Origin of the sequence: Lacticaseibacillus thailandensis DSM 22698 = JCM 13996, assembly GCF_001436135.1 — a bacterium.
Taxonomy (GTDB): domain Bacteria; phylum Bacillota; class Bacilli; order Lactobacillales; family Lactobacillaceae; genus Lacticaseibacillus; species Lacticaseibacillus thailandensis.
In genome coordinates this window covers 480852-538522 of sequence record NZ_AYZK01000001.1, presented here as the reverse complement: position 1 = coordinate 538522, position 57671 = coordinate 480852, and the positions used below count along the sequence as shown (strand labels likewise).

The 57671-nt window shown below is 53.3% G+C and carries 48 protein-coding genes, 1 tRNA gene and 1 pseudogene (2 of these 50 cut by a window edge); 41 read left to right on the top strand and 9 right to left on the bottom strand.

Annotated elements, in window-relative coordinates; genetic code table 11:
* From infB to carB, 23 genes are all read left to right on the top strand, one after another.
* A protein-coding gene (infB, locus tag FD19_RS02390) for a translation initiation factor IF-2 (protein ID WP_056969035.1) crosses the window boundary here: on the top strand, positions 1–1951 show its 3' portion. It extends 809 nt beyond the left edge of the window; only the last 1951 of its 2760 coding nucleotides appear in the window; its start codon lies beyond the left edge, outside the window; it ends in the stop codon at positions 1949–1951.
* 42 nt (positions 1952–1993) lie between these two features.
* Complete coding sequence (gene rbfA / locus FD19_RS02385; protein ID WP_054749483.1) at positions 1994–2377, top strand: 30S ribosome-binding factor RbfA; 384 nt, start codon at positions 1994–1996, stop codon at positions 2375–2377.
* A 321-nt stretch (positions 2378–2698) separates the two neighbouring features.
* Positions 2699–3736, top strand: coding sequence for an ABC transporter ATP-binding protein (locus FD19_RS02380; RefSeq protein ID WP_056969034.1), 1038 nt, complete (start codon positions 2699–2701; stop codon positions 3734–3736).
* Entirely contained in the window at positions 3723–4685 is a 963-nt protein-coding gene (locus FD19_RS02375) for an ATP-binding cassette domain-containing protein (RefSeq protein ID WP_156321826.1), read from the top strand. The genes FD19_RS02380 and FD19_RS02375 overlap by 14 nt, the downstream gene beginning before the upstream one ends.
* Positions 4685–5644 (top strand): oligopeptide ABC transporter permease, encoded by a 960-nt coding sequence (gene opp4B / locus FD19_RS02370; RefSeq protein WP_056969033.1) that lies wholly within the window; start codon positions 4685–4687, stop codon positions 5642–5644. The genes FD19_RS02375 and opp4B overlap by 1 nt, the downstream gene beginning before the upstream one ends.
* Before the next feature lie 98 nt (positions 5645–5742).
* Complete coding sequence (locus tag FD19_RS02365) at positions 5743–6591, top strand: ABC transporter permease (RefSeq protein ID WP_225353444.1); 849 nt, start codon at positions 5743–5745, stop codon at positions 6589–6591.
* Between the two features lie 120 nt (positions 6592–6711).
* The gene (locus FD19_RS02360; RefSeq protein WP_056969032.1) at positions 6712–8484 is read left to right on the top strand and encodes an oligopeptide ABC transporter substrate-binding protein; all 1773 of its coding nucleotides are present in this window, start codon (positions 6712–6714) and stop codon (positions 8482–8484) included.
* A 226-nt stretch (positions 8485–8710) separates the two neighbouring features.
* Positions 8711–10471: an oligopeptide ABC transporter substrate-binding protein gene (locus FD19_RS02355; protein WP_054749480.1), complete on the top strand. Its 1761-nt coding sequence runs from the start codon at positions 8711–8713 to the stop codon at positions 10469–10471.
* 102 nt (positions 10472–10573) lie between these two features.
* Positions 10574–11311 (top strand): TerC family protein, encoded by a 738-nt coding sequence (locus tag FD19_RS02350; RefSeq protein WP_056969148.1) that lies wholly within the window; start codon positions 10574–10576, stop codon positions 11309–11311.
* A gap of 15 nt (positions 11312–11326) precedes the next feature.
* Complete coding sequence (truB, locus tag FD19_RS02345) at positions 11327–12265, top strand: tRNA pseudouridine(55) synthase TruB (RefSeq protein WP_056969031.1); 939 nt, start codon at positions 11327–11329, stop codon at positions 12263–12265.
* A gap of 10 nt (positions 12266–12275) precedes the next feature.
* Positions 12276–13223 (top strand): riboflavin biosynthesis protein RibF, encoded by a 948-nt coding sequence (ribF, locus tag FD19_RS02340; protein ID WP_056969030.1) that lies wholly within the window; start codon positions 12276–12278, stop codon positions 13221–13223.
* A gap of 156 nt (positions 13224–13379) precedes the next feature.
* On the top strand, positions 13380–14429 hold the full coding sequence (hrcA, locus tag FD19_RS02335) for a heat-inducible transcriptional repressor HrcA (RefSeq protein WP_054749479.1): 1050 nt from the start codon (positions 13380–13382) through the stop codon (positions 14427–14429).
* 25 nt (positions 14430–14454) lie between these two features.
* On the top strand, positions 14455–15018 hold the full coding sequence (grpE, locus tag FD19_RS02330) for a nucleotide exchange factor GrpE (protein WP_054749478.1): 564 nt from the start codon (positions 14455–14457) through the stop codon (positions 15016–15018).
* 32 nt (positions 15019–15050) lie between these two features.
* Positions 15051–16922 carry a molecular chaperone DnaK gene (dnaK, locus tag FD19_RS02325; protein ID WP_056969029.1) on the top strand — a complete coding sequence of 624 codons (1872 nt, stop codon included), beginning with the start codon at positions 15051–15053 and terminating at the stop codon, positions 16920–16922.
* A 126-nt stretch (positions 16923–17048) separates the two neighbouring features.
* The gene (dnaJ, locus tag FD19_RS02320; RefSeq protein WP_054749477.1) at positions 17049–18191 is read left to right on the top strand and encodes a molecular chaperone DnaJ; all 1143 of its coding nucleotides are present in this window, start codon (positions 17049–17051) and stop codon (positions 18189–18191) included.
* A gap of 256 nt (positions 18192–18447) precedes the next feature.
* Positions 18448–20133 (top strand): acetolactate synthase AlsS, encoded by a 1686-nt coding sequence (alsS, locus tag FD19_RS02315; RefSeq protein ID WP_056969028.1) that lies wholly within the window; start codon positions 18448–18450, stop codon positions 20131–20133.
* A gap of 40 nt (positions 20134–20173) precedes the next feature.
* Positions 20174–20893: an acetolactate decarboxylase gene (gene budA / locus FD19_RS02310; protein ID WP_054749476.1), complete on the top strand. Its 720-nt coding sequence runs from the start codon at positions 20174–20176 to the stop codon at positions 20891–20893.
* A gap of 309 nt (positions 20894–21202) precedes the next feature.
* A complete protein-coding gene (lepA, locus tag FD19_RS02305; RefSeq protein WP_056969027.1) occupies positions 21203–23041 on the top strand; it encodes a translation elongation factor 4 in 1839 nt (612 codons plus the stop codon).
* 242 nt (positions 23042–23283) lie between these two features.
* Positions 23284–23820, top strand: a complete 537-nt coding sequence (gene pyrR / locus FD19_RS02300; RefSeq protein ID WP_054749475.1) for a bifunctional pyr operon transcriptional regulator/uracil phosphoribosyltransferase PyrR — start codon at positions 23284–23286, stop codon at positions 23818–23820.
* A gap of 354 nt (positions 23821–24174) precedes the next feature.
* Positions 24175–25101, top strand: coding sequence for an aspartate carbamoyltransferase catalytic subunit (locus tag FD19_RS02295; protein WP_056969026.1), 927 nt, complete (start codon positions 24175–24177; stop codon positions 25099–25101).
* The gene (locus FD19_RS02290) at positions 25098–26396 is read left to right on the top strand and encodes a dihydroorotase (protein WP_056969025.1); all 1299 of its coding nucleotides are present in this window, start codon (positions 25098–25100) and stop codon (positions 26394–26396) included. Before FD19_RS02295 ends, FD19_RS02290 begins: the two co-directional genes overlap by 4 nt.
* Positions 26393–27481: a carbamoyl phosphate synthase small subunit gene (locus FD19_RS02285; RefSeq protein ID WP_056969024.1), complete on the top strand. Its 1089-nt coding sequence runs from the start codon at positions 26393–26395 to the stop codon at positions 27479–27481. The genes FD19_RS02290 and FD19_RS02285 overlap by 4 nt, the downstream gene beginning before the upstream one ends.
* 63 nt (positions 27482–27544) lie before the next feature.
* Positions 27545–30721: a carbamoyl-phosphate synthase large subunit gene (carB, locus tag FD19_RS02280; RefSeq protein WP_056969023.1), complete on the top strand. Its 3177-nt coding sequence runs from the start codon at positions 27545–27547 to the stop codon at positions 30719–30721.
* A gap of 76 nt (positions 30722–30797) precedes the next feature.
* Here the strand turns inward: carB and FD19_RS02275 are convergent, their stop codons facing one another.
* Both FD19_RS02275 and FD19_RS02270 read right to left on the bottom strand, forming a co-directional pair.
* Positions 30798–32435 (bottom strand): peptide ABC transporter substrate-binding protein, encoded by a 1638-nt coding sequence (locus FD19_RS02275; protein ID WP_056969022.1) that lies wholly within the window; start codon positions 32433–32435, stop codon positions 30798–30800.
* Positions 32436–32895: 460 nt separating this feature from the next.
* Positions 32896–33105 carry a CsbD family protein gene (locus tag FD19_RS02270; protein ID WP_054749471.1) on the bottom strand — a complete coding sequence of 70 codons (210 nt, stop codon included), beginning with the start codon at positions 33103–33105 and terminating at the stop codon, positions 32896–32898.
* A gap of 654 nt (positions 33106–33759) precedes the next feature.
* On the opposite strand from FD19_RS02270, the gene recQ reads away from it, so the two are divergent.
* From recQ to FD19_RS02255, 3 genes are read left to right on the top strand one after another with little or no spacing between them, the layout of a single operon-like run.
* Positions 33760–35571 (top strand): DNA helicase RecQ, encoded by a 1812-nt coding sequence (gene recQ, locus FD19_RS02265; protein WP_056969021.1) that lies wholly within the window; start codon positions 33760–33762, stop codon positions 35569–35571.
* A 21-nt stretch (positions 35572–35592) separates the two neighbouring features.
* Positions 35593–37914 carry a single-stranded-DNA-specific exonuclease RecJ gene (recJ, locus tag FD19_RS02260; protein WP_225353419.1) on the top strand — a complete coding sequence of 774 codons (2322 nt, stop codon included), beginning with the start codon at positions 35593–35595 and terminating at the stop codon, positions 37912–37914.
* A 12-nt stretch (positions 37915–37926) separates the two neighbouring features.
* Positions 37927–38454, top strand: coding sequence for an adenine phosphoribosyltransferase (locus FD19_RS02255; RefSeq protein ID WP_054749470.1), 528 nt, complete (start codon positions 37927–37929; stop codon positions 38452–38454).
* Positions 38455–38540: 86 nt separating this feature from the next.
* On the opposite strand, the gene FD19_RS02250 is transcribed toward FD19_RS02255, so the two are convergent.
* Positions 38541–38876, bottom strand: coding sequence for a hypothetical protein (locus tag FD19_RS02250; RefSeq protein ID WP_054749469.1), 336 nt, complete (start codon positions 38874–38876; stop codon positions 38541–38543).
* A gap of 138 nt (positions 38877–39014) precedes the next feature.
* Between FD19_RS02250 and FD19_RS02245 the strand changes: the two genes are divergently transcribed.
* Positions 39015–39530 (top strand): aminoacyl-tRNA deacylase, encoded by a 516-nt coding sequence (locus tag FD19_RS02245; protein ID WP_054749468.1) that lies wholly within the window; start codon positions 39015–39017, stop codon positions 39528–39530.
* Positions 39531–39532: 2 nt separating this feature from the next.
* Positions 39533–39847, top strand: a complete 315-nt coding sequence (locus FD19_RS02240) for a DUF960 domain-containing protein (protein WP_054749467.1) — start codon at positions 39533–39535, stop codon at positions 39845–39847.
* 90 nt (positions 39848–39937) lie between these two features.
* Here the strand turns inward: FD19_RS02240 and FD19_RS02235 are convergent, their stop codons facing one another.
* Positions 39938–40393: a hypothetical protein gene (locus FD19_RS02235; protein WP_054749466.1), complete on the bottom strand. Its 456-nt coding sequence runs from the start codon at positions 40391–40393 to the stop codon at positions 39938–39940.
* A 361-nt stretch (positions 40394–40754) separates the two neighbouring features.
* On the opposite strand from FD19_RS02235, the gene FD19_RS02230 reads away from it, so the two are divergent.
* A complete protein-coding gene (locus FD19_RS02230) occupies positions 40755–41342 on the top strand; it encodes a hypothetical protein (RefSeq protein ID WP_056969020.1) in 588 nt (195 codons plus the stop codon).
* Positions 41343–41469: 127 nt separating this feature from the next.
* A tRNA-Ser gene (locus FD19_RS02225) sits at positions 41470–41557 on the top strand.
* Positions 41558–41665: 108 nt separating this feature from the next.
* Here the strand turns inward: FD19_RS02225 and FD19_RS10010 are convergent.
* The 4 genes from FD19_RS10010 to FD19_RS02210 form a co-directional block, all read right to left on the bottom strand.
* Positions 41666–42145 carry a site-specific integrase gene (locus FD19_RS10010; protein ID WP_082619477.1) on the bottom strand — a complete coding sequence of 160 codons (480 nt, stop codon included), beginning with the start codon at positions 42143–42145 and terminating at the stop codon, positions 41666–41668.
* Positions 42146–42154: 9 nt separating this feature from the next.
* Positions 42155–42796, bottom strand: a complete 642-nt coding sequence (locus FD19_RS02220) for an Arm DNA-binding domain-containing protein (protein WP_056969019.1) — start codon at positions 42794–42796, stop codon at positions 42155–42157.
* 245 nt (positions 42797–43041) lie between these two features.
* A complete protein-coding gene (locus FD19_RS02215; protein ID WP_054749463.1) occupies positions 43042–43683 on the bottom strand; it encodes an LptM family lipoprotein in 642 nt (213 codons plus the stop codon).
* Positions 43684–44015: 332 nt separating this feature from the next.
* Positions 44016–44345, bottom strand: a complete 330-nt coding sequence (locus FD19_RS02210; RefSeq protein WP_056969018.1) for a helix-turn-helix domain-containing protein — start codon at positions 44343–44345, stop codon at positions 44016–44018.
* A gap of 1845 nt (positions 44346–46190) precedes the next feature.
* On the opposite strand from FD19_RS02210, the gene FD19_RS02200 reads away from it, so the two are divergent.
* The 5 genes and pseudogenes from FD19_RS02200 to FD19_RS02180 all read left to right on the top strand — a co-directional run bounded on the left by FD19_RS02200 (position 46191) and on the right by FD19_RS02180 (position 51912).
* Positions 46191–47186 carry an exonuclease domain-containing protein gene (locus FD19_RS02200; protein WP_235804133.1) on the top strand — a complete coding sequence of 332 codons (996 nt, stop codon included), beginning with the start codon at positions 46191–46193 and terminating at the stop codon, positions 47184–47186.
* Positions 47186–47533 (top strand): hypothetical protein, encoded by a 348-nt coding sequence (locus FD19_RS02195; protein ID WP_054749459.1) that lies wholly within the window; start codon positions 47186–47188, stop codon positions 47531–47533. The genes FD19_RS02200 and FD19_RS02195 overlap by 1 nt, the downstream gene beginning before the upstream one ends.
* 369 nt (positions 47534–47902) lie before the next feature.
* Positions 47903–48484, top strand: coding sequence for a sugar O-acetyltransferase (locus FD19_RS02190; protein WP_054749458.1), 582 nt, complete (start codon positions 47903–47905; stop codon positions 48482–48484).
* A gap of 236 nt (positions 48485–48720) precedes the next feature.
* Entirely contained in the window at positions 48721–50274 is a 1554-nt protein-coding gene (locus FD19_RS02185; protein WP_054749457.1) for a BCCT family transporter, read from the top strand.
* A 189-nt stretch (positions 50275–50463) separates the two neighbouring features.
* A pseudogene (locus tag FD19_RS02180) lies at positions 50464–51912 on the top strand (APC family permease).
* Positions 51913–52067: 155 nt separating this feature from the next.
* Here FD19_RS02180 and FD19_RS02175 read toward each other — a convergent pair.
* Positions 52068–52301: a hypothetical protein gene (locus tag FD19_RS02175; RefSeq protein WP_054749456.1), complete on the bottom strand. Its 234-nt coding sequence runs from the start codon at positions 52299–52301 to the stop codon at positions 52068–52070.
* Between the two features lie 184 nt (positions 52302–52485).
* Between FD19_RS02175 and FD19_RS02170 the strand changes: the two genes are divergently transcribed.
* The 6 genes from FD19_RS02170 to dtd form a co-directional block, all read left to right on the top strand.
* Positions 52486–52983 (top strand): DUF3013 family protein, encoded by a 498-nt coding sequence (locus FD19_RS02170; RefSeq protein ID WP_054749455.1) that lies wholly within the window; start codon positions 52486–52488, stop codon positions 52981–52983.
* A gap of 29 nt (positions 52984–53012) precedes the next feature.
* Complete coding sequence (prmA, locus tag FD19_RS02165; RefSeq protein ID WP_054749454.1) at positions 53013–53918, top strand: 50S ribosomal protein L11 methyltransferase; 906 nt, start codon at positions 53013–53015, stop codon at positions 53916–53918.
* The gene (locus FD19_RS02160) at positions 53919–54677 is read left to right on the top strand and encodes an RsmE family RNA methyltransferase (RefSeq protein ID WP_056969017.1); all 759 of its coding nucleotides are present in this window, start codon (positions 53919–53921) and stop codon (positions 54675–54677) included.
* The gene (locus FD19_RS02155) at positions 54664–54996 is read left to right on the top strand and encodes a hypothetical protein (RefSeq protein WP_056969016.1); all 333 of its coding nucleotides are present in this window, start codon (positions 54664–54666) and stop codon (positions 54994–54996) included. Before FD19_RS02160 ends, FD19_RS02155 begins: the two co-directional genes overlap by 14 nt.
* A gap of 107 nt (positions 54997–55103) precedes the next feature.
* On the top strand, positions 55104–57338 hold the full coding sequence (locus tag FD19_RS02150; protein ID WP_056969015.1) for a RelA/SpoT family protein: 2235 nt from the start codon (positions 55104–55106) through the stop codon (positions 57336–57338).
* A gap of 38 nt (positions 57339–57376) precedes the next feature.
* On the top strand, positions 57377–57671 hold the 5' portion of the coding sequence (gene dtd / locus FD19_RS02145; protein ID WP_054749452.1) for a D-aminoacyl-tRNA deacylase. Its footprint extends 152 nt past the window's final position; only the first 295 of its 447 coding nucleotides appear in the window; it begins with the start codon at positions 57377–57379; the stop codon falls past the right edge of the window.

Genomic DNA, 57671 nt, shown 5'->3' with positions numbered 1-57671 from the left:
GGCACCGGCACGTTCAGCGGCCAACCAGCAGCGGACGACTAGTTCTTCGTCCCGGCCAAAGCCGCAGCGTCAGCGTAACTACGGTACTGGTCGCGAGACACCTTACAAGGGCCGGCGTAAGAACAAGAAGCGTCGTCAGCAGCGGAACAACGAACCCCGCAAGCCAGTGCCACAGCGTAAGGAACGTCCATTACCAGAAACTTTGGTTTACACCGAGGGGATGAACGCGCAGGAACTGGGCAAGATCTTGCACCGTGAACCAGCGGAAATTATCAAGAAGTTGTTCATGTTGGGCATTATGGTTAACCAAAACCAGAGCCTCGATAAGGACACCATTGAATTGATTGCTGAAGATTACGGTATCAAGTCCCAAGAAAAGGTTGAAGAAGACATCACCGACCTGGACAAGGTCTTTGAAGCCGAGACCACTTCCACGGAAAACTTGCAGCCACGGCCGCCGGTTATTACCATTATGGGTCACGTTGACCATGGTAAGACGACGCTGTTGGACAAGTTGCGGCACACGCACGTCACCGAAGGCGAAGCCGGCGGGATCACCCAGCATATTGGTGCTTACCAAGTTAAGCTGAATGATCGTCTGATCACCTTCCTGGATACTCCCGGGCACGCGGCCTTCACGAACATGCGGGCACGTGGTGCGGACATTACCGATATTGTTGTCTTGGTCGTTGCGGCCAATGACGGGGTCATGCCACAAACAGTTGAAGCCATTAACCACGCCAAAGCCGCGGGTGCGCCAATCATTGTTGCCATTAACAAGATTGATAAGCCAGGTGCTAACCCGAACCGGGTCATTGAAGAACTAGCTGAATACGAACTGATCCCAGAATCATGGGGTGGGGATACCATCTTTGTCAACATTTCGGCTAAGTACGGTAAGAACATTGATGAGTTGCTCGAAATGATCTTACTAGAAGCCGACGTGCTGGAATTGAAGGCCAACCCAGACCAGAAGGCCGTTGGTACCGTCATTGAGGCCCGTTTGGACAAGGGTAAGGGCCCAATGGCCACCGTCCTGGTTCAGCAAGGTACGTTGCATGTTGGGGACCCGGTCGTTGTGGGTAACACCTATGGTCGTGTCCGGGTGATGACTAACGATCGTGGTCGGCGCGTTAAGGACGCTACGCCAAGTATGCCAGTTGAAATCACTGGTCTGAATGATGTGCCACAGTCTGCGGACAAACTGGTCGTCTTTGACGACGAAAAGACTGCCCGGGCAGCAGGTGAGGAACGTGCTAGTCGCGCCCTGGATAAGGAGCGGCGGGCCGGTTCTCACGTTACCCTGGACAACCTCTTCGAAACGATGAAGGAAGGCCAGATGAAGGAAGTTGACGTTATCATCAAGGCCGATGTACAAGGTTCCGTTGAAGCCATTGATGGTTCCCTAAAGAAGATCAACGTGGAAGGTGTGCGTGTGAACATCATTCACGAGTCTGTGGGGGCCATTAACGAAAGTGATGTCACCCTGGCGAGTGCATCGAACGCGATTATTATCGGGTTCAACGTTCGGCCGACTGCTCAGGCCCGTGCCCAAGCAGAACAAGAAGATGTGGACATTCGTCTGCACAGTGTTATTTACAAGGCAATTGACGAAATCGAAGCAGCCATGAAGGGCCAACTGGATCCTGTTTACGAGGAAAAGGTTATTGGTTCCCTGACGGTGCGCGAAACCATCAAGGTCTCCAAGGTCGGCACCGTTGCTGGTTGTTTGGTCGATTCCGGCCGGATCACCCGCGATTCTGGTGTGCGTCTGGTTCGCGATGGCATCGTCATTTACGAAGGCAAGCTGGGCAGTCTGCGTCGCTTCAAGGATGACGTCAAGGAAGTCAAGAGTGGGTTCGAATGTGGGCTGACGATTGAAAACTACAACGACATCAAGGTTGATGACCAGATTGAAGCCTACACGATGGAACAGGTACCGGTAAAGTAAGCCACTACCGATCTGCCTGAGCATCAGCGAGGAGGAATCATCATGAAACATCGTATTGGACGCGTTGAACAACAGATACAGCGTGAAGTTGACGATATTCTGTTGAAGTTGGTAAACGACCCACGTGTTGAAGGCGTGACGATTACTGGGGTCACGTTAACTGGTGACTTGCAGCAGGCCACGATCTACTTTAGTGTGCTGGACGATTCACCGGCCCACGTTGCGGACGTCCTGTCTGGCTTGAACAAAGCCAAAGGGTTGATCCGTCGTGAAGTTGGTCGCCGGATCCGCTTGTTCAAGGTTCCAAGTTTGACCTTCGCGCAGGATACGTCCGTCCAGTATGGGGCGCACATTGACGAATTACTCGCCAAGGCTAACCAAGAGGACGCGGCTACGGACGCGCAGCAGCATGAAGATAAAGATTAAGACGTGCAGACGCAAGTAGTCTCGCGTTATTAAATCATCAGAGCACGGTTGCCGATGCAGGTAACCGTGCTCTTTTTTTGCGCAGTGCATAGCCCTTCCCGGCCATGCGGAGGCTCCGGGCGGATGCGCCGAGGGCGGTGATAACGGCTACAGTGTCAGTTGCACCGGGGCTCCGCCGGCCTGACCGCGGGCCCTTGATAATCACTAAAAATAAGACAGATATGAAGAATTAACCCATTGAAATTTAATTGATTTCACACTATTATTAATAGTTAAAGGGCAACTGTTGCTTTTCGCAATGCTGCCGAAGGGGGCTTATTCATGGACAAACCGGATGACGTACTGCTAGACATCCAGCATTTACATACCGCGTTTCGCAACGGTGACGATTACTTTGACGCCGTGAATGACGTAAGTCTGGAGCTCCATCGTAATGAGGTACTTGCGATTGTGGGCGAGTCTGGCTGCGGTAAGAGTACGCTGGCAACCAGCATCATCGGGTTGCACGACCCGCATAATACGCGGGTCACGGGCACCATTCAGTACAACACTTATAACTTAGTGGGTCTGAACGAGAAACTTTACAACCAGTTTCGGGGCAAAGATATCGGCATGATCTTTCAGGACCCCTTGGCGGCGTTAAACCCATTGATGCGGATTGGGGACCAAATTGCCGAAACGTTGGTTTACCATACCGATATGACTAAGGAACAGCGCCAGCAGCGGGTCTTGGAGTTACTCGACCAGGTGGGAATTCCGGAACCAGCCCGAGTGGCGCGGCAGTACCCCCACGAATTATCCGGTGGGATGCGTCAACGGGTAGTGATTGCCATTGCGATTGCCTGCAAACCACCCATCATTATCGCTGACGAACCAACCACGGCGCTAGACGTGACCATTCAGGCCCAAATTTTGGACTTGCTGGCAGATATCCAGAAGGAAAGTCACAGCGGTATTATTCTCATTACTCACGATCTCGGCGTAGTGGCCGAAGTCGCTGACCGGGTGGCCGTCATGTACGCGGGCCAGATCGTGGAGCAGGGCACGGTGGGCGACGTGTTTAACCATCCGTTGCATCCATACACGCGCAGTTTGCTGCGTTCCATGCCCCAGGCGGATTCCGAGGATGATGAGTTGCACGTGATTCAGGGTACGGTGCCGGATCTGAAGCACATGCAGATTGACGGCTGCCGCTTTGCACAACGTATTCCGTGGATTCCGGCCTCAGCCCATGAGGCGCACCCGACGATGCATGAAGTGGCGCCGGGTCACCTCGTCCAGTGCACGTGCTACCAGACCTTCCACTTTGAAGACGAAGCGCCAGTTGCTGCAGGAGGTGATGCCCATGTCACTGATTGAAATCAAAAATTTAAAGGTGCACTACCCAATTCGGTCGGGTTTTTGGAACCGCGTTACCGATCACGTGCTGGCAGTGGACGGCATTAATTTCAACATTGAACCGGGGGAAACGTACGGATTGATTGGTGAGTCTGGTTCCGGTAAGTCGACAACGGGCAAAGCCATTGTTGGGTTGGAGAAGGTGACTAGTGGTCAAATTATTTATCAGGGTCAAGATATTACCAACGCACGGACCCGCCGGCGGCTCCGCTACAACAAAGACGTACAGATGATTTTTCAGGATTCTCTGAGCAGTTTGAATCCCCGGAAGCGGATTGCCGACATCATCGCGGAACCGATTCGCAACTTTGAAAACTTGAGCGCCACCGAGGAACAACACCGTATCAAGGAGTTGCTCGACATCGTGGGTATGCCTCAAGACGCCCTGTACAAGTACCCATTCGAATTTTCCGGTGGGCAACGCCAGCGGATTGGGGTTGCACGGGCCGTGGCGACCAACCCCAAATTAATTGTGGCTGACGAACCGGTGTCAGCACTTGATCTGTCCGTGCAGGCGCAAGTGCTGAACTTCATGAAGCAGATTCAGCAGGAATATAACATTGCCTACTTGTTCATTTCGCATGATTTGGGCGTGGTACGGCACATGTGCAAAAATTTGGCCATCATGCACCGCGGGCGGTTTGTCGAGATCGGTACGCGAGCGGACATTTATCAGCATCCGCAGCATATTTACACTAAACGGTTGCTTTCTGCCATTCCGGAAGTCAATCCGGACGGCCGCGAGGCGGACCGTCGTCACCGGCTGGCGGTTGAAGCCGAGTTTAAGCACGAGGAATCGCGCTACTACGGTCAGGACGGCCGGGTGCTCGACCTGCAGCAGGTATCACCGACCCACTTTGTAGCGTTACCCGACGCCACTTTGGCGGCCATTCGGGGGGGTGCGGACTAATGTGGAAAACAATTCTGAAGCGGGTCCTGGTCATGATCCCGCAAATTTTTCTACTGAGTATCATCATCTTCGTGTTGGCCAAAATGATGCCTGGTGATCCGCTGACCGGTGCCATCACGCCGCAGACGGATCCCACCCAGCTCGCGCACCTGCGTCAAGAGTATGGGCTCAACGATCCCTGGTGGATCCAGTACTATCATTGGCTGATCAACCTGTTCCACGGCAATTTGGGTCAAAGCTACACCTACAAGCGGGCTGTCACCGGACTGATTGGCGAGCGGGCGGTCAACACCTTCTGGCTGTCCTTACTGACATTGATTATTGTGTATGCCATCGCTATTCCGCTGGGCGTGATTGCCGGGCGGTACGAGGGTTCCAAGCGGGACAAGGCTATTCAGATCTACTCGTACGTTGGTCTTTCATTGCCATCATTCGTCTTCTTCCTGTTTGGTATTTGGTTGTTTGGCTACGTACTGAACTGGTTCCCGACCACCGGTTCAGTGGCTTTGGGTGCGAGCGGGGTGATCGGCCTGCTGTTCAGTCACCTGCGGCACATGATCTTGCCGGCGCTATTGGCCGGCGTGCTGGGCACATCGAGCATTATTTTGTACCTGCGTTCAGGCGTGATCGACAACACCTCGGAAGATTTTGTGCGCACGGCGCGGTCCAAAGGGGTACCCGAAAAGGTGGTCTTCAACCGGCACATTTTGCGGAACTCCATTCTCCCAATTGCGGCGTTTATGGGGAATTCCATTACGGGGTTGCTGGGTGGCTCCATCTTCGTGGAAACCATCTTTAGCTACCCCGGGATGGGTCAGTTGTTCGTCAACTCCATTGCCGGGCGTGACTATTCGGTCATTACCGCGCTCACGCTACTGTTTGGGATCCTCGCGTTACTAGGCAACTTGCTCTCCGATATCATCATGAGCATTGTGGACCCACGCATTCGGATTGAATAGGAGGGGTGTATATGTTTGCACGCAAGAAACAAAATCCGCAAGTGGTGGCGGCAGGAGTCGCACGTGATGATGCCGATGCGTTAGTTTCACCCTCCGCCATGCGCGTATTGGGTCGTGAATTTCTTAAGGATAAACTGGCCATCGTGGCGTTGACCATCGCGGTTGTCATCGTGCTGGGTGCTTTTATCGGTGGCCTAGTTTGGTCAGCAGGCAAAGTGACCACGGTCAACGTTTTGGACCGCTACTTGGCGCCAGGCACGGATGGGCACCTACTGGGGACTGACGCTAGTGGACGCGACATGTTCCGGTACCTGTTTGTCGCCGCGCGCAACTCGATCTTTATTGGGGTGTCCGTGGCCGTACTGAACGAACTGATTGGCATTGTTTTGGGGACGGTCTCCGGCTACTTTGGTGGGCTAATCGATAACGTATTGATGCGAATCGTTGATTTTTGGATGGTATTACCACACTTTTTGATCATTATCATTTTGGCGCAATTAGTGAATAACCTCGATCCGCTCAAGTTGGTCTGGATCTTGACGTTGTTCAGCTGGACGTCAACCACGCGGCTGATTCGGTCGCAGATTCTGACGCAGTCCGAGCGTGAATACGTGATGGCGTCTAAAACCTCGGGCACGCCCAACGTCGTAATTATGTTTCGGGAGGTTTTGCCCAACATTAGCTCGTTTGTGATCACCGACCTCACACTAACGGTCGCGAGTTCGATTGGGATTGAAACCGGGTTGTCCTTCCTGGGCTTTGGCCTGCCAGCCTCGCAACCATCACTGGGGACCTTGATTGGCTATGCCAACGATCCCGTCACCATCATCGATTACTGGTGGGTGTGGTTACCCGCTGCGGTACTGTTATTGACGCTATCCCTCTCCATTAACGCGGTGGGGCAAGCGCTCAAACGGGCGGCCAACGCACGGCAACGGCGTGGGTAGCAAAAAAATGAAAATTACGTTTGCATTTGATGAAGATGTGTATATAATTAGTTTGTAGTTAGAAATTATTAATTGTTTTTTATTGTCCGTGGTCTGGTTTTGAGGAAAGGGGATTTGAGGATGAAGAAGCGTTCCAAATATATGGCCGGAGCGATGACCGCTGTTCTGGCGCTCACACTGGCGGCGTGTGGTTCCAAGAGTTCTTCGAGTACCAAGAGTGCATCCAGTGCCGTCAAAACGGCAACGACCAACAGCAAAAAGGCGGTTAAGGGGGGCACGTTGAGCGTTGCCGAGGTGTCCGATTCACCAATTGCCGGGATTTTCGCTCCCGAGTTATCGGATAACGCGTCCGATTCGGACTTTATGCAGTTTGCGACTGAAAGCTTGTTTGGCGTTGGTAAGGATTATAAGTACACCAACAAGGGCGCCGCAACCTTGAAGCTGAACCGGAAGGCAAAGACCGCCACCATTAAGATCAAGAAGAACGTCCGTTGGTCCGATGGCAAGCCGGTCGTGGCAAAAGACGTGGAGTACGCCTACGAAATCATTGCCAACAAGGATTCGAAGTCTTCACGTTACACCGACTCGTTGCAAAACATCAAGGGGATGGCGGCTTACCACACTGGCGCCGCGAAGACTATTTCTGGGATTACGGAGCCGGACGGTGATAACGGGAAGACCGTTGTCCTGCACTTCCAGCAAATGAAGCCTGGAATGAAGCAATCAGGCAACGGCTACATTTGGGAAAACGCCGAGCCATACCACTACCTCAAAGACGTACCGTTTGCTGATCTGGCCAAGAGTAGCAAGGTCCGCAAGCACCCCGTCACCTTTGGGCCGTTCAAGTTTAGTAAGGTTGTCAGCGGGCAGTCCGTTGAGTTTACCCGCAACAAGTACTACTACAAGGGCACACCCAAGTTGAGCAAGATCGACATTGAAGTCTTGGCCACGTCCAAGGCCGTGACGGCCATCAAGTCCAAGAAGTACGATATCGTCTTGGGTATGCCTGCCGCTCAGTACAAGAACTACAAGAACGCCAAGGGCTACACCATGTTGGGCCAGAAAGCCCTGGAGTACACTTACCTCGGGTTCAACCTGGGCAAGTACGATGCCAAGACCAGCACCAACGTGATGAACAAGAACGCCAAGATGAGTAACCGGTCATTGCGTCAGGCGATGTTGTACGCTTTGAACCTCAACCAGGTGGCCAAGAAGTTCTACCCTGGTGTCCGGACTCGTGCAACGACACTGATTCCACCCGCATTTAGCAAGTACCACCTGAATGCTACGGGCTATAACCTGAACCTGAAGAAGGCCAAGAGCCTGTTGAACAAGGCGGGTTACAAGCTGGGTAAGGATGGCTACCGGACCGATCCTAACGGCAAGAAGTTGACCATCCACTTTGCCGTCATGCAGGGTGATGACACGACGGATGCTATGTACCAAGACTTCATCCAGCAATGGAAGAAGATCGGTCTGCGCGTTAAGCTCACCACTGGGCGGGCTATTGAGTTCAATGCCTTCTACAACAAGATTGAAAACAACACGTCTGACTATGATGTCTTTGCCGCTGCATGGCAGTTAAGTTCCGAGCCATCCCCCATGGACCTGTACTCCAAGGATGCGCCGTACAACTTTAGTCGGTTTACTTCCAAGAAGAACACGGCGCTGCTCAACAAGATCGACAGTGAGAAGTCCTTTAACACCGCTTACCGGGTTAAGGCCTTCAAGCAGTGGCAGCGGTATATGTTGAAGGAAGCCCCGGTGGCACCACTGATGTACACCATTACGGTCTACCCAACCAGCAACCGCGTGAAGAACTTCGCGATTTCCCCAGCTGACAAGGAATACCTTCAGTGGCAAGACGTTGAGGTTACCAGCAACAGCCGCTAACCTGTGCGTTACCTTTCTCTCAACGATAGTTTCAAGATCATGACGGTCCATCCCCATTTGCGGGGATGGACCGTTTGTGTTGTCCGGGCAGGTTCAGTCACGAGGCTGCTTTGCGCTTCACTTGGGCGTTAGCGCTGTTCAGCGGCAAAATGATGGCTTATACTGTCCCGGGGAGTGCATTAGGTGATTGTAACTGACGTGGGGGATTGAGGAAGGATCAATAACAATGAATAACCGTCTAGGTAGGGCCATGATCACTGTAGGGGTGTTGGCCCTGGGATTGGCCGGGTGTGGCCACCGTGCGCAGACACAGACCAGTGCTGGTGCACATACATATACCACTAATCAAAGTCGGTCAATTAGTGGGGGCACATTGAGTGTGGCTGTTGCTACCGATACGCCGTTTACGGGCGTCTTTGCACCCGAATTAGCGGACGACACTACTGACCTGACCGTCACGCAGTTTGGTACCGAGTCGCTCTTTGGTGTGGGTCGTAACTACCGGTTTAACCGGCAAGGTGCGGCAACCATCAAACTTAACCGGCACCGGCGGACTGCCACGATTACGGTTAAACGTCACGTGCGGTGGGCTGACGGGCAACCCGTCACTGCGCATGACGTTGAGTATGCGTACGAAATTTTAGCGAACCGTGCGACCAAGTCGGCACGTTACACTGACGCCATCCAAAACATTCGTGGTATGGCGGCGTATCATGCAGGCACTGCGCGGACCATTAGTGGAATCACGATGCCACAGGGTACGCAGGGGCGGACCGTGGTACTGCACTTTAAGACCATGAAACCGGGGATGCAAAATAGTGGCAACGGGTACATCTGGGAGTATGCTGAGCCATACCATTACCTCAAAAGTATTCCCTTTGCCAAACTAGCACAGAGTCCCCGCATGCGGAGTCGTTTGCTAACGTTTGGGCCCTTCCGGCTGACCAAAGTTGTGGATGGGCAGGCGGTGCGTTACGCACGGAACCCGTATTACTACAAGGGTACCCCGCATCTGTGGCACATTAACGTCACGACTTTGGCGAACGCCAAGGTGACCACGGCGTTGAAGGCTAAACAATACGACCTGATCTTCAACATGCCCTCTGCGCAATACCCGCATGTTAAACACCTGGCGGGTTATACCACGTTGCGTAAACCGAGCATGAGTTATACGTACCTGGCCTTTAATCTGGGACACTTCGACCAGCAAACCGGACGCAACGTGATGGATACCCACGCGCGGATGAGCGACCGGCGTCTGCGGCAGGCGATGCTGTATGCCCTGAATTTGGACGCGGTGGTGCGTAAGCTTTACCCCGGGTCACGGACGCGGGGCACGACCCTGATTCCGACCGCGTACGGGCGCTACCATTTACGTACTCGTGGTTACACGTTGAATTTAAGTAAGGCGCGGCACCTACTCAACCAGGCCGGTTACCGGATGGGACGGCATGGTTACCGCACCGATCCCCAGGGACACCCGCTGACCATTCACTTGGCGGTGATGCAGGGTGATGCTACGACTGACGCCATGAATACAGACTTCATTCAGCAATGGAAGAAGGTGGGCCTACGCGTGAAGCTCACGACCGGGCGCCCAATCGAAATGAATGCCTTTTATAAGTTGGTGGCGGCCAACCCGAAGAATGTTGATGCGTTCATTGGTTCCTGGTCACTCAGCTCCGAGCCTTCGCCGATGAGTCTGTACGGGCCGGCAGCACCCTATAACTTTAGTCGGTTTGCCACGGCGCGGAATACGCAATTGTTGCAGCAAATCGACAGTGCGCGGGCATTTAATGAGCGTTACCGCATCGCGGCCTTGCACCGCTGGCAGCGGTACATGCTCAATCAGGCCGCAGTCGTCCCGCTGACGTACGGGGTGACGTTGGTACCCACAAGTACGCGGGTGCGCAACTTGGCGCTGACGCCAGATCATACGAACTTTGGTCAGTGGCAGCAAGTAGCCGTGACACGTGCCCGGCGGTAATTGTGGCTGCATACCAAACTGCAGTTACGCGGGTATCATAGCCAGCTCGGGACCGGTAAGTTATAATATGACCTAAGTATAAAAAAGGGGGCCCGGGGCATGATGCAACTAATACAAAAATTATACGGGCCCTTTTTTGCGGCGGGTGACTGGCACGCCGCCATTTTAACGGGTTCCGGCTTACTTACCATCCTGATGCTCGCCGTTATGGAGTGCCTTTTGTCTGTGGATAACGCGGTGGTCCTGGCCGCACAAACGCAGGGCTTACACAACCAAAGCTTGGAAAAGAAGGCCCTCATTTATGGTTTATGGGGTGCTTACCTGTTCCGGTTCATTGCAATTGGCATGGGGACGTACCTCATGCGTTTTTGGGGCATCAAGGCGTTGGGCGCGGCCTACTTGCTCTATATGTCGGTGCACTTTTTCTACCAGCAACATCATCCCAGCAGTGAAGCAACTGCAACCAAGCCGCGCAAACGCCGCTCATTTTGGGGCACGGTGCTAACCGTGGAGCTCATGGACATCGTCTTTTCGGTTGATTCAATTTTGACGGCGTTGGCCATCGATAGTAATCCGGTCATCGTGCTCCTGGGCGGGTGCATTGGTATTCTTGCAATGCGCTTTGTCGCCCAGTTGATGATTACGCTGATTGCGCGTATTCCGGAACTCCTGTACATGGCGTACGTGTTGATTGCGGTGATTGCGGTCAAGCTGTTTCTCAGTCTGCCCCAAATCAATATTGAGATCCCGAACGTGCTTTTCAGCATCTTTGTGCTGCTGGCCTTTGTAGTGACCATTTTGTGGCACCAGCGCACCCAGAAACGTAAACACATTCACTAGATAAGGAACAAATTAATGGACGGATTATTACCAATTAACAAACCACGGGGGCTGACTAGCGCTGACGTGGTCTACCAAGTGCGTAAGATTTTGCACATCAAAAAAATTGGCCATAGCGGCACACTGGATCCCAACGTGGACGGCGTACTGCCCCTGGCTATTGGTACGGCGACGAAGGCCATCACGCAGTTGCAAAGCGGTGGTAAGGTCTACACCGGTGCCGTCACGCTGGGGTTTGCCACCACCACTGAGGACCTGGACGGGGAGGTCGTCGAGCGGACGCCCTTAACCGCGCCCCTTGCCGATGCGGCCATTGACGCGGCCATGCAGACTTTTGTCGGCGACATCATCCAGGTGGCGCCGCTTTATTCCGCAGTGCGCGTCAACGGCCGGCGGTTGTATGAATACGCGCGGGCGGGGGAACCAGTCACACGGCCTGAACGCCACGCCCACGTCAGTGAATTTGTGCGCACCGGCCCGACGAGCTTCGACGCTACGGCGGGTACACAGTCGTTTACTTTTCGGGCGACCGTCAGCAAGGGTACCTACATTCGCACCCTGTCGGTGGACTTAGGTCGCAAGTTGGGCCTCGCTGCCGTCATGAGCCAGTTAACCCGGCAACAGAGTGGCGGGTTCACGCTAGCGGATTGTGTGACGCTTGACGAGTTACAGACCGCCGCGGCTGCAGGTACCGTTAACCAATTGATTGATGGCGTTGATTGGGCTTACGCTCAGTTGCCGGCCGTTGACCTCACGCCTGCTCAATGGGAAATCGTTGGTCACGGGCACTCGTTTTTAGCGGATGGTTTAACTGCCCCGCGCGTGCGCGTGTACTGGCAGGACGTTATGAAGGGCGTTTACCGGCTTGTCGATGGCGCCTACAAACCTGAGACGATGTATCTGGGTAATGTGGTGCCGCGGACAGCGGGCCGGCAACGCCCACGACAGAAATAGGGGAATTAGTTTGCAAAGAATTGATATTACTAAACCATTAACGGATGCCGAACGCCCAAGCGGACCCATCGTTTTGACGCTAGGCTTTTTTGATGGTGTTCACCGCGGGCACCAGACCGTGATCAAACGTGCCCGGGCCTTGGCGGACACGCGCCACGTGCCGTTAGCGTTGATGACGTTCGATGTGCACCCGTCCATCGTCTATGGTGGTGCCGACGCGTCTACGTTCAAGTACCTGTCCACGTTGGCGCGCAAAGAGGAGTTGGCGGACCAACTGGGCGTCGACATTTTTTACGTGGCGCACTTTACACCGTCGTTCGCCCGGTTAGCGCCCCAAGAATTTGTGGATCAGTACCTGGTCGGATTGAAGGCAGTGGTTGTGGTGGCCGGGTTTGACTATACATATGGTCCCCATGACGTTGCCAACATGGCACTATTGCCGCAATACGCTGCGGGCCGGTTTGAGGTGGTCACGGTGCCCGAGCAGACGTTGGCGGGTGCCAAGATCAGTTCCACCCGTATTCGCACGGCGTTGACCGCCGGTGACGTTGACTTGGCGGCAACCCTGCTGGGGTACGACTACCAGACTTCGGGCACCGTTGTTCATGGTGAAGCCCGTGGTCGCGAGTTGGGCTTCCCCACGCTCAACATCGAAACACCCGTGCACGAGTGGCTTCCCGGTGTTGGGGTATACGTTAACCGCGTTTACGTTCAGGGACGGTGGTATGACGGGATGGCGTCCGTAGGCTACAACGTTACCTTTGGTGCTGGCCGGGCCCTGACGGTGGAGATCAACCTCTTTGATTTTGACGCCCAGGTATACGGTGAGACCGTCAAAGTGGCCTGGTGTCACCGGTTGCGTGGTGAGGTGAAGTTTGTCGACGCTGACGGGCTGATCAAGCAATTGCAACAAGATGAGGTGCATAGCCGTGCGTTCTTGGCGGATCACCCATGGTAATTAACGCGCAGCAGGACGCGCGGACGGGGCATAAGTCCGACTTAGGGCTGAATTTTCGGCATTTTAGCAACCGCACGTTGACATTGCTAATCACTGGTTGTATATTATTGGTGTTAGCACTTAGAAAGTATGAGTGCTAATTCCGGAGGTGAGGACATGTTAACAGAACGGGAGCTGATGGTGCTCAAAGATATCATCAAGCTGTACACGGAGACGGGCCAGCCCGTGGGGAGTAAAACCCTCATGACGTCGTTACCCATCCATGTGAGTTCAGCAACCATCCGTAACGACATGGCCGCGCTGGAGGACGCTGGGTTGATCCGTAAGACCCATAGTAGTTCTGGTCGGGTACCAAGTTCGGCTGGTTATCGGTATTACCTTGATAACATGCTGACCCCGGCCCGGGTGCCAGAACGGGAGATGCAGACGATCCGTCAGTCCTTCGGGAACGACTTTGGCCGTATCGACGAGATTATTGAGCAGTCGGCGCGGATCCTGTCCAACTTAACCAGCTACACTGCCATTACCCTGGGACCCGAGGTGGCTAACCTGACCCTTGAAGGCTTCAGGCTAGTGCCGCTCGGCAACCATCAGGTCATGGCCATCATTGTGGCTAGTGATGGGAGCGTGCAGAACCAGGTATTCACGTTGCCGCGGGAGTTGGCATCCGAGCAGGTGGAGAAGGCCATCCGCATTATCAACGACCAGCTAGTAGGCGAAAGCCTGACCACCGTGGCGCAAAAGTTGCGGACCGATGTTCCCGCTATGTTGATGCAGCAACTGCAGACGCCGCAGGGCTTCCTGGATGCTTTTGGCGATGTCCTGCGGAAGGCAGTCAGCGAGCGGTTTTACGTTGGCGGCCGGTTGAACCTGATGGACTACTTTGGCTCCGACAATTTGAACGAGCTCAAGCAGATCTACCGGTTAATTGACCGACAGGACGAGCTCAACGAGTTACTGGACACCCACACCGATGACGATGCGGCCCAGCGACCAATCTCGGTCCGGCTGGGTTCGGAGTTATCCGACCAATCCCTGCGTAATCTCAGCTTGATTACGGCGCGGTACTCGGTGAACGATCACGGTCAGGGGATGATTGCCATCCTGGGGCCAAAGTCGATGCCGTACTCGAAGATGATCGGTTTACTGGAAGCGTTCAGAACGGAATTAGCCTCACGCTTAACTAACTACTATGACCACCATTGAGGTGGGTCTGGAAAGGAGCACCACAATGTCCAAAAAGGAAGGGCAACAGCCCGAATCAGGTGCTGACGTCGCCAAAGAAAATTTGGAGCGGTCGGCAGAAGACTTGGAGCACTTGATTGCTGCTGACAGTCCCGACGCCGAGGCCACGAAGCAATTACAGGCCGAGCGGGACGAGCTCGAGGATAATTACCTGCGAGCAGCAGCAGAAATCAAGAACATGAACGCCCGGTTCAAGAAGGAGCGTGAACAACTGGCCCGTTACGACGGTCAGAAGGTCATTACGGCGATTTTGCCGTCGCTGGATAACCTGGAACGGGCCCTGGCAACTGAGGTGACCGATCCGGCCGCCGAACAGTTGAAGCAGGGGGTTTCGATGGTGGCTAGTCACCTTCAGCAAGCCCTCAAGGAAGCCGGGGTCACCGAAATCCAGGCGGAAGGGTCAAAGTTTGACCCTAACGTGCATCAAGCTGTGCAGACCATTACGGCGGATGACCAGCATCCGGCCGACACGGTGGCGCAGGTTCTGCAAAAGGGTTACCAGTTGCATGACCGGGTTTTGCGTCCAGCCATGGTAGTTGTTGCTAAATAAAATAGTTAATTAAATTTAAGGAGTAAATCAATATGGCAAAGATTATTGGTATTGACTTAGGTACTACTAACAGTGCCGTCGCCGTCCTTGAAGGTGGCGAACCCAAGATTATCACCAACCCAGAAGGTAACCGGACGACCCCGTCCGTGGTTGCGTTTAAGGATGGCGAGATCCAGGTTGGTGAAGTGGCTAAGCGTCAGGCAATCACTAACCCCGACACCATTATTTCAATTAAGCGGCACATGGGTGAAGCAGGTTACAAGGTCAAGGTCGGCGATAAGGAATACACGCCGCAAGAAATCTCGGCCATGATTTTACAGTACATCAAGAAGTTTGCTGAGGACTACCTCGGTGAAGACGTGACACAAGCGGTCATCACCGTACCGGCCTACTTCAACGACAGCCAGCGTCAGGCCACTAAGGATGCCGGCAAGATTGCGGGTTTGGACGTTAAGCGGATCGTTAACGAACCAACTGCTTCCGCTTTGGCATACGGCCTGGACAAGTCTGACGACGACGAGAAGGTTTTGGTTTACGACCTTGGTGGTGGGACGTTTGATGTTTCCATCCTGCAGTTAGGTGACGGTGTCTTCGAAGTATTGTCCACGAACGGTGATACCCACCTCGGTGGTGATGACTTTGATAACAAGATCATCGACTGGTTGGTTGAAGGCTTCAAGGCTGACAACGGCGTGGACTTGTCCAAGGACAAGATGGCAATGCAGCGGTTGAAGGATGCAGCCGAAAAGGCCAAGAAGGATCTGTCTGGTGTTTCTCAGACCCAGATTTCCCTGCCATTCATTTCAGCTGGTGCTAACGGTCCACTGCACTTGGAGAAGACGTTGACCCGGGCTCAGTTCGACGAAATGACGGCTGACCTGGTTGAAAAGACGCGGATTCCAGTGCAGAACGCCTTGAAGGATGCCGGCTTGTCCAACGGTGACATCGATAAGGTTATCCTGAACGGTGGTTCGACCCGGATCCCGGCCGTTCAGGAAGCCGTTAAGAACTGGACGGGTAAGGAACCTGACCACTCCATCAACCCAGATGAAGCCGTGGCCTTAGGTGCCGCTATCCAGGGTGGTGTCATTTCCGGTGACGTGAAGGACGTTGTGCTGTTGGACGTTACGCCACTGTCCTTGGGGATTGAAACCATGGGTGGTGTCTTCACCAAGTTGATCGACCGTAACACCACGATTCCAACCAGCAAGTCGCAAGTCTTCAGTACGGCGGCGGACAACCAGTCAGCCGTTGATATCCACGTGCTCCAGGGTGAACGCCCAATGGCCGCGGACAACAAGACTTTGGGGCGGTTCCAGCTGTCGGACATTCCGGCGGCACCACGTGGTGTGCCACAAATCGAAGTTAAGTTCGACATTGATAAGAACGGGATCGTGCAGGTATCCGCCAAGGATATGGGCACTGGCAAGTCCCAGAACATCACCATCAAGAGTTCGTCAGGTCTGTCTGATGAAGAAATCGACCGCATGGTGAAGGAAGCTGAAGCCAACGCGGACGCCGACAAGAAGCGTAAGGAAGAGGTTGACCTGAAGAACGAAGTCGACCAACTCCTGTTCCAGACCGACAAGACCCTGAAGGACGTTAAGGGCAAGGTTGACGATGCCGACATCAAGAAGGCTGAGGATGCTCGCGATGAGCTGAAGAAGGCCCAGGAGAAGAACGACATTGACGCCATGAAGGAAAAGAAGGACGCGCTGAACAAGATCGTCCAGGACATGACGGTCAAGTTGTACCAGCAGGCCCAGGCCGCGCAGTCCGGCGCAGCTGGTGCTGGTAGCGCCGCTGGCAGCGATGCCGGTAGCAGCGCCAACAGTGCTGATGGCAAGGATGACGATACCATTAACGGCGAATATACCGATACTGATGACGGCGACAAGAAGTAATTAACGTGGCAAAACGGGCCAAGGCCGCTCATGGCGGGCCTTGGTCTTTTGCTATGGTTGTACCTGTGTTAAATTAGATGGGTATGTATTACTAGAATTTGGAAACCCGATTTTGGGGAGGCAAAGATGGCTGATAAAGATTACTACGAGATTTTAGGTGTTAGCCGGGACGCCAGTGAAGATGAAATTCGTAAGGCGTACCGGAAGATGTCTAAGAAGTACCACCCAGATATCAACCACGAACCGGGCGCTGAAGAAAAGTTTAAGCAGATCAACGAAGCTTACTCCGTCTTGTCTGACAAGCAGAAGAAGGCCGCGTACGACCAGTATGGTAGCGCCGACGGTCCCCAGGGCTTTGGCGGTGGTGCTGGCGGTCAGACCTACAGTGGGTTTGATGGCGGCGGCTTTGGTGGTTTTGATGACATTTTCAGTTCGTTCTTCGGTGGTGGCGCCCAGGGTGCGGCCACTCAGGCGCGTCAACGTCGCGGGGCTGACCTGCAGTACCGGATGGACTTGAAGTTTGAAGAGGCTGTCTTTGGTAAGTCAGAAAACATTAGTTACAACCGTCAGGGGCGGTGCCACGTCTGCAACGGTACTGGGGCTAAGAACGGTGCCCAGCCGCAAACGTGTAGCAAGTGTCACGGTGCAGGCTTTATCACGGTCACTCGGCAAACGATGCTGGGGACCATGCAGTCCCGTGAGACCTGTGATGTCTGTGGCGGTACTGGTAAGGAAATCAAGGACAAGTGCACGAATTGCCGCGGCACTGGTGTGGAGCAGGAGCGTCACAGTATTGACGTGAAGGTACCAGCTGGGGTCGATGATGGTCAGCAAATGCGTCTGGATGGCGCTGGTGATGCCGGCCAGAACGGCGCGGCATTTGGTGACCTGTACGTGGTCTTCCGTGTCCAGCCTAGCAAGAAGTACGTGCGTGACGGCGCCGATATCCTGATGAATCTGGATATCTCCTTTGCTCAGGCGGCCTTGGGTGACGAGGTCAAAGCCGACACTGTGCACGGACCCGTGCAGTTGAAGGTGCCAGCGGGCACCCAGACCGAGACGAAGATTCGCCTCCGTGGCAAGGGTGCCCCACGCCTGAATGGTGGTGGCACTGGTGACGAAATCGTGACGGTTAAGATCCGGACGCCGAAGAAACTGAATCAGAAGCAACGGGATGCCTTGATGGCGTACGCTGCCGCGAGTGGCGACAAGGTGAAGCCACACGAGAGTAATTTGTTTGATAAGTTCCGGGATGCGTTTAACAAGTAGTACGATTCAAGGTGTGTGCAGCGGGAAGTTGCACGCACCTTTTTTGATCCCGCCCGACACGGCAAAAAGCGAGCTTTTGGAAGAGGCAGCCGGCGGACACCACGAACATAAACAATTGCTCAGACTCGTCATCAGACCCGGCTAAAATTTGTCTGTGTCTTTTTTGACGAAATGGGTAGCGTTCTCAGCTTAATCAGTGTAGTATTAATAGCGAGTTACTTACAAAAGATAAGCAAAGAGATTGTGAGGTCTATCCATGACAGAAGAAAAGCAGCCCCGTTACGGCGCGGATATGATTGTTGATAGCTTGGTGAACCATGACGTCAAGTACGTTTTTGGTATCCCTGGCGCGAAGATTGACCGGGTGTTTGAGCGGTTAGAGCACCCCGTAAACCCCCAAGCACCTAAATTAATCGTTGCGCGCCATGAGCAGAACGCCGCCTTTATGGCCGCCGCCATTGGGCGCATCACCGGCAAGCCCGGCGTGGTGCTGACCACTTCCGGCCCCGGCGCGTCCAACCTGGCGACGGGTTTGGTTACCGCCACGGCCGAAGGAGACCCCGTGTTAGCTATTTCGGGTCAGGTGCAGCGGGGCGACCTACAACGCTTGACACACCAAAGTATGCGCAACGCGCCCGTCTTTGAGCCCATCACCAAGTACTCCGTGGAGGTTCAAGACCCTGAAAACACTAGTGAGACGATTGCGAATGCTTACCGCGCGGCGGCATCCGGCAAGCAGGGAGCCAGCTTTGTGTCGGTGCCCCAGGATGTCACTGACAGTCCGGTGAAGACGGCACCAATCAAACGCTTGGCGGCGCCTAAGTTGGGGCCCGCCTCGCTGAGTGAGATGACGACGCTTGCTCGCGCCATCAAGGAGGCTGAATTGCCGGTGCTGTTGGTGGGCATGCGTGCCTCATCAGCTGACGTGACACGGGCCATTCGCGACCTGCTGGCCGTGAGCGAATTGCCAGTGGTTGAGACGTTCCAAGGCGCCGGAATCATTAGTCACGAACAAATCGACAATTTCTTTGGTCGGGTGGGTTTGTTCCGCAACCAACCTGGTGACGAGCTGTTGCAGCAAAGTGACCTGGTCGTCACGATTGGTTACGACCCAATTGAGTATGAACCCCGTAACTGGAATGCCGCCGCGGACGCGCGTATCGTAAACATTGACTCGTTGCCGTCCGAAATCGATACCCACTTCCAGCCCGAAACGGAGCTGATCGGCGACATTGCGCAGACGCTAGACTTGCTGATACCGTTGATGCGTGGCTACCACGTAGTGCCGGGCGCCAAGCGATTCCTCGACTATGAACAACAGCGCATCCAGCAGCGCGATGAACCACCGGCACAGGCACCGGATGCGACGCTCGTGCACCCATTGAGCATCATTCGGGCCTTGCAGGAGCGGGTGGACGACGATATGACCGTGACGGTCGATGTCGGGACTCACTATATTTGGATGGCGCGGCACTTCCGGAGTTATCAGCCGCGGCACCTGCTCTTCAGTAACGGGATGCAGACGCTGGGTGTGGCCTTGCCGTGGGGCATTGCGGCGAGCCTGCTACGACCGGACCACAAGGTCGTTTCGGTGTCGGGTGATGGTGGTTTCCTGTTTTCCGGTCAGGAGCTGGAGACAGCGGTCCGGTTGCACTCCAACCTGGTACACATCATCTGGAATGACGGCCATTACGACATGGTCAAATTCCAGGAAGAAATGAAGTACGGGCAAGCTGCCGGCGTCAACTTTGGGCCGGTGGACTTTGTAAAGTATGCCGAAAGCTTTGGTGCCAAGGGCCTCCGGGTGGAACGGCCAGCTGACCTCGGGTGCGTGCTGGATGAAGCCTTTGCCAGTGATGGGCCTGTAGTCGTGGATATTCCAGTTGATTATAGCGACAGTGAAGAACTGGGGCAAAGCATTCTGAAGGATCAGCTATACTAAGACTGATACGTTGAACTTTACCCAAAGGGAGTGTGTAATTTTGACTCATGATACCCAGACGCTTTACCAACACGGCACGCTGGCCCTCCTGGTCCCCGGCTTATTGGCGGGCACTCAAACGGTGGGGGAGCTGATGCACCACGGCGACACGGGCATTGGCACGTTGACCGGCCTCAATGGTGAACTCATCATGCGGGCCGGGCACGTGTACCAAGTGAATGCGGATGGCGCCGTCCGTGAGGTGGACGCTGACGAACGGGTGCCGTTTGCTAACGTTCACTTTCAGGATGACCACCAGGTGGCCACACTCACGGGTCTGGACTACGCGGCGCTGTGCGACCAGATCGCAGCCGCCGTGGGGACACAAAATATCTTTTACGCTGTGCGGCTAGTCGGCACCTTTGCCCACGTGCAAACACGCGCGGTACGCGGCCGTACGACCCCGCCTTTTGCCACGTTGGCTGCCACGGCCGCGACCCAGTCAATCTTTAATGCTGAACACGTGGAGGGGACGCTGTCCGGTTACTACTCACCGGCATTGTATGGTGGCGCTACGTCACCCGGGTTTCACCTGCACTTTTTGAGCGCGGACCGGCAGTTTGGTGGTCACGTGCTGGATGCCCAGGTGGGTAACGCCACCCTGTTTATCCAGGAGTTCAGCGACTTTCAGTTGCACTTGCCGACCACCGATGCCAGTTTCCGGCAGGAACAATTCGATACGGCGCAAGTTTTGCGGGATATTAACCAGGCGGAACACTAAAATGATGTTAACGCGCGGTGCCACCTCTCAGTGGGTTGGCACCGCGCGTTTTGGTTGTTAGCGTTGCGCTTGAGCAAGGTTCTAGTACCTTAAAACCAAGGACAAGGTTGCTTAACTGACACCATTTTCATCCGCCGGCGAGAGTTATTACCCAACGGTGGTGGGTGCATTTGGTGGCATGCTGGGTGAGGTACCCCGGCAACACCATTAAACGTAGTAGGGGGCTCCGTGCTGGGCCCCCACGCTACCACATAACTTTGTTATAATGGTCTACAGTGATGCACTAGAACAGAAAGCGGGAACGAATATATGAATATCGACGAAATGCGCGAGCGGCAAAAGCACATCCGCAACTTTTCCATCATTGCCCACATTGATCACGGCAAGAGCACGCTGGCGGACCGCATTCTGGAAATGACCGATACGGTTTCGGAACGGGATATGCAGGCGCAGGTGCTGGATGACATGCCGTTGGAGCGTGAACGCGGGATTACCATCAAGCTGAACGCCGTGGAGCTGACCTACCACGCCAAGAATGGTGAGGACTTCATTTTCCACCTGATCGACACACCGGGGCACGTGGACTTCACGTATGAAGTCAGCCGGAGCCTAGCGGCCTGTGAGGGGGCACTCCTGCTGGTGGATGCCTCGCAGGGTGTGCAGGCCCAAACGTTGGCTAACACTTACTTAGCGTTGGACGATGATTTGGAAATCGTGCCTATTATCAACAAGGTCGACCTGCCGAGTGCACAACCGGACATGGTACGTCAAGAACTTGAGGACATGATCGGCCTGGACGGTGACGACGCGCTGTTGGCCAGCGCTAAGACCGGTTTAGGTGTGGAGAACATTCTGGAACACATCGTGACGGACATCCCAGCGCCGAGCGGGGACGTCGCCGCACCGTTGAAGGCTTTGATTTTTGACTCGGTCTATGATGCATACCGGGGTGTGGTACTGAACGTCCGGGTACACGACGGGTCGGTTAAAGTCGGGGACCATATTCAGTTAATGAGTAATGGCAAAACTTTCGAAGTAACCGAAGTCGGTGTCATGTCGCCTAAAGCGGTGAAGCGTGACGCCCTGATGGCGGGGGATGTTGGGTACATTACCGCGGCCATCAAGACCATTCAGGACACGCGGGTGGGTGACACCGTGACCTCAGCGGATAACCCGGCGGCGGAGCCGTTGAAGGGCTACCGCCAGATTCAGCCGATGGTTTATTCCGGGGTGTTCCCGGTTGATAACGCCAAGTTTGGTGATTTACGGGATGCCTTGGAGAAGTTGCAGTTGAACGACGCGTCGCTGGAATTTGAACCCGAAAACAGTCAGGCCCTCGGCTTTGGTTTCCGGGTGGGCTTCCTAGGGCTTCTGCACATGGACGTGGTGCAAGAACGACTGGAGCGGGAGTTTAACCTCGACCTCATCATGACGGCACCGTCCGTGGACTACCACATCGTCAAAACGGATGGTAGTGAGGAAACGATCGACAACCCGGCGGCAATGCCCGATGCCAGCGAGATCAAAGAAATTCAGGAACCATACGTGAAGGCTGAGATCATGGTACCAAATGACTACGTCGGACCCGTGATGGAGCTATGTCAGCGTAAGCGGGGCGAATTTGTCACGATGGACTACCTGGATAAGTACCGCGTGAACATTATTTACCACATGCCGTTGTCAGAAATCATCTACGATTTTTTTGACGACCTCAAGAGTAGTACCAAGGGCTACGCCAGCCTGGACTACGACGTGATTGGCTACCGGGCGAGCGACCTGGTCAAGATGGATATCCTGTTGAACGGCGACCCAGTTGACGCGCTGAGCACGATTGTCCACCGTGACTTTGCTTACGAACGCGGCCGCGGCGTGGTGTCACAGCTCAAGGAAACCATTCCGCGGCAACTGTTTGACGTACCCATTCAGGCCGCATTGGGTACCAAAGTCATTGCGCGGTCGACGGTGAAGGCGTACCGCAAGGACGTGACGGCGCGGATCCACACGGGGGATCCCGACCGGCGGGCCAAGTTGTTGGAAAAGCAGAAGCGGGGTAAGAAGCGTATGAAGGCCGTTGGTTCCGTGGATGTGCCCCAGGAAGCGTTCATGTCACTGTTGAAGGTGAAGGACGAGAATACGCGCGGGAAATAAGCTCTCTGGTCGGCAGTGGTGGCAGCGAGATGCAAACGTGGTCGCCAAATTTCATCCCCAGTATGAGCTTGCAATTCCCGGTTAAAACCGCTATCCTGTAACCAATCAGAACAGGTCCTTTAAAATCAGTCCCGCGAGGCTGAAAAGGAGTCGGCGCTGGCAGTCTTTGGTCAGGCGCAGAATGCCTATCACCCTCGCGGTGGTGGGCATTTTTTTGACCGGGTGAACTAAAGGAGGCAGACATGGCAAAGCAGCTAGTCGATGCGCTGGGGATGCAGCGGGTCTTGACGCGGATGACTTACGAAATTATCGAGAAGAACAAGGGGTTGCAGGACACCGTGCTTGTGGGCATTAAGACGCGGGGCATTTATTTAGCCCAACGGATTGCGGCACGAATCAAGCAACTAGAGGGTGAGGACGTTCCCGTAGGCACCCTGGACATTACGTTGTACCGCGATGACCATCACGCAATTGGCCACCGCGAGCAGGCTACGGTGCATGGTGCTGACTTGCCGGTTGATATCGATGATAAAACCGTCGTCCTGATTGACGATGTGTTGTTTACTGGGCGGACGGCTCGGGCCGCGATGGATGCTCTGGTTGCCCACGGGCGGCCGCAACGCATCATGCTGGCGGTACTGGTTGACCGTGGGCACCGGGAGTTACCGATTCGCGCTGACATCGTGGGCAAGAACGTACCCACCTCAACCAAGGAACAAATTGCCGTGGCGGTCACAGAGGTGGACGACCACGACGGCATTACAATTGAACAAATATAGTTGATCCAGACAATTTAATTGACTCCAGAGAGAGCCAGAATTGTGGTGGTGGCCGTTGGTACGGCCTGACTGCATGGGCGCACTCTGGAAGGAGTGGGCTCTTTTTTTGTGGCGGGCGTGGCAATCCGTTTAGGAAGCGATAGCGCCCGGTGTACTGGTTGAAAGGCTGCGTTTGGGCCTTTAGTTAGAAAACATTATATGGCCACTTTCTGCGGGGTGCAGCTCAGCCTCATACCGGCGAGTAGCGCCTGTGCGGGATACCACCGCGGTACGCCACAGTTGCATTACGGTCCGGTTTGGCCCCACAACTCCTTTCAGTTCCACCAACCACCACTACCCACAGGAGGTAAGCATATGATGATGACACAACAGCGCGATTTTACCAGTATGGTGGACGTCACGCCTGACGAGGTGCACGCGCTGATTGCCCGTGCCGAAGCATACAAGGCGGGCGCACAACTGCATTTAACGCAGCCCGTGTACGTGGTCAATGCTTTTTTTGAACATAGCACGCGCACCCATACCAGCTTCGAAATGGCTGAGACTAAGTTGGGCTTGACCCAGCTGGCGTTTAACCCGGCGGCTAGTTCCGTCAGCAAAGGTGAATCGCTTCATGACACGTTGCTCACGATGGCGGCCCTGGGCGTCAACCTGGCGGTCATTCGGCACCCGGAAGACCAGTATTATGCGCCGTTGCTAGCGGCTGGTGACCTGGACCTAGCGTTGATCAACGCGGGTGACGGGTCGGGTGAGCACCCGTCACAAAGCATGCTGGACCTCATGACCATTAGCGAAGAATTTGGTTACTTTGATGGCTTGCGGGTCGTCATTTGCGGTGACATTGCCCATTCACGGGTCGCCCGGTCGAATGCGGAAATTCTGCAGCGGTTAGGCGCCCAGGTCTTCTTTGCTGGTCCCGCCGAGTGGTATGACCACCAGTTTGACCGCCTTGGCACCTGGGTGGACCTCGATAGCATCCTGCCCACCGTCGACGTGGTGATGTTGTTACGCATTCAGCGGGAGCGTCATGATACCAACGATTTAAGTGGCGCGGCCTACCACGAGCACTACGGCTTGACGCTAAGTCGAGCCCAGCTAATGCAGCCGCACGCCATCATCATGCACCCGGGGCCAGTTAACCGGGACGTGGAACTTGCTAGTGAATTGGTCGAAGGACCACAATCACGCTACGTGCAGCAAATGCAGAACGGTGTGTTTATGCGGATGGCGATGATTGAAGCGGTGTTGCGGGCAAACCATTTGGGAGGTCTTGAGGCATGAGTTACATATTACAAAACGGTCGCGTGGTGCTGGGTAAACGGCTGGTGACCATGGACATCCGGGTAGCGGACGGGCGAATCAGCGCTATGGGGGTCCACCTACCCGTCGGTACTGAGGATCGGGTGCTTGAATGTACGGGCAAAGTCGTCACGCCAGGCCTCGTTGACCTCCACGTACACCTGCGTGATCCGGGCGCAACGGCTAAGGAAACCATCGGCACTGGCACCATGGCTGCTGCCCACGGGGGCTTCACCACGGTGGGTGCAATGCCCAACGTCACACCAGTACCCGACGATGCTGATAGCGTTGCGGCTTTACGGGGGCGGAATTGTCGTGAAGGTCACGTTCGCGTGTACCAGTACGCCAGCATTACGCGCAACCGCGCAGCCGGTCAGCTCGTCGACTTTGACGCGGTTGCCCAGGCAGGCGCTTTCGCCGTGTCCAATGACGGTAGCGGCATTCAGGATGCGGCCACCATGTACGCGGCGATGCGCGGAGCCGCCAAGGCGGGATTGCCGCTGGCCGCCCACGTGGAGGATGACGGCCTGAAGAATGGCGGCGTGCTCAATGCTGGTCCTCGTGCCCAAGCCCTGGGCGTACCCGGCGTGTACCACGTGGTCGAAACGGCGCAGCTGGCACGGGATTTGGCATTAGCTCAGGCCACTGGGGTACATTACCACGTTTGTCACGTGTTGACGGCGACGGGGGTCGACTTGATTCGCCGTGCCAAAGCCGCAGGGGTCAACGTCACGGCAGAAGTTACGCCCCACCACTTGCTATTGACCGACAACGACATCCCGGATGGTCCGGATGCCGTGAACTACAAGATGAACCCACCGTTACGGACCATGCGTGATCAGCAGGCCCTGATTGCGGGGTTACTGGACGGCACCATCGACTGTATCGCTACGGACCACGCCCCCCACACGGCGGCGGAGAAGGCGCAGGGCTTGTTGCGCGCACCGAACGGCATTGTGGGTTCCGAAACGGCGTTTAGCACACTGTACACCCGCCTAGTGCGGGGGCAGGACGCACCGTTTACCCTGACCCAGTTAGTTCGGTGGATGAGTAGTGCGCCGGCCGCGGCCTTCGGGTTGCCCGTGGGCCAGTTGGTGCCAGGAGCGGCGGCGGACCTGAGCGTCTTTGATGTTGAGCACCCGTACACGGTGAAGGCGGCGGACTTTTATTCCCGCGGACACAATTCCCCATTCTTGGGCTGGACGGTCTACGGTGCTACGGTGGCCACCATCGTGGCGGGCAAGCTGGTTTATGCACGTGAGGGGGTCCAGGCATGAAGCGTTACCTAGTTTTGGCGGATGGCACGGTGTTTACCGGTGAGGCCTTTGGGGCCGCAACTAGCAAAGCCGGTGAGGTCGTGTTCAACACGGGGATGACCGGCTACCAGGAGACCATTACCGACCCATCCTATGCCGGTCAAATTATCACCTTTACCTATCCGCTCATTGGCAATTACGGCATGAACGTGGCAACCAGCGAGTCGTTAGCGCCCAGTTGTCAGGGGGTGATCGTCCGTGAGGTGGCCCGGCACCCGAGTCATTGGCACAACGAGCAAAGTTTACCCGAGTTTTTGCGGCAGCATGACATCCCCGGGCTGGCTGGCATCGATACGCGGCGGTTGACCCGTATTATCCGGGAGGAGGGCACCATGAAGGGGCTGCTGACGGATACGGTTACTGCCGATACCGTCGCACAGGTGCAACAACTGGCGTTGCCGCACGACCAGGTGCAGCAAGTGGCCATTAAGCAGGCGTACACCAGTCCCAACACGGGACGGCGCGTGGTCGTCGTCGACTTTGGGTTCAAGGACAGCATCTTACGGGAATTAGCGGCCCGGCATTTCCAAGTAACGGTGGTTCCGCCGACTACGACCGCGGCCACTATTTTGGCGTTGCATCCCGATGGGGTACTGCTATCTAACGGCCCCGGTGACCCAGAAGATGTCGGGTACGCTTTACCGATGATTCAGGCCGTTGAAATGGCACGTATTCCGCTAATGGGCATTTGTTTGGGGCACCAACTTTTTGCCTTGGCTAATGGGGCCCGGACAGAAAAGCTCCGGTTTGGGCACCGCGGGTTTAACCATCCTGTTCGTGAAGTAGCTACGGGGCAGACCTTCTTTACCGCCCAGAATCATGGGTACGCGGTGGCCGCTGACTCGTTAGCCAGTACCCAGCTGATCCAAACCTACGTGGAGATCAATGACGGAACGGTCGAAGGGTTGCGTCACCGGAATCTGCCGGCGTTTTCCGTCCAATTCCATCCTGACGCGACCCCCGGCCCGCACGATGCGGTGGGGTGCTTTGATGAGTTTGCCGCGATGATTGAAAGCAGCATCCACGGTGCGGATCAGCCAGCGTGAGTTAGGTCGTGGCCACCATCGCGGTTGGTCAGTAATAAATTAATCTGCACATAGGAGGTTCACATGCCCAAACGCACAGATATTCATAAAATTATGGTTATTGGGTCGGGTCCCATCATTATCGGCCAGGCCGCAGAGTTTGACTATTCGGGGACACAGGCGTGCCTGTCGTTGCGCGAAGAAGGCTACGAAACGGTGCTCGTAAACTCCAATCCCGCCACCATCATGACTGACAAAGAAGTGGCGGATCACGTTTACATTGAACCCATTACGCTTGAGTTCGTCAGCCAGATTTTGCGCAAGGAGCGCCCTGAAGCCATCCTGCCGACGTTAGGGGGCCAACAGGGACTCAACATGGCGATGGAATTGAACCAGTCCGGAATTCTTGATGAGTTGCATATCGAGTTGTTAGGCACCAAGCTGACGGCCATTGACCAGGCCGAGGACCGGGAGCAGTTCAAAGAATTGATGCAGAAACTGGGGGAACCGGTTCCGGCTTCGCAAACGGTCTCCACAGTGCAATCGGCCCTGGACTTTGCCCAACAAATTGGTTATCCGGTCATCGTGCGGCCCGCATTTACAATGGGCGGTACTGGTGGGGGCATGTGTGCCAACTCCACTGAACTGACCGAGATTTGTGCTAATGCCCTCAAGTTGTCGCCCATTACCCAGGCGCTGATTGAAAAAAGCATTGCGGGTTACAAAGAAATCGAATATGAAGTGATGCGGGATCATGCAGGTAACGCGCTGGTGGTTTGCAACATGGAGAACATCGACCCGGTGGGTATTCATACGGGCGATTCAATCGTCACGGCCCCCGTGCAAACGCTCTCGGACCGGGAGAACCAAATGCTGCGGGACGCCTCGTTGCGCATCATTCAGGCCCTACATATCGAGGGTGGCTGTAACGTGCAACTGGCGTTAGATCCCCACAGCGAGCACTACTTCATTATTGAAGTTAACCCCCGGGTATCCCGGTCGTCAGCGTTAGCGTCGAAGGCGACGGGGTACCCAATTGCTAAAATTGCGGCCAAAATTGCCGTGGGGTTGAACCTGGATGAAATCAAAAATCCGGTCACTAAGACTACTTATGCGGAATTTGAGCCGGCGCTGGACTACGTGGTCACCAAGATTCCGCGCTGGCCGTTCGATAAATTTAAGCAGGCCGATCGTCACTTAGGCACGCAAATGAAGGCCACGGGGGAGGTCATGGCCATCGGGCGCAACTTTGAAGAATCGCTCCTCAAAGCGGTCCGGTCGCTTGAAATTGGCCTGCCCCACCTGGACGATCCAGCGCTGGCTAACGTGAGCGAGGATGAACTGAGTGAACAATTGATTCACGCGCGGGACAACCGGTTGTTCTACCTAGCGACGGCGTTGCGCCGCGGTTACACAATTGCCGAGGTTAGTGAACTGACCGGGATTGATGAATTTTTTGTCGACAAAGTCGCCCACATTATCGCAATTGAAACGGCGTTGCGGCAACACGTTGGTGATCAGGACACGTTGTGGCTGGCTAAGCGGAATGGCTTTACCGACTGGGAGATTGGGCAACTATGGCATCAATCCGCCCACGCGATTCGCCAACAGCGCCTGGCAGCCGGGCTGCATCCAGTCTACAAGATGGTCGACACTTGCGCGGCTGAATTTGCCTCCACCACGCCGTATTTTTACGCCACATATGAGGATGAAAATGAAAGCCATCCGGATGGGCGTCCCGCGGTTTTGGTGCTGGGGTCCGGACCCATCCGTATCGGCCAGGGGGTGGAGTTCGATTACGCAACCGTGCATTCCGTGCACGCCATCCAAAAAGCCGGTTATGAAGCCATCATCATGAACAACAACCCGGAAACCGTGTCCACGGATTTTTCGACCGCCGATAAGCTCTACTTTGAACCGTTGACGGTTGAAGACGTGCTGAACGTGATTGATCTGGAGCAACCGGTCGGGGTTATCGTGCAGTTTGGTGGGCAGACGGCCATTAACCTGGCGGCCCCGTTGGCCCAGGCGGGCGTGAAAATTCTCGGAACCAGCGTGCAGGACCTCGACCGTGCGGAGGACCGGGACGAGTTTGATCAAATCGTCCGCGAACTGGGTATTCCGCAGCCAGCAGGCGCCACAGCCACTACGACGGCTGGGGCCTTAACCGTGGCCCACAAAATTGGGTATCCGGCCCTCATTCGGCCTAGCTACGTGTTGGGCGGCCGCGCCATGGAAATCGTCCACAACGACGCGGAACTGCAGCGCTACATGCGGACGGCGGTGCGCGTTTCCCATGAACACCCCGTATTGGTGGACCACTATCAGGCGGGGCAGGAGTGCGAAATTGACGTCATCGCGGACGGCCAGGACGTACTGATCCCTGGTATTATGGAACACATTGAACGGGCCGGGGTGCACTCTGGTGACTCAATGGCGGTTTACCCGCCACAGAATTTTAGTCAGGCGGTGATTGACCAGATTTGTCAGCGGGGGACCGAATTAGCGCAACGTCTGCACACAGTGGGGATGATGAACATTCAATTTATTGTCCACGATGAGCAGGTGGACGTCATTGAGGTCAACCCCCGGGCTAGCCGCACGGTACCATTTTTGAGTAAAGTGACGGGCATCCCCATGGCCCAGGTGGCAACCTTGGCAATTCTGGGCCAAAGCATCCGTGCTCAGGGTTTCCAGCCAGGCCTCCAGCCAACGACTGGCTTGGTGCACGTGAAGGCCCCCGTGTTCTCCTTCAACAAACTCGCGGGCGTCGATAGCTTGTTGGGTCCCGAGATGAAGTCTACTGGTGAGGTCATGGGTAGCGACACCACGCTCGACAAGGCGTTGTACAAGGCCTTTGCCGCGGCGAAGGTTAACGTACCCGATCACGGGACCGTGCTGTTTACGATTGCGGACGCGGAGAAACCCGAGGCCTTGGGATTGGCGCAGCGCTTCCACGCGTTAGGCTACTACCTCCAAGCCACGCCCGGGACTGCCCAATTTCTGACTGACCACGGTCTACCAGTCAGTGCGGTGGCCAAAATTGGCGCGGGTGACGATGACATTTTGACGCGCATCATTCGCGGTGATATTCAGGTGGTGATCAACACCGTGGGCACGAACCATGATGCGGCGGCCGATGCTTTTCGTATCCGCGAGGCGGCAGTACTCCACGGGACCCCGTTGCTGACGGCACTGGATACCGCCGACGCAATTTTGCGGGTCAAAGAGGCGCAGACCTTTACCACGCGGGCACTATAACAACAAAATAGGCATCATCACCAACGCATCATTTGACGACGCACATGGTGATGATGCCTATTCGTTTAGGGGGAGTTTACTTATTGGTGACGCCCACAAAGTCAATCAGGTTGTTAGGGCTGTAATGTAATCCCCGAATACTGGAGCGCGTCAGGTGGGCCTCACCGGCCTGATACAGGGGGATGATGCCCATGTCCCGGGTCAGGATCTGGTTGGCCTGGGTCAGATCCTGCCACCGGCGACTCACGCTGGTCACATCCGTTGTTTTAGAAGCGGCGATGAGGCGGTCGTACGTCGGGTTAGACCACTGGCCATCATTGTTGGCGTTGTGGGAGGTAAAGAGGTCTAGATAGGTAATCGCATCCGGAAAATCGGCGCCCCAGGTGGCTAGTAACACGTCAAAGTTGTGTTTACGGCCCAGGTCGAGCCGGGTTTTGGCCGGCACCGACTTTGCGCGCACCGTTACCTGCGGAAAAGTTTTGCTCCAGACACCCTGTAGGTATTCAAGGGTGTTCTTACCGGCGTCCGTGTCGTCGGCAGTCAGCGTGAAGCTGAACCGGTTAATGCCAACTTCCTTGAGGCCGGTACGCATGAGGCGCTGGGCTTGCTGGCGGTCATAGGCGGTGTACTGACGTACGGCCCGGCCGGAGGAGGTGGCAAAGTCGGCACCGGTTTGACTGTTAGTAAAGAGACCTACCGGGACAACGGTGTTGATGCGCGTGGAACCGTCACTGAGCACTTTTTGCAGGTACTGGTGGCGGTTAATGGCCAGTGACAGTGCTTGACGGACCTTTTGGTTGCGGAGAGCGGGCACTTGTTGCTGGTTCATCTCCAGGAAGTATGACCGTTGGAGTTTCACCGCGTTGTAGGCCTGGTCGTTGACCATTTGTGACGCGGTATCACCGGCGATGATTGCATCGTCCAGCTTGCCCGCCTGAAACAGATTGACCGCCGTAGCCGTGTCCTTGACGACCTGCACGTGAATCTTCTTGACGTGAACACGCTGGGCGTTCCAGTAATCAGAATTTTTTACTTCCGTCCAACTATTGCTGGCGTTGGTCCACCGTTCGAGGCGGTAGGGACCGTTAAAAGTGAGGTGGTGCGACGTGGTCCCGAATCCCGCCCCGGCTTTGCGGACAGCACTAGCCTCAATGGGGTCGAAAACGTTGAGGGTCATCAGCGGTTCAAAGTAGGGGATAACGTGGTCAAGCGTCACTTGCAGCGTGTGCTCGTCACGTGCGGTGACCCCTAACTGATTGGGCTGTGCGGCACCAGTCATGATGGCGTCCGCATTCTTGATGCCACTGAAGACATAAGCATATTCAGACTTAGTGGCGGGGTTCACGGCCCGGCGCCATGCGTACACAAAGTCGCTAGCGGTGACGGGGTGACCATCGCTCCAGCGGGCGTTGCGCCGCAAATGGAAGGTGTAGGTCTTGTGGTCAGCGCTGACGGTGGCCCGGTGCGCCGCCATGTCTGGTTGGAGCCGGTTGCCATGGTAGCGGTAGAGACCCGCCATGGTGTCAGTCAAAGTTTGCATCGACACGTTATCAGGCGCTTGCGCTGGGTCCATTGAGGTGAGCACATCCCGCACCATTCGGTTAACCGTTTGTTGGTGAGATTTGGCTTGTTGCTGGCGCTTATGGCCGCACGCCGCTAGTAAAGTGACCGCGGTGAGTACGGCCATCCCAGTAAAAATCCGCTGCTTTTTCATGTACATATCCCCCAGATTATCATGAGCTGCAATTAGTATGTATCCAACGTTTAGAATACCCCATCCGTTAGTGGTTGGGTACTGGTTTGGGACGGTTGCGCACCCTTTTGGTAGTGAATGGTTGCTGCACCCAAAAACGCGTACGTTGGGGCGTACGCGTCGAGAAAAATTGTGTCTTGGTGAGACACAGAAAAATTAGAAGAAGTTAGAAGTGATTAGAAGAAGTTATTAGGGCAGGGCATCTGCTACCCTGCTGGTGCGTACCGGTGTGAGCCACCGTCCTGGTTGCCGTCCGTGGGGTGTAACGTTTCGTTAGGGTAAGTGCCTAGCCCCGGGCGTGACGTAGGTGGCGGTGTGCCCAGGCAGTTGGCGCATTGCCGGGCAACTGACCGGTCGTAGACGGGCGGTGTGGCTGATCGCGGGCTTGCGGTTTTACCATCATGGTTATACCTCCTCGGGGTTAGCGGTCGTCGTGGTCGTCAGTGACCGCGTCGACAGTGTCATTCAGCTTGCTGGCACCCTTTTCCTTCAGGTCATCGGCTTTACCGCGCGCTTTACCACGCAACTTTTGGGCCTTGCCCTTAGCTTCCAGGGTTTCGTTACCGGTCAGCTTACCGGTTTGTTCTTTAACCGTGCCGGCGACTTTGTCCTTAGCTTCCTTTGCGTCCATTGGGTCACCTCCTTTCTTGTATAACCTAATTATACGGGTGAGTATAAGGCAAATAATAGACTTGATTTTTATGACTGGACCGGAAACGGTTGCATCCGCCGTTTAAAGAACATGGGGTAACGAGTTTGCCGAAAATTGATTGGCGTTGGGCACTTATCGCCGATGGGTGCAAGCCTAGAACGCAGAGGAGTCACCAACCTTTCCACTAGTGGCTGCAAAGTTATGACACGATAATCATAACTAGCAGTTGGCGGGGTGCGCTTCAAAAATTATTTTATTTACACGGTAGATTCAGCGTTAATAGCCGTTTGAACGCCATTTTTGACGAAATTTAACGGTTAGGTAGAGAAAATTGACGGGTTGGTCTGGAGCGAGTAATTGGTATGGGCACGCACGGATTTTGTGGTCATTGGGCACGATTCAGCAGGCAATTGCTTGCCCGAGGGAAAAATGGCGTTGGTTCATCAGCAATGGTAACTAATCACGGTAGCAACACTTGGTTGCACGTAGCAGGTAGCCGGTCCGGATACCTGCCGCCCACTGTTCACATCCGGAGTTGAACACGCTGGCGGTATTGGCGCACTGCGACGTTACCCGCGGACCGCTGCTCTCTGCTACAATAGAATCCGGAAAACAAGAGGGGAGTCACAGAAGTTGAATATACAAAATGCCTTAGCGGCGTTAAAAGAGAAATTTGGGTACTCGTCCTTCCGCCCTGGGCAGGAGGAGGTTATCCAACACCTGCTGAACGGCGAAAACGCCTTGGCCGTCATGCCTACTGGCGGCGGCAAATCATTGTGCTACCAGATTCCGGCTTTGCTTATGCCGGGAATCACGGTCGTGGTTTCGCCCCTAATCGCGTTAATGAAGGACCAGGTCGACGCCCTAAACCAGGAAGGAATCGCGGCCACTTACATCAACAGTTCACTGTCCTGCCCGGAGATCGACCACCGGTTTGCGATGGCTGCGCGTGGTGACGTTAAATTGCTGTACATCGCACCGGAGCGGCTCGATTCGGACCACTTTTTCAACGAACTGGCTGGGCTAAACGTTAGCATGGTCGCCGTGGACGAAGCGCACTGTATTTCGCAGTGGGGCCACGATTTTCGCCCCAGTTACCTGACGTTGACCGAAACCATCGCCCAGCTGCCGTCCCACCCCGTGGTGATTGCCCTGACGGCGACGGCAACACGCAAAGTCGCGGCGGACATTCGCGAACGGTTGAACATTCCCACCGCCAACGAGGTGAACACCGGCTTTGCCCGCGATAACTTGAGTTTTCGTGTTATCAAGGACCAAAACAAGGATACCTACCTCTTGGAGTATCTAAAACTGAACAACGATCAATCGGGAATTATCTACGCCAGCACGCGCAAAGAGGTAGAACGCCTCTATCATTTGTTAGATGCTCATGACATCTCGGTCACTTACTACCACGCCGGGCTGAGCGAAACCGAACGGGCCACCAACCAGGAAGACTGGTTGTTTGACCGGAAGCAGGTGATGGTGGCAACCAACGCGTTTGGGATGGGCATCGACAAGAGTAACGTGCGCTTCGTGATCCACGCCCAGGTCCCTGGTGACTTGGAGTCGTATTACCAGGAGGCTGGTCGTGCCGGACGGGATGGCCTGCCTAGCGAAGCAATTTTACTTTTTAAGGCCAGTGACCTACAGATCCGCCGGTTTTTTATCGACCAGTCGGACATGGACGAAGAGTTCAAGCAAAATGAATATCGCAAACTTCACGAAATGCAGCAGTATGCCAATACGCAGGACTGCCTGCAACAGTTTATCCTGCGCTACTTTGGTCAGACCGGGACCGAGCCGTGTGGCCGGTGTGGAAACTGTCTCGACGACCGCGCGTTCCAGGACGTCACGGTGGACGCACAAAAGGTACTTAGTTGCGTCAAGCGCATGCGTGAACGCTTCGGTAAGTCGTTGGTAGCGCAAGTGCTCACGGGGGCCAAGACGGCCCGCGTCCGGGAGTTGCACCTTAATGATCTGCCTACCTATGGCCTCATGAGTAGTCAGACCCAGTCTCATATTAATGAATTCATTGATTTTTTGGTGGCCAGTGGTTACCTCAACCAGGGTGGGGGTCAATACCCGACGCTGTCCGTGAGCGAACAAGGGGTGGCCGTGTTGTTAGGTCACGCTAAGGTACAACGGAAGATGGCCGTCAAGGCCACCAAGACGTTGCCGGTGGCCGACGACCTCTTCCAGGCGTTACGCGAGTTGCGCACCAACTTTGCCGAACAGCAGCACGTGCCTCCGTACGTGATTTTCTCCGACCAAACGTTGCGGGAGTTGGCCGCACAGCGACCGACAACGCGGGTAGCTATGCTGAGTATCCGTGGCGTCGGTCAAAACAAGTTGGACAAGTATGGCGATGCCTACTTGGAGATGCTACGTCACTGGGCGGCCGACCAGGAGGCGCCGGCGACAACAGCCAAGACGGAGGCTTAACGTGGCCGGGAATATGCTATAATGTTGCGGTTAGTTGAGAAGGGATGGATGTACGTGAGCGGCAAGTACGACTGGGAATTACTACCACAGGCAGATAAAGCAACGACGCAGCAGGTGGTGCAGCAGTTGGGCGTTTCCCCACTGTTAGCCAACATCTTAATTCAGCGTGGCATTACGGATGCGGATGCCTGGGCGCGCTTTACCCAGCCGGACATTAGCCGGCTACACGACCCCATGCTGATGCACGACATGGACAAAGCCGTGGCGCGCATCACGGCGGCAGTCGAAAACGGTGAGCACATTACCATTTACGGGGATTACGACGTGGACGGCATTACCAGTGCTACCATCATGAAGGAAGCGCTGGAGAGTATTGGTGCCGATCCCGAAGTGTACATTCCGAACCGCTTTACGGATGGATATGGTCCCAATTTGGCGGCGTACCAGCGGTTGGCCGACAACGGGACCCAACTGTTGATTACGACGGATAACGGGATTGCCGGTGCGGAGCCCATTGCGTGGGCGATGCAGCACGGAATGGACGTGGTCGTCACCGACCACCATGAACTTGCGCCCCAGTTACCTGAGGCGGTGGCGGTGGTCCACCCCCGGTACCCCGGGAGCAAGTACCCCTTTGGTCAACTGAGTGGTGCGGGCGTGGCGCTGAAAGTGGCGACTGCCTTGCTCGGGGAGGTGCCCGTTGAGAGTATCGATTTAGCTGCTTTAGGGGCCGTCGCCGACGTGGTGAGCCTGACCGATGAGAACCGCATCTTTGTCCAGGTGGGCTTGCAGATGATGCGGACCAATCCGCGGGTCGGACTGGCCGCATTGATGACGGCTGCGGGTGTCGATCCCGCGACGGTCAACGAAACCACCATTGGGTTCGCTCTGGCGCCACGGCTAAACGCAATCGGTCGTATGGGTGACGCCACGGAGGGGGTCACGTTGTTATCCACCTTTGATGAGGCGGAGGCCAAACTACTAGCCGGTAAGATCAACCAGACCAACTCCGAGCGGCAAGCGTTGGTCAAGTCGATTTATGCCACGGCGCTCGACATGGCACAAGACGATGCTCACCGGGATCAAGCCGCACTGGTGTTAGCACACCATGATTGGCACGAAGGGGTGCTGGGCATCGTCGCCAGCCGAATCGTTGAAGATACCGGGAAGCCGACCGTGGTGCTCAACATTGATTCAGAAACTGGTATTGCCAAGGGTAGTGCCCGGTCCGTTGCCGGTTACAATTTGTTTGACGGGTTAAACGCTAGTCGTGACCTCATGACTCACTTTGGGGGTCACGCGATGGCCGCTGGGTTGAGTCTCCCCGTGGACAACGTGGCGCCATTGCAGCAGGCGTTGGCCGCTGACGCTAGCAAAGTCTTGGCCGGTGTGAGTGCCGCGCCGTTACCAATTACCGCGCAGGTCGACGTCAGCGACTTGACGATGGATACTTACCAGGAGCTGCGCCAGTTAGCACCGTTTGGTGAGGGCAACCCCGAACCAACCTTCGCGTTAAATACCAGTACGGTCGATAGCGTCGCGCAAATGGGGGCTGATAATAGCCACCTGCGTTTTCGTGTCGGCGGTAGCGTGCGCGCCGTAGACTTTGGCGCCGGGAACCTCGCGGCGAGCCTGAGCGCGGCCCAGAAGGTCAAAATTGCGTTTCACCTAAATACCAACACGTACAAGGGCAACACGTCGTTGCAACTGCTGGTGGTGGATATGCAACTGCAAAGTGACCAGGTTATTGATTTGCGTATGCCACAGCTGACCCAGGATCAGGTAGCAGGGGCGCACACTTATGTCTTCTTTAACCCCCGGTTAGCGCGGCAATTGACGCAACGGCTACAGTTTGGCGGTCCGACCGTCATGGCGCCACAAGTAGCGGCAGGGAGCACGAACGTGGTGTTAGTTGACCTGCCGTCCTCTGAGAAGGAACTGGCCGCGGTGATCCAACGCGTCCAACTGCCGGTGGGGGCACTGTTCTTTGCCCCCGCCAAGGAGGTGCTGGCAGTACCGACCCGGAATGAGTTTGCCAGCGTGCTCCGTTATTTGGGAGCGCATCCCCGCTTTGACAAACACCGGTTGCCACTAGTGGCGCGAGCGACACACCTGGCAATCAGCCAAGTTATTTTCGCCGTACAGGTGTTTTTGCAGCTGAAATTTGTTACTATAGACGACGGTGTTTTCATTTCGACAGTACCGCACCCGCAAAAGCAAGCCTTAGAGGATGCGCCAGTCTACCAGCAGCGCGTTGCGCAGTTGGGGTTAGCGCGGCGGTTACGCACAGCGTCCCGCGCCGATTTGCGCGCTACGTTGTTGCGGTACCGACAAGAATTGTGAGGATTCAAGCATATGAGCATTAATTTTAAGGATTACATTGCCAGCGTTCAGGATTTTCCTGAACCCGGCATTATTTTTCGGGATATCTCGCCCCTAATGGCGGATGGTAAAGCTTATGCGGCGGCAACCGACGCGATTGCTGACTTTGCCCGTGAACGCAAAGTGGACATGATTGCGGGCCCTGAAGCGCGCGGATTCATCGTGGGGTGCCCCGTGGCCTACAAGCTCGGTGTGGGGTTTGCAGCGGCCCGCAAGAAGGGTAAGTTGCCCCGTGCAACGGTTAGTGCCAGCTACCAATTGGAGTATGATACGGCGACCCTGTACCTGCACAAGGACGCTATTCAGCCGGGTCAGCGGGTGCTGGTTTGCGATGACCTGTTGGCGACGGGTGGGACCATTGCCGCCACGATCGACTTAGTTGAGCGACTGGGCGGCATCGTGGTCGGGACCGCGTTCATCGTGGAACTGACGGACCTGCACGGCCGCGATAAGATTAAGAATTACGATATGCTCGCGCTGACACAGTACGAGGGCGCCTAGATTGTTGGTGCAACACAAAAGGCCGTGCAATGAAAGCACGGCCTTTTGTGTCCGCCACAACAATAGCGATGAATATGTGGCTCCCACTAATCACGGTGCCGGATACGGGCAGGGGCGGGAACCGGTGGTTGAATGGCTACAAAGGCTACCACGGGGGTGACCACCATCGCAAGGGCGGTAGCGCCAACTAGCCACGGAGCAAGTGCGCTAAATTGGCGCGTAACCCCGGAACTAATGCTGAGCTTGACGTTACGCTCGCTGGGAGTCGCGTTACCAGTCGCTTTGTTGACTGGTGTGGCGTTGGTGCTAAACTCCACATGACTGATGAACGCATTGCCACCACGAGTGGCCACCAACGTGATCCCCGCTGCAGCGACTAACGCAAGCAAAATTGCAACCACGATATGTTTAATTCTGACCATATGAAAACGCCTCCAGTTGTTCCGGGATTAGTATATCATGGAAGCGGTTACGGGTGAAGGCGCTTAGCCGAAATCCTTGCATTTTCCAGCGGTTCAGCTAAAGTATTAAGCAAGGATACCGAACAGGGAGATGTAGTTATGAGTAAGAAAAAGCACGCGGGCCCCGGCAAGACGTTAGTCGAGAAGATGCTGGACAAACAGGGCGTGAAATACTCCCAAGTTGAATTTGACACCTACCAGGACGGGGACGTCATGCAAATTGACGGCGCCAAGATGGATGTACCCCGCCACGAAGTGTACAAAACGCTGGTGTTGACGGGCAATAAAACTGGCCCCGTGGTCGGGGTCGTGCCCCTAGACATGCATATCGATTATAAGCGGTTAAGCGCGGCATCTGGCAATAAGAAGGTGGGGATGGTACCATTAAAGGACCTTGTCAAGACGAGTGGGTATGAACATGGCGCCAACAATCCGTTGGGCATCTATGCGCGGCACCACTACCCCATTTACTTTGCCAAAGAAGCTCAGGAAGCTGGCACCATCATCATCAGTGCGGGCGAGATTGGGCTGTCCGACCGGCTCGAAGTGGCCGACTTGGCCCACCTGGTGCACGGCCAGTTTGCCGACTTTGCCACCACCACAAAGGAGGAATGAATATGTTCGACGCACAACACAGTCGCTTTGCGACGTTTGGGGTTATCTCCAAAATTCCCGGTGAGCTGATTGACCGGGTTTGGTTCATCATTGACAACGATTTGCGCGGGTTGGTGCCACTGGACAACTTGCTCAAATTTAAGTTGATCAATAACGGCGGGTCGGTCAGCATTCATTTCTCCCAGCAGGGTCTCGACACCGCCATGGCGTTTGACCAGGATATTGAATACCAGGATGGCTATCCCGACATGCTACTGGCATACGATGATGGTGATATCCAAACCATTCTGTTGCCGGAAGAAGCAAATGAACATTAAGGTCAACGCAAATTGGGCTGACATGTAGGAACACCTACACGTCAGCCCAATTTTTGTGGTTGAAGTAAATCTTGCGTTGTTATCACTGGGTTAGCCCACCATGCTGCAATAACCGAACTGGCCATCTGCAAGACGCAACTGGTCAATGTAGGCCCCGTCGACCCAGTCGAGTGCGCGACTTTGCTTGACGCCCATACGGAAGGTCACTTGGTCAACAGCAGCCGCATCAATGGCTTCAATAATGTCTTCGATGGCGTTACGGTAACGCGTCACCGCCATGACGATCTTTTCTAGGTCGCGCTGGTAGCGGACTGGTACCGGCACTGCACACAGGGACTGAACAAACGGGTTGAAGTGGTCGAGGTTACGCGCAAAGTAGTTCTTCAGGTCCGCCAGCGTGTCCCGGGCCAAACAGTTCCCAGTAATAATGTTCTCGCACGTTTGAATGTGCTGTGCAAAAACCTCTTTAAAAATCAGAAGCCGCTCCAGGGAGTGGGCTAAAGGTTGAATGGAATTCGTTGTCGTTGTTGAACTTAATGTGCTCATTATGGGTCCTCCTTGGTTAGGTGTGGGCCGTACGCCCACAGATGGGGGGCGAGCGTTGCGACGACGTGAAGAATATCACGGGTGCGGTAACGTTAGCATCAGGTGTTAACCATTACGCAGCGACCTGAGCAGCCACAAATTCTTCGCCGTCACAAAGCGCTCTACATCGGGCTTTTCGTTTGATAAGTTGCAACTATTATTAAAGTAATCGATTACAATTTAGAGATTACCATAATTAAAAGTCTCTGTCTAGTATAAGCAATAAATTAATTATTATCGAACGTTTGTTACTTTAAGCGCAACGTTTGGTTTAGGGTGGAGTTTGTGGCAAAATAACAGGTATAGTAAGCGGAGGGGCAATATGAGAAAAAACGTTTTGATCGTGGCATGTTTGATCTGCACTATGGGGTTATCTGGGTGTGGACAAACCAAGAGCAGTCATAGTTCAGCTGCCAGTTCTTCAACTAAATTAGTCATGCACAAGTATACGACCGCGCAGCTGCAGTCGCGTTACGACCAGATCTGTAATCTGACGGTGCGGCCGTTGTTGAAGCTGGTTTATGGCACCAGTGTTGACGACTTGAAACCGACGTTGAAACGCAACCAGACTAAGTTGGAGCACCTGGCACTAGAACTGAAGAATAATAGTTCCAATACGGCCACCACGCAGGCGCTATCCGGTTACGTCACCGATGCGGAAGCTGTTCTTAAAGCAGTGAGCGATAATAACCAGACAGAGTTTAATGCGGCCACCAAGAAGTTCTTCAAAAAGTCCTCGAATATTGCCAAGAGTAACTTTAGTGGCCACACGCCGCAGTCACTAATTACTTATAGCCAGGCGGTGCAGAGTGCAGCTAAGGCCAATAGCAGTTCGAGTAGCAGTAGCTCAAGTAGCACGACCAGCAGTAGTAGTAGCACGACCAGTAGCAGTTCGCACAGTAGTAAGTAGTTTTGTCATTCTGGTTGCACCACTCAGACGGGAATAGTGACTTTTGTCCGTAGTATCAATAACGCAATCAAGACGAAAAAAAGTAGCATCTTGGTGCCACCTTTGCTATAATATTCACTGTTGTTATGGAGAGTTGGCAGAGTGGTAATGCAACGGACTCGAAATCCGTCGAACCGGCTAATACCGGCGCGCAGGTTCAAATCCTGTACTCTCCTTTAGTAGCCTTTTGATAGGCGATGATGGACGCAAGAAACCCCGGAATATCAACATTCCGGGGTTTTTGTTTTGTGTTGATTTTGCTTGTTGTGCACTTTTGAGTGCACCTAGAGTGCACCAAGTGCATCTACAGCTAGCTGCGCTTGTTCCGTCTCGTAAGACTTTAAAAGGTGCTGATAGACCCTCAAAGTGATAGTAACATCTGAGTGGCCAAGCCGTTGTGAGATATAAGCAATGTCACAATGCTTTGCTAACAGATAGCTGACGTGTGTATGGCGTAAGCCATGAAAAGTAACTGGCTGTTTAAAACCAAGAGTAGCTTCAACTCGCTTGAGGCCACGATTAAGTGCAGCATCACCTGGCACCTGGTGCCTACTGTTACGGAAGGCCAAGTTTTTCGGGTCACGGTAACCTGTACGCAAATTTGCCTCTCTCTGCTCATTGTGGAGCTTTTGGAGCATGTCCAGTAAGTTAACCGGTACATCAATATCACGCACACCAGAGGGCGTTTTGGTGGGTTTAAAGTCTTGCGTGTAGCTATAATCCCACGACTTAGTTATATGGATAAGGTGCTTGTTAAAATCAATATCCGACCACTACAAAGCTATCAGCTCTGAGGCACGGCACCCAGTAAGAATAGCCGTTACAATCACATACATATACATACTACGAAGTTTAGCGTGGTCAAGACAGTAGGCAAGTAATGCGTGAAATTCGTCCATCTCCAAAAATTTTAGATCCGCATCCTGTGGTTTGGCCCCTGGATTGACTACATGAGCCGCAAAATTAACATTGATAATGCGGTCCGCAATGGCGTCCTCCAACATGGCTTTGATATAGCCATTAAGCTTCGAGACTGTATCTTTTGACCGTGGCTTAGGTTTTTGGGGGTTGCGTGGAGTGACAGTACCAGCAGCATAAGCGTTGATAAAGCTTTGCCACTTAGTACGTGTAATAGTCTTAAGCTGCTGGCGGTCACCAAAATAATCAGCTAGTGCCCGGCGAATAGTGGGATATCGTGCCTCGGTAATATGACTATGCTTACCGGACTTGTAAGTGTCAATCCACCTATCATAGTAATCCAGCAGAGTAACATCAGCCTGGCTTAAGTTACTGCCCATCTGCTTACTGTGTTCAACTTCAATCGCCGCCTGTGTGGCTAAGGCTTTGGTCCGAAAACCGCCTTTGGTAGGCTGATGACGCTTGCCGTGCTCATCTAAGTACGACACGCGGTACATCCACGTCTTACCCTTTTTAAAAATCGATGCCCTGATACGTACCTCCATTATGTTATGATGGTACGCGAAAGGCGCACCAGTGTCTTTTATCTAAACACATCCCGTTTACTTTGGTCGGTAGGGGATGTGCTTTTTTATTACCATGTAAAAATTTTGAATAGAAACCATGCCAAGGCGATAAATATAATGATTTCTAACGTGATGACTATGATGCTTGGATGTTTACGATCCATAATTTTATCCTCCTAGCTATTAGCAATGGCGTTGTAGGCAGCGACCCACGCGGCATTAGCAGTGTCAAATGTGCTTTTAGCGTCATTAACCTCGGACTTTAAATCTGCCGCCGTGTCTGCATCGGTGTTGGAGTCGCTCAGTGATGGCATATCGCTTTGATAAGTCATCGCGTAATCGTGTAATGCGGATAAATAGTCATGGAGTTTTGACTCGTAGTTTACATAGGTAGCGTAGTCAGCTGCGGTCATAAACTTTTGTTCCCGTTTGTCTGGCTTAGCTTCTTTCATCAGTTTACTGATGTTGTTTAAACGCGTATGAAATTTTGTGATTGACGCTTGTTCCTCAGGATGAGCAATGTCGTCGACTTGCGCAGCTGTAAGTAGGTCACTCTGGAATGTTTGCCACTGGTCCATAGGCATTGCATCAGTCACTACTGACTTAAGTTCTTGCTTAGACTTGGCTGGATCAACAGCGCTTGAGCTTGACGAACTTACTGATGAACTACTAGACGAGCTACTGGCTTTCTTTCTTGTGGTATTTTTACGTGCCACGTGAGAGTGACTGGATGCCTGCTGACTAGTGCTGGTTTGCCCACAGGCAGATAACGTAGCTATACATAATAAAGCGATACTAGCCGTTACAATCTTCTTCATAGCATATTCCCCCAAACAACTTTTATCCAGATTACTTTATCCAAACAACTGTTTATAGTGTGCATGCGATTCACGGACTGCTAGACCCTCCGCCTTTAACGTTTTGAGGCTGCGGCCGTTAGATAGGTCGCAATCGTCGTTCTCATAGCGTGCCGCTTCATGCAAGGCGGTTATAAGCCAGTCCAAGTGTCTTGTAAAGTGTTGATATATACGTAATTGCCTTCGATGTGGCCGTGATACGTGATAATGGGGATTTTTGACCTCAATACCGTATAATTTTAGTTCTGGATACATATCCTCGATTCTCTCCAAATCCTGCAATAGTACTCACCTCACATACGCTTGCGGAGTTTCATGGCTTCCCGCACCAATTTAATAATCGACTCACGTTCCTCATCACTAATATCCGGGTCAATCGAGTAGGCAATCAATTTTTGATTTTTGGATAGCGCTTCTGGCTGCGGTGTTTTACTAATCTCGCCCGTCACCAAATACTCAATCGTAGTATTAAGCATGGTTGCAACTTTTTGGAGTTTGTCGGTTGGCGCACTATCTTTCCATTTACTGAGGGTACCGTTACTCCAGTCAAAGTGTCGTTCAATAGACGAGATGGACATTTTACGAGCTCGTGCAAGGTCTTTGATGCGATCATAAATAGTCATCTTTAATATCCTTTCAACAGAAAAATATGGTTTAGACTGAAAACTCTAAAAATTTGTTAACATGTCGGCGTTTACACTATTAGTCTATGTACTCATATTTGTAAATTATTCAAAGGAATTAAAGCCTTTGATAGAACCCCGATATACCAGTGGCCAAACAGGATAGGGTTGCTCACTCAGATTATTTGTTGTGCCCTTATATTAGACTGTCAGTCTAAGAATAACAAACTAAATTTGACTAGCTTTCTAAAAAAGAAAGGAGGTATACCAATGGAACAGCCGCTTTACGACAATATTCACATGCATGCTACAGGGCGAAATACATCCGTTAGTGCCATTGAGCGGGGCTAATGGGACGATTCGTAAGTGGTCGACAGCAAAAATTTACCGCTCGACAAAATCAAGCAGGCGTTTACCGGCTCTATTTTTTCGACTGCTCTTGACCAACTGAAAAAAGTAATGCAGCGCAGATACCTGGTACTGGAGTTTATCTCTCTTTAGTGATGAAGTCACTCCGAAAATGGAAACAGAAAACCACCAGATAAACGAAGAACTAAAGTCTTAGTTTGGTTAGCATAGAAAGCAACGGCGTTTTGACGATAACGATGTGTTGTCAGCTACAAATACTCAATCACAATTTATAAAGACGGGAAGCGCAAAAAGCAACACAGGTCAATGCGGCACCACTCGAATGCCCACCCGATTAAATTAGCAATTCCAAAATCATGAAGAACGAGAAAGCGTGAAGTGTCGATTTATCGGTCTTGAACCGAATTTGGTTAGGAACCCAATGTACTACAAAGTGATCAAATTAAACCAATCCTTCAGATTCTGCAGGCTACTTAAGTGATTGAGAAGCCCTTTTTTGTAATGGTTGCTGTTGTTACAATCAATGAAAAGGGTTACAATCTCAACGGGCAAGCGTTGACTTTTGACATACTGCATCCATAAATCAAGAGCTTTGCAAAGGTCTGGGTCGTCTCCCTGCCAATGCTGGTGGCAAATCTGGAAACTGAATTATAATTCCGCCACAAAAAGTGCAGAAGCTACCAAATCGGTTAGCCCAGTGCATCAATAATGAATAATTACGTGAGACAACAAAATTTTTATTCGGCCGACGTTATGCGATGGAACAAACGACGTCGTTGAGTTAGATACCCGGTACTTTTAAACATTAAATGAGTTCGCTGGCCTACTACTCACGACTAGAGATTGAACGTGGGCTAGAACAACTTGTGAGAATACAACGTGGTTTAGTTTAATGAATTTTATGGAGGAACAGATGAATAAAAAGAAACTCATTCTGCTTGTTGGCACAATGGGCATTGGAAAGACCACAATCTGACAATATTCTGACAATATGTAGTAGAAAAGCGCTTGGATAATGTTGTGTTCCTAGATGGTGATTGGTGCTGGTACATACATCCTTGGTTTAACAAGAAAATGGTTCTGCGAAACCTTCATTTCTTGTTGAACTCATTCATTTACAACAGTTCTCTCGAAAATATTGTGTTCCTTTGGGTCATGCATCAACAAGAAATCATTGACAATTTGCTGGATGGGCTCCGGAAAACTGGGATTTATATTTATTCCCATTCACCGCAACTGAAGACTAACTGATGAAGTGCTTCAGTAAAGACATTGACGCAGGTATTTGTGACAAATCTGTGCTTCAAGGGGCGCTGAATCGAATTGCAATGTATGACTCGGTGAAGTCCGTCAAAATAGATGTCACCGGAAAAGAACTTCCCGAGAACGCGGAGCGAATTCTAGAAGAAATATCAAAAGTCGAATTTAACAAATGAGGTTATTGTCTAATGTTTTTAGATTTACGGAGGGGAAACTTTGGAGATTAGTATTACACTTGATGGCATCTTTATTGGTGATGGTCAAGCAAAAAAACGGACTATTCGGAATAAGGGAAAAAGCAGATTGTTTTTTCCAGATGACTACACAGTAGTTGACATCGAAACAACTGGTCGTTCGCCTGAGTGGGATCGAATTCTTGATGTAGCCGCCTTGCGCGTTCGGGATAACAAAGTCACTGAAACTTTCCACAGTCTCGTAAAATATGCTGAGGACAATGATGTGCCTAAAGATATCCAGACACTCACGGGAATCACAGAAAAGATGATTGAGACCGAGGGCGCTTTTAACACAGAAATATTTCCTGCACTGAATAAATTCATCGGAGAGGACTTAATCCTCGGCTATAATATAAACTTTGATATCAATTTTTTATATGACACATTTCTTGAGATGCTGTCAAAGCCATTAGATAATGACTTTTTGGACGTCATGCGAATTGCTCGTCGATTTTACCCGTCTGAACGTCACAACCGTCTGAAGGATTGTATTGAGCGAATTCATATCGATCATGAGCAAGCCCACCGTGCTTTGCAGGATTGTCTGGACACGTTTACTGTTTATAATTACTTCAAAGCGAATGCAGGCCCAGGAATTTTCAAACCGACTAAGAGAACTGCCACCCCTAAACGTTTCGATTTGACAACATTAACCGCAGCGGATGATAAGATTGATACGGAAAATCCTTTTTATCAACGATTTATCTGTTTCACAGGAAAGCTTGACAGTTTTAATAGAAAGACAGCTGCACAGGCCATTGTGAATCTTGGCGGTAATCCGCAGAATGGTGTGACAAAACAAACAGAGTATCTCGTTCTTGGAGATACTGCTTATAGCTTACATGGAAATGGTACTGTGACCAGCAAGTTAAAAAAGGCTAGAGAGCTAATATCAAAGGGGCAGGATTTGACAATCATCAGCGAGAATGTTTTTTTAGATATGCTTGCCGATCGTCTAAATGAGGTAGAAAGTTAATGCTAAACGTACTCACATCGAATACCGGTAGACATTTTGTAGTTGATTCAGACTCAATTCAGGAAAGCAATGGTGTTCTCCGCGCCTCATTCATCATGCTGTTTGCCAACAAGACTTTTCAAATAAGTAAGGATGCATCAGGGAAAACGAAAAAGATCGCCAGTTACGAATATCCCTCTGAATTTTTTCAAAACCTAAACTTAATCAAAACAGCAAAAGTTTCATCACAACAAGAAGCGAGCTTAATTGAAACAGATCTTTTCAACCGAATACAATCTAAGCAACCGTTAAACAAAGAAATTCGCGAGTATCTTAGAGAATATTATCTAGTTGAACTAGATGCCTAATTCTCAAGATGGCGCATTTATTTGTGCACAAAAATAGTGGCGAACATTTCTAGCCGCCACTAGCCATCCGTAAACCCAGCTTGCTCTTGATTCTGCTTAAATTGTCCAATTACGCATGATGGAATCAGGCCTCATGAGCCTAAAAGTAAGTCTATTTAGTATTATATAACGACTATAGTCATCAGCTCATGTAACCTGTACTCTCCTTAGCTTAGCCGTAGCCTTTGCGGGTTGCGGCTTTTTTGATGCTCTGATAAGTTTTGCTGAAACATTGTGAAATTTTATTATCAACAAATGCCCGTGCACCGATTGCAGTGCTGAAACTGACATGTTTTTTCACAAACACTAACTTTGTGTTACGCTATTAATATGATGAATATAGAAAGAACCAAAATGACCGCAGGGAAACCTTACCAGCAATTCGATCCAGAACTGATTGCGCGCCGCGAGTTGGTACGTCAAGTCTTGCATGATAGCAACCAGTTAGCAGACAACGACCAGCGTAACAATCAAATCAAGGCACTACTGGCCGACGTCGGTGAACACTTCTTTGTTGAGGCGGGGATGGAATTCGATTATGGGTTCAATATCCATATTGGCGACCATTTCTATGGCAACTATCACCTGACCATGCTGGACACGTGTCCGATTACGATTGGCACGCACTGTTATGTTGGACCTGACGTCGGCTTTTATACACCGGTCCACCCGTTGGCTGCGCGTGAACGCGATGCTGATGTGGAGATGGGGGCGCCCATTACGTTGGGTGACAGCATCTGGATTGGCGGTCACGCGACGATTTTACCGGGCGTCACGCTCGGTGACAACGTCGTGGTCGGCGCCGGTTCCGTGGTGACCAAGTCGTTTCCGTCTAATGTGGTGATTGCCGGCAACCCTGCTCGCATTATTCGGCGGCTCGACGCAAATGGGGATGTGGTTGCTGACAGCTAGTAAATTTAACCCGCAGATTTAAGGCCAGACTGGTGACAGTCTGGTGATCGTGGCGGCACCGAAGCGTCTGGTCTGACCAGATGGCGATGGTGACGAATTTGTTACCACAGGCACTACAGACGGCGTCAACGACCCGTTGCCTGGTAGGGGTGTCGTCATGATAACGGCCGAGAGGAACTAGGAGTCATTTTATTTTAAAGCGACAAAACATTAATAAGCGTCTTTTTGTACCAACCGTGGCACTGTTTCTGATCGTGTCCGCAGCCTTGCTGTTGGGTGGTAACGCCCTTAAAGAATGGCTCGCCGCAATCATGGCCAGTATTACGGCGCACTTCAGCTGGTTGTATCTGGGTATCTACATCGTCAACTTTGTGTTTTTCCTGGGCTTGGCTTGTAGCCACATCGGGAAAATCAAGCTGGGGGATGTTAACGATAAACCCGCGTACAGCAACTTCCAGTGGGGGAGCATGGTGTTCGCTACGGCAATCGATGCCAGCATTTTGATGCTCAGCATGGTCGATCCGTTACGGTATGTGCAACAGCCGTTGTTCGGTGCTAAAGCGATGTCAGCGCAGAACTACCAGTATGCCCACATGTTGGGTCAGTTTGACTGGGGGCCAATGGCATGGATGATGTTCGCCTCTGCGGCGGTCATTATCGGTTACATGATGTTCGTTAAACACGTGCACGTAATGGCATTGAGCGATGCTATGCCCCTGTTGCAGGGTAAAGGCCGCACCAAACGCTCGCTGCGTTTGACCGTGAACTTTTTGGTTGTCTTTGGCATCATGGGCGGAATCGGTTCGTCCGTGGGCATGGAGATTCCCGTGTTAGCGAAAATCATCGCACAGATATCCGGGATTGCAGACACAATCTGGTTAAAACTAGCGTTGTTTGTAGTCTTGTTGGTGATCTTTGGACTTACGATGGTCCAAGGACTGAAAGGCGGGATCGATCGGCTCAGCTCGATGCACATCTGGACGGCGATCGGCTTTTTGGTCATCGTTTTGCTGGTGGGGCCAACTGGTTCGATCATTCGCTCTGAGATGCATAGCCTTGGGGCCTTGGTCACCCGCTTTGCTGCAATGAGTACTGGGTTGGCCACTGCCACTGGTGGTGTCAATCCGGTGAAGTCAGAGACCGTCTTTTACTGGGGCTGGTGGCTGACCTACATGCCGTTCATGGGCCTGTTCATCGCCCGGATCTCCAAAGGACGCACGATTCGCCAGGTGATTTTCGGCATGTTGGGCTTCGGTGCCCTCGGTTGTATGGCCTTTTATGCCATCTTAGGTGGCTATTCGTTGTCCCTGCAGCAAAGTGGCGCGGTGAACTTGATCCACACGCTGAACACGCAGGGTCAAGCCGCAACCATTGCCCAGGTGCTGACGACCTTGCCGTTTAAGTACATTATGCTCGTGGTTTACGGTGTCTCGTGCTTCATCTTCTTGGCGACAACGGTTTCGTCCTCGGCGTATATCGTGTCCGCCTTCACGTCGACCCGGTTGAAGGCGACGCAGCAGCCGAGCCTGCTTAACCGCATGGTGTGGATGGGTATCTTCATGTTGTTTGCCTTTGGTATCGTGTTCGTCGGTGGTTTCAAGACGGTTCAGGCAATTTGCTCGGTGGCAGGCTTCCCACTGATTTTTGTCTCGGCCCTGCTGATCTTCTCGACCTGGAAGCTACTGGTCAAGGATCACAGCGTGGTGCTTGCACCGCAGCCGGTCAAGGCCAAGGTCAAGCGTCAGGTGCCCCGGGTATTGCCCGTTGCTCATGATTCATTACACGATTAATTAATCAAGTCGTAACCTTACGGGGTTACGACTTTTTTGTGGCCAGAAGCGCCCTGGCAATTGCCAATGTTTGACAACCGCCCCCATATCATGGGAAAATTATTGGAATGTTTTGACATTTACGCGAGAAACGGGCCGCTGCCTCTCACTGGTTTGTGGGCAATTCTCAATATTGGGGGTTACAAGTTTATGTTTAAAGTGCTCCACCGGATGACCCAAAAGGAAGATCCCGGTGTCTACGAAGACAAGGATTCACACCTACCGCGGGTGTTAACGGTCAAAGACTTTTTGGCCCTCGGGGTGGGTACCATCGTCTCCACCACGATTTTCACGCTTCCCGGCATCGTCGCCGCGGAGCACGCGGGTCCCGCAGTGGCGCTGTCCTGCCTGTTTGCCGCCGTGGTAGCGGGGTTAGTCGCTTTTGCCTACGCCGAAATGGCGGCGGCAATGCCGTTCGCCGGGTCGGCATACTCATGGATCAACGTGGTTTTTGGTGAAGGCTTTGGTTGGATCGCTGGCTGGGCGCTCCTAGCGGAATACTTCATTGCCGTGGCCTTTGTGGCCTCGGGGCTGTCCGCTAATTTTCGGTGGCTGTTAACCTCCTTTGGTATCACGATTCCTGCCGCTTTGGCGAACCCGCTGGGTAGCAAGGGTGGTCTGGTCGACATTGTCGCCGTGATTGCCGTAGTAATCTGCGCGGTGATCCTCTGGCACGGTGTTCGGCAGGCTGCTCGGGTCGAGAACGTCTTGGTGGTGCTCAAAGTACTGGCCATCCTGGCCTTCATTGTAATTGGTTTGACCGCTATTCACGTTAAAAATTACCTCCCGTTTATTCCGCACTATCATGCTAACGCGGATGGTACTGCCTTTGGTGGTTGGCGCGGAATCTACGCTGGGGTGTCAACCATCTTTTTGGCCTACATTGGCTTTGACTCCATCGCAGCCAACTCGGCGGAAGCCAAAAATCCTGAAAAGACGATGCCGCGGGGAATTATTGGCAGTTTGATCATCGCCGTGAGCTTGTTCATGGCGGTGTCACTGGTGCTGGTGGGCATGTTCCACTACACCCACTACGCGGGCATCGCGGAACCAGTGGGGTGAGCTTTGCGACATGCGGGCCATACCTTCGCCGCCACCATCATTGAGGCTGTGGCCGTGGTCGGCATGTTTACCGCCTTAATTGGGATGATGATGGCCGGCTCACGCTTGTTATACAGCTTTGGCCGTGATGGCATGTTACCCCGGTACTTGGGCCAGCTGACACAGAAAGAGGGATTACCCAACCATGCGCTACTGGTACTGGCCGTTATTGCCGTTATCATTGGTGCACTGTTTCCGTTTGAGTTCCTGTCTGAATTGATTTCAGCTGGGACCTTAATTGCCTTCATGTTTGTGTCGCTCGGCGTTTACCGCTTGCGTCCGCGTGAGGGGCATGACATTGCTGATCCCGCCTTTAAAATGCCACTTTACCCGGTATTGCCGGCCTTGGCGTTCCTGGGGGCGTTAGTGGTGTTCCTTGGTTTGGATATTCAAGCCAAACTTTATTCGGGGATTTGGTTTGTGGTCGGCCTGGTGATCTACTTTACCTATGGGGTACGACATTCAGTTTTAAACGGAAAAGTAAATAAAAACAAATAAGTCGCACGCGTTATTGACCCCAATTCTGGGTCCAGACATCAACGCCCAGTGGGCCGTTAGCGCGGACTTGCTAGTATACGAAGATGGACCAGCAACTTGTCCTTGCCGGTCCATCTTTATGTGCGTTAAGTGGGGCGCTACCAGTGGGGCTAGGCCTAGTGTTGACGTTGGTCCATGAACTCGAATAACGTGTCCTCCAGGAGCCCGCGCATTTCGTGCAGCAGGTAAGTGGCGAGTTCTGCAGTGGTTGGGGCGTGGCCCAGGCCCCGTTCCCAGTCGCGTACACGGGCCGCAACCTGATCTTCCGTGAAGGCCTGACTCACCGCGCGGTCCGCCGCGGTACTAATTTGGGCGTGAAGTGCACGCTGTTCTTCGCTTAGTTGTGACATGATATCCTCCTCGATAAAAGTGAAAATTGTTTGTAAGTGCACCGTACACCCACCAGATTGCTTTTGTCTACGGACAAAGTGCGGTAAAATTAGTGGCATTATGAAGTAGTGTTTGTGGGACTTGTGCGGCAACGCTAGTCAACGGACTCCAAACTGGGGTCAGACACTGAGGGGGCGTAACGATATGGCAACAGAAACGAACATGCTGGATTATATTGGTAGCAAAATGGACGCGTTGGACTTTGACGGGGACCTCAACCTCAACTGGGATAAGGAAGCCCACGTCTTCGAGTTGGAATACACGATGACCGTCATGGCTAGTGCCGACTTTGACATTGAAGACAACGACGGTTCGGTTATGGATAACGGCAAGGTGCAGTACACCGACGCGGTGCTGTTTTACGACCAAACCCGGATGGATGGGCACGACTACGTGAACGATTATCTGACCGTAATCCCCTTCAATGGTAAAAAGGGGATCGATCAGGCGACAGTCGACGGGTTCTTTAACTACTTTCAGACGGTGCTGGACGACGGCGAGAGTGATTTACTCGACTTTGTGGATGGCACTAGCGACAGTGATGAGTTTACCGTTGAATTTAGCCAGAGTCAGTTCACCCAGGCGGTGGCGGAACAACCCGACGCAAAGTTGGACGTCTTCTTGCCGTACCCCAAGTACTAGACTGATCAACGCGTAAGGAGGAATCGACCGTGGAATGGACAGCCATTACGGTGACCACGACCACCGCTGCCAGTGAAGCAGTGGCGCAAATCTTTGCGGACCTCGCGCTGGGTGGGGTCCAGATCGATGACCAGGCTACCAACCCAGAGCTTGACGCCCAAACCGTCCAGGTCACGGCATACATACCGGGAACCCGACCCGCAACGGGATTGGTTGACCAGGTGCGTAAACGGGTGGGGCGTCTGGCTGACTTTGGCTTACCTGAGGGCGCCGGTACCGTACAGACAACTACCATTGATGATAGTCAATGGACAAAAGTGTGGGAGCAATATTACCACGCAGTGCGGCTGACGCGGTACTTGACGGTGGCACCACGCTGGGAGGACTACACGCCGCAACAGCCAGGAGAAATTGTGCTCCGTTTGGATCCGGGACAAGCCTTTGGCACCGGGACCCACCCGACCACCCGTCTGGTCCTGCAGTTATTGGAAGGCGTGGTGCGCGGCGGCGAACGGGTACTTGATGTTGGTACCGGCTCAGGTGTTCTGGCCGTGGCCGCAGAACGGTTGGGGGCGGCAGCGGTGCTCGCTACGGATATTGACGACGTGGCGGTCGCTAGTGCAGAACAAAACATCGCACTGAATCCGGTGCACCACATCCGGGTCATTGCCAGCGACTTGTTGCAGGCGGTACCGCGCACGGAGCCGTTCGACCTGGTGCTCGCCAATATTTTACCCGACGTCTTGGAGCGGCTAGTGCCACAGGTGCCGACTGTTCTCGATAGCCATGGGCAGGTGATTCTCTCTGGCATTTTAGTCCGCAAAGAAGCCGACGTCCGCACGTGGCTCGCACACACAGGCTTCCATGTGACGATGACCGTCACTGACGGTCAGTGGGTGGCCTTGTTAGCCCAGCGTACTGAGGGGGTGGCCTAGGTGCAACGTTACTTTACGGATGCAACGTTAACGGTGGGCGCCCACGCCACACTGAACAGCACGGTGGAGCACCACGCAGTGACAGTTTTACGTATGCAGGTTGACGACCAGCTGGAGGTGGCTGACGCACAGGGACACGCGTTTGTCACCACCATTACCAAGACCGCGCCGTTAACGGTCCGGGTGGAGCGGCCAATCCCGCAGTCCCACGAGCTACCCGTGGCGGTAACCATCGTGTGTGGTATCAGTAAGGGTCAGAAAGCCGAGCTGATCGTGCAAAAGGCCACGGAGTTGGGTGTGCGGCAGGTCATTTTTGTCAACACCCAGTGGGCCACGGCCCGTTGGTTGCCTGACCGGGCGGCCAAGAAGGTGGCGCGCCTGCAACAAGTGGCGCAATCAGCGGCGGAGCAAAGTCACCGTGACCGCGTACCGCAAGTCAGCTTTGTGCCGTTGCTCGACGCCGTACTACACATGGAGGCAGATGCCAAGGTGGTGGCGTACGAGGAGTCCGCCAAAGCTGGTGAACATGCGCAGTTGATTCAAACCTTAAGGCAGCAACCCCGGAGTCTCATTGCCGTGTTTGGGCCTGAAGGCGGGTTGGCGCCCGCTGAGGTCAGCAACTTGAACGACGTTGGCTTTGTCAACGTCGGGCTGGGCCCGCGGATTTTACGCACGGAAACCGCACCGTGGTACTTACTTGCGGCAATTTCAACATATACTGAATTACAGGAGGAACAATCAGATCGTGTCAACTCTTAAAAAAATTAATGCGTGGTGGCAACGGCCACTCACGCTGGTCATTTTAGCTAGTTTCGTCATGGCTTTCATTGCGCCATTTATTTTTAAATTATTACACATGGCCGTGGCGTGGTGGGTTGGCCTGCTCTTTATCGTCCTCGACAGCATCTTTGCTTGGTGGATCGGGCGGCAAATCAAACTGCACCAACTACCATGGTGGACGATCATCGTGTTCCCCGTATTCTTTGCGCTGATGGTGTACTTGCGCTTCATCAAGTACGACTACTGGATGGCACCCATCTACGTCGTGATCAGCGCGTTGGCTTGGCTCAAGGACTAGTTTTTTTATGCTAAGCGGGTTATATTTAGATTAAGGAATTTTGAGTGTAGGAGGTCGGGACAAAGCGGTGCTTGTTCCGATTTTTGCTCATTAGGGAGACGGTGGCAATGGCTGAAGAACCAGAATTAACGCAGCAACAAGTTTACGACATCTGTGCCAAGTACATGAATGATGAGCACTTGGCGTTTGTCCAGAAGGCCTACGACTTTGCGGCCTACGTGCACAAGGATCAGCTGCGCAAAAGTGGCGAGCCATACATTATCCATCCAGTACAGGTGGCTGGCATTCTGGCGCAGCTGCACATGGACTCGGAGACCGTGGCCTCGGGGTACTTGCACGATGTGGTCGAAGACACCAAGGTGACGCTGGGTGATATTAACGAATTATTTGGCCACGACGTTGCGGTTATTGTCGATGGACTGACCAAGTTAAGCAAGGTCAAGTATGTAGCGCACAAGGACGAGTTGGCCGAAAATCACCGCAAGATGCTGATTGCCATGGCCAAAGACTTGCGGGTCATCATGGTCAAATTGGCTGACCGGTTACACAACATGCGGACCTTGATGCACATGCCACCAGAAAAACAGCGGCGCATTGCGCAAGAGACCCTTGACATCTTTGCTCCCTTAGCTGACCGTTTAGGGATCAGTACCATTAAATGGGAGTTGGAGGACCTGTCGCTACGCTACCTCAACCCGCAACAGTACCACCGGATCGCCTCATTGATGAACTCCAAGCGTTCAGAACGGGAACAATACATTCAGTCAGCCATTAAGGATATCAAGCGCGGGTTGGCCGACCTGCACATTGAATACGAAATTTATGGCCGCCCAAAGCACATTTATTCGATCTACAAAAAAATGCGTGACAAGCACAAGCAGTTTGATGAACTGTATGATCTGCTGGCCGTTCGGGTCATCACCAAGTCCATCAAAGACTGTTACGCGGTGCTCGGTGCCATTCACACCGAGTGGAAGCCCATGCCCGGTCGGTTTAAGGACTACATCGCGATGCCCAAAGCCAACATGTACCAGAGTATCCACACCACGGTAATTGGTCCGGAAGGTAAGCCGCTGGAAGTGCAGATCCGGACTGAAGAAATGCACCGGGTCGCTGAATACGGGGTTGCGGCCCACTGGGCGTACAAGGAAGGGCAAACCACTGAAGTCCAGTACGACGCGGCGGGAAAGAAGCTTGACCTGTTCCGCGAAATTTTGGAAATTGGTGACGAGTCGACCGACGCCCATGACTTTATGAAGAGCGTTACCGGCGACGTCTTCACCGACCGGGTTTACGTCTTTACCCCCAAAGGTGAAGTGTTCGAGCTCGCCAAGGGGAGTAATACGCTTGACTTTGCCTACATGGTGCACACGGAAGTGGGAAACCACACTGTGGGCGCCAAGGTCAACGGCAAAATTGTGCCGCTGACGTACCAGCTCAAAAATGGGGACATCGTCGAGATGCTAACGGCCAGCAACAGTAAGCCGAGCCGCGACTGGATCAATCAGGTCTTTACTTCGCGCGCCCGGAACAAGATTCGCCGCTACTTTAAGCAGGCCGATAAGGGTGAAAACGCACAGAAGGGTCGCGACATGCTGGAACACCAGCTCATGGAAATGGGTTTACACCCGAATGACTTCCTGACCGGCGCACCCATGAAGAACGCACTGGACCGGTTCAACTTCAACACCGAAGACGAGTTGATGAGTGCGATCGGTTACGGTGAACTGACCGCGCAGGTTGTGGCCAACCGGCTCACCGAACAACAACGCCATGAACAGGAAGAGCATAAGCAGCGGGAACGTGAACGTGAAATTCTCGAATCCAACCAGAAGGTCACGACGGTTACCAAGGAGCGTAAGCCGGGCAACGTCAAGCAGTCGGTTACCGACGACGGTATTATCATCGAGGGTGTGGACAACTTGCTGGTCCATCTGGCCAAGTGCTGCTCGCCCGTTCCCGGTGATGAGATCGTCGGCTACGTGACGAAGGGCCGTGGGGTGACGATTCACCGTGCCGATTGTCCCAACATCACCGCCCACCCCGAGGAAGCCAACCGGTTACTTGAGGTACACTGGCAGAACAAAGTCGATCAAAATCAGAGTTTCAATGCAGACCTAGAGATTTATGGCTATAACCGGAACGGTTTACTCAACGATGTACTGCAAGTGTTGAACGCCCAGACGAAGAACCTGAACAATATTAACGGCCGGGTCGATCACGATAAGATGGCGGATATCCACGTGACGGTGGGCATTAACAACTTGGCTCACCTGGAACGCATCATGGAAGCCATTAAGAACGTACCCGATATTTACGAAGTGAAGCGCACGAACGGCTAGTTTGCTCGTTTTCGTGGGCTGATTAATGGAGGTTTGTTATGCGAATTATCGCCCAGCGTGTTAGCAACGCGAGCGTAACGATTGCTGGCCGGGAGGTTGGTGCAATTGCTGGTGGGTTTATGGTATTAGTAGGAGTCGGTCCCCACGACACGGCGGCCGATGCGGATAAACTCGCTACCAAATTGGCGAAATTGCGGGTCTTTAGTGATGACGCCGGCAAGATGAACCTCAGTATCCAAGATGTGGGTGGCGCCATTCTCTCAGTATCACAATTTACGCTGTACGCAGACACCAAGAAGGGTAACCGGCCCAGCTTTACCGGGGCTGCCGGTC

Coding starts and splice junctions, on each gene's coding strand:
- rbfA (WP_054749483.1), top strand. CDS start 1,994: ATGAAACATCGTATTGGACGCGTTGAACAACAGATACAGCGTGAAGTT.
- FD19_RS02380 (WP_056969034.1), top strand. CDS start 2,699: ATGGACAAACCGGATGACGTACTGCTAGACATCCAGCATTTACATACC.
- FD19_RS02375 (WP_156321826.1), top strand. CDS start 3,723: ATGTCACTGATTGAAATCAAAAATTTAAAGGTGCACTACCCAATTCGG.
- opp4B (WP_056969033.1), top strand. CDS start 4,685: ATGTGGAAAACAATTCTGAAGCGGGTCCTGGTCATGATCCCGCAAATT.
- FD19_RS02365 (WP_225353444.1), top strand. CDS start 5,743: ATGCGCGTATTGGGTCGTGAATTTCTTAAGGATAAACTGGCCATCGTG.
- FD19_RS02360 (WP_056969032.1), top strand. CDS start 6,712: ATGAAGAAGCGTTCCAAATATATGGCCGGAGCGATGACCGCTGTTCTG.
- FD19_RS02355 (WP_054749480.1), top strand. CDS start 8,711: ATGAATAACCGTCTAGGTAGGGCCATGATCACTGTAGGGGTGTTGGCC.
- FD19_RS02350 (WP_056969148.1), top strand. CDS start 10,574: ATGCAACTAATACAAAAATTATACGGGCCCTTTTTTGCGGCGGGTGAC.
- truB (WP_056969031.1), top strand. CDS start 11,327: ATGGACGGATTATTACCAATTAACAAACCACGGGGGCTGACTAGCGCT.
- hrcA (WP_054749479.1), top strand. CDS start 13,380: ATGTTAACAGAACGGGAGCTGATGGTGCTCAAAGATATCATCAAGCTG.
- grpE (WP_054749478.1), top strand. CDS start 14,455: ATGTCCAAAAAGGAAGGGCAACAGCCCGAATCAGGTGCTGACGTCGCC.
- dnaK (WP_056969029.1), top strand. CDS start 15,051: ATGGCAAAGATTATTGGTATTGACTTAGGTACTACTAACAGTGCCGTC.
- dnaJ (WP_054749477.1), top strand. CDS start 17,049: ATGGCTGATAAAGATTACTACGAGATTTTAGGTGTTAGCCGGGACGCC.
- alsS (WP_056969028.1), top strand. CDS start 18,448: ATGACAGAAGAAAAGCAGCCCCGTTACGGCGCGGATATGATTGTTGAT.
- lepA (WP_056969027.1), top strand. CDS start 21,203: ATGAATATCGACGAAATGCGCGAGCGGCAAAAGCACATCCGCAACTTT.
- pyrR (WP_054749475.1), top strand. CDS start 23,284: ATGGCAAAGCAGCTAGTCGATGCGCTGGGGATGCAGCGGGTCTTGACG.
- FD19_RS02295 (WP_056969026.1), top strand. CDS start 24,175: ATGATGATGACACAACAGCGCGATTTTACCAGTATGGTGGACGTCACG.
- FD19_RS02290 (WP_056969025.1), top strand. CDS start 25,098: ATGAGTTACATATTACAAAACGGTCGCGTGGTGCTGGGTAAACGGCTG.
- FD19_RS02285 (WP_056969024.1), top strand. CDS start 26,393: ATGAAGCGTTACCTAGTTTTGGCGGATGGCACGGTGTTTACCGGTGAG.
- carB (WP_056969023.1), top strand. CDS start 27,545: ATGCCCAAACGCACAGATATTCATAAAATTATGGTTATTGGGTCGGGT.
- FD19_RS02275 (WP_056969022.1), bottom strand. CDS start 32,435: ATGAAAAAGCAGCGGATTTTTACTGGGATGGCCGTACTCACCGCGGTC.
- FD19_RS02270 (WP_054749471.1), bottom strand. CDS start 33,105: ATGGACGCAAAGGAAGCTAAGGACAAAGTCGCCGGCACGGTTAAAGAA.
- recJ (WP_225353419.1), top strand. CDS start 35,593: ATGTTGCGGTTAGTTGAGAAGGGATGGATGTACGTGAGCGGCAAGTAC.
- FD19_RS02255 (WP_054749470.1), top strand. CDS start 37,927: ATGAGCATTAATTTTAAGGATTACATTGCCAGCGTTCAGGATTTTCCT.
- FD19_RS02250 (WP_054749469.1), bottom strand. CDS start 38,876: ATGGTCAGAATTAAACATATCGTGGTTGCAATTTTGCTTGCGTTAGTC.
- FD19_RS02245 (WP_054749468.1), top strand. CDS start 39,015: ATGAGTAAGAAAAAGCACGCGGGCCCCGGCAAGACGTTAGTCGAGAAG.
- FD19_RS02240 (WP_054749467.1), top strand. CDS start 39,533: ATGTTCGACGCACAACACAGTCGCTTTGCGACGTTTGGGGTTATCTCC.
- FD19_RS02235 (WP_054749466.1), bottom strand. CDS start 40,393: ATGAGCACATTAAGTTCAACAACGACAACGAATTCCATTCAACCTTTA.
- FD19_RS02230 (WP_056969020.1), top strand. CDS start 40,755: ATGAGAAAAAACGTTTTGATCGTGGCATGTTTGATCTGCACTATGGGG.
- FD19_RS02220 (WP_056969019.1), bottom strand. CDS start 42,796: ATGTACCGCGTGTCGTACTTAGATGAGCACGGCAAGCGTCATCAGCCT.
- FD19_RS02215 (WP_054749463.1), bottom strand. CDS start 43,683: ATGAAGAAGATTGTAACGGCTAGTATCGCTTTATTATGTATAGCTACG.
- FD19_RS02210 (WP_056969018.1), bottom strand. CDS start 44,345: ATGACTATTTATGATCGCATCAAAGACCTTGCACGAGCTCGTAAAATG.
- FD19_RS02195 (WP_054749459.1), top strand. CDS start 47,186: ATGCTAAACGTACTCACATCGAATACCGGTAGACATTTTGTAGTTGAT.
- FD19_RS02190 (WP_054749458.1), top strand. CDS start 47,903: ATGATGAATATAGAAAGAACCAAAATGACCGCAGGGAAACCTTACCAG.
- FD19_RS02175 (WP_054749456.1), bottom strand. CDS start 52,301: ATGTCACAACTAAGCGAAGAACAGCGTGCACTTCACGCCCAAATTAGT.
- FD19_RS02170 (WP_054749455.1), top strand. CDS start 52,486: ATGGCAACAGAAACGAACATGCTGGATTATATTGGTAGCAAAATGGAC.
- FD19_RS02150 (WP_056969015.1), top strand. CDS start 55,104: ATGGCTGAAGAACCAGAATTAACGCAGCAACAAGTTTACGACATCTGT.